General features: G+C 53.9%; 38 protein-coding genes. 12 read left to right on the top strand and 26 right to left on the bottom strand.

What is annotated here, in order from left to right; all coding sequences use genetic code 11:
* Positions 1 to 344 precede the first annotated feature (344 nt).
* Positions 345 to 1,649 carry an MFS family transporter gene (locus ACPUC8_RS04045; RefSeq protein WP_058968157.1) on the top strand — a complete coding sequence of 435 codons (1,305 nt, stop codon included), beginning with the start codon at positions 345 to 347 and terminating at the stop codon, positions 1,647 to 1,649.
* 3 nt (positions 1,650 to 1,652) lie between these two features.
* On the opposite strand, the gene ACPUC8_RS04040 is transcribed toward ACPUC8_RS04045, so the two are convergent.
* The 5 genes from ACPUC8_RS04040 to trxC form a co-directional block, all read right to left on the bottom strand.
* A complete protein-coding gene (locus ACPUC8_RS04040; RefSeq protein WP_039333571.1) occupies positions 1,653 to 1,973 on the bottom strand; it encodes a YfiM family lipoprotein in 321 nt (106 codons plus the stop codon).
* Positions 1,974 to 1,976: 3 nt separating this feature from the next.
* Positions 1,977 to 3,332 carry a CDP-diacylglycerol--serine O-phosphatidyltransferase gene (gene pssA / locus ACPUC8_RS04035; RefSeq protein ID WP_039333569.1) on the bottom strand — a complete coding sequence of 452 codons (1,356 nt, stop codon included), beginning with the start codon at positions 3,330 to 3,332 and terminating at the stop codon, positions 1,977 to 1,979.
* Positions 3,333 to 3,448: 116 nt separating this feature from the next.
* Entirely contained in the window at positions 3,449 to 6,106 is a 2,658-nt protein-coding gene (locus tag ACPUC8_RS04030) for a bifunctional acetate--CoA ligase family protein/GNAT family N-acetyltransferase (protein WP_058968148.1), read from the bottom strand.
* A 76-nt stretch (positions 6,107 to 6,182) separates the two neighbouring features.
* Positions 6,183 to 6,887: a tRNA-uridine aminocarboxypropyltransferase gene (locus ACPUC8_RS04025; RefSeq protein WP_494925613.1), complete on the bottom strand. Its 705-nt coding sequence runs from the start codon at positions 6,885 to 6,887 to the stop codon at positions 6,183 to 6,185.
* Between the two features lie 76 nt (positions 6,888 to 6,963).
* Positions 6,964 to 7,383, bottom strand: a complete 420-nt coding sequence (trxC, locus tag ACPUC8_RS04020; RefSeq protein ID WP_039333564.1) for a thioredoxin TrxC — start codon at positions 7,381 to 7,383, stop codon at positions 6,964 to 6,966.
* A gap of 156 nt (positions 7,384 to 7,539) precedes the next feature.
* On the opposite strand from trxC, the gene ACPUC8_RS04015 reads away from it, so the two are divergent.
* On the top strand, positions 7,540 to 8,658 hold the full coding sequence (locus ACPUC8_RS04015) for a tRNA/rRNA methyltransferase (RefSeq protein ID WP_039333562.1): 1,119 nt from the start codon (positions 7,540 to 7,542) through the stop codon (positions 8,656 to 8,658).
* Positions 8,659 to 8,697: 39 nt separating this feature from the next.
* On the opposite strand, the gene emrB is transcribed toward ACPUC8_RS04015, so the two are convergent.
* From emrB to ACPUC8_RS03960, 11 genes are all read right to left on the bottom strand, one after another.
* Positions 8,698 to 10,236 carry a multidrug efflux MFS transporter permease subunit EmrB gene (gene emrB / locus ACPUC8_RS04010; protein WP_153011384.1) on the bottom strand — a complete coding sequence of 513 codons (1,539 nt, stop codon included), beginning with the start codon at positions 10,234 to 10,236 and terminating at the stop codon, positions 8,698 to 8,700.
* Positions 10,237 to 10,250: 14 nt separating this feature from the next.
* Complete coding sequence (gene emrA / locus ACPUC8_RS04005) at positions 10,251 to 11,423, bottom strand: multidrug efflux MFS transporter periplasmic adaptor subunit EmrA (protein ID WP_494925612.1); 1,173 nt, start codon at positions 11,421 to 11,423, stop codon at positions 10,251 to 10,253.
* Between the two features lie 149 nt (positions 11,424 to 11,572).
* Positions 11,573 to 12,103: a transcriptional repressor MprA gene (gene mprA / locus ACPUC8_RS04000; protein WP_039333557.1), complete on the bottom strand. Its 531-nt coding sequence runs from the start codon at positions 12,101 to 12,103 to the stop codon at positions 11,573 to 11,575.
* Between the two features lie 737 nt (positions 12,104 to 12,840).
* Positions 12,841 to 13,836 (bottom strand): glycine betaine/L-proline ABC transporter substrate-binding protein ProX, encoded by a 996-nt coding sequence (gene proX / locus ACPUC8_RS03995; protein ID WP_494925611.1) that lies wholly within the window; start codon positions 13,834 to 13,836, stop codon positions 12,841 to 12,843.
* 63 nt (positions 13,837 to 13,899) lie between these two features.
* Positions 13,900 to 15,102 (bottom strand): glycine betaine/L-proline ABC transporter permease ProW, encoded by a 1,203-nt coding sequence (gene proW / locus ACPUC8_RS03990; protein WP_039333552.1) that lies wholly within the window; start codon positions 15,100 to 15,102, stop codon positions 13,900 to 13,902.
* A complete protein-coding gene (proV, locus tag ACPUC8_RS03985) occupies positions 15,099 to 16,295 on the bottom strand; it encodes a glycine betaine/L-proline ABC transporter ATP-binding protein ProV (protein ID WP_494925610.1) in 1,197 nt (398 codons plus the stop codon). Before proV ends, proW begins: the two co-directional genes overlap by 4 nt.
* Positions 16,296 to 16,741: 446 nt before the next feature.
* A complete protein-coding gene (nrdF, locus tag ACPUC8_RS03980; RefSeq protein ID WP_039333577.1) occupies positions 16,742 to 17,701 on the bottom strand; it encodes a class 1b ribonucleoside-diphosphate reductase subunit beta in 960 nt (319 codons plus the stop codon).
* Positions 17,702 to 17,709: 8 nt separating this feature from the next.
* Positions 17,710 to 19,848, bottom strand: a complete 2,139-nt coding sequence (gene nrdE / locus ACPUC8_RS03975; protein WP_494925609.1) for a class 1b ribonucleoside-diphosphate reductase subunit alpha — start codon at positions 19,846 to 19,848, stop codon at positions 17,710 to 17,712.
* Positions 19,827 to 20,231, bottom strand: coding sequence for a class Ib ribonucleoside-diphosphate reductase assembly flavoprotein NrdI (nrdI, locus tag ACPUC8_RS03970; RefSeq protein WP_039333544.1), 405 nt, complete (start codon positions 20,229 to 20,231; stop codon positions 19,827 to 19,829). Before nrdI ends, nrdE begins: the two co-directional genes overlap by 22 nt.
* Before the next feature lie 4 nt (positions 20,232 to 20,235).
* A complete protein-coding gene (gene nrdH / locus ACPUC8_RS03965; protein ID WP_494925608.1) occupies positions 20,236 to 20,478 on the bottom strand; it encodes a glutaredoxin-like protein NrdH in 243 nt (80 codons plus the stop codon).
* Between the two features lie 334 nt (positions 20,479 to 20,812).
* The gene (locus tag ACPUC8_RS03960) at positions 20,813 to 21,130 is read right to left on the bottom strand and encodes a DUF883 family protein (RefSeq protein WP_039333539.1); all 318 of its coding nucleotides are present in this window, start codon (positions 21,128 to 21,130) and stop codon (positions 20,813 to 20,815) included.
* A 151-nt stretch (positions 21,131 to 21,281) separates the two neighbouring features.
* On the opposite strand from ACPUC8_RS03960, the gene ACPUC8_RS03955 reads away from it, so the two are divergent.
* The 8 genes from ACPUC8_RS03955 to ACPUC8_RS03920 all read left to right on the top strand — a co-directional run bounded on the left by ACPUC8_RS03955 (position 21,282) and on the right by ACPUC8_RS03920 (position 27,521).
* On the top strand, positions 21,282 to 21,620 hold the full coding sequence (locus tag ACPUC8_RS03955) for a DUF2002 family protein (protein ID WP_034825485.1): 339 nt from the start codon (positions 21,282 to 21,284) through the stop codon (positions 21,618 to 21,620).
* A gap of 135 nt (positions 21,621 to 21,755) precedes the next feature.
* Positions 21,756 to 23,165, top strand: coding sequence for an S-methylmethionine permease (mmuP, locus tag ACPUC8_RS03950; protein WP_494925607.1), 1,410 nt, complete (start codon positions 21,756 to 21,758; stop codon positions 23,163 to 23,165).
* Positions 23,155 to 24,090 carry a homocysteine S-methyltransferase gene (gene mmuM / locus ACPUC8_RS03945; RefSeq protein ID WP_494925606.1) on the top strand — a complete coding sequence of 312 codons (936 nt, stop codon included), beginning with the start codon at positions 23,155 to 23,157 and terminating at the stop codon, positions 24,088 to 24,090. The genes mmuP and mmuM overlap by 11 nt, the downstream gene beginning before the upstream one ends.
* A gap of 96 nt (positions 24,091 to 24,186) precedes the next feature.
* Positions 24,187 to 24,609 (top strand): hypothetical protein, encoded by a 423-nt coding sequence (locus ACPUC8_RS03940; RefSeq protein ID WP_038645291.1) that lies wholly within the window; start codon positions 24,187 to 24,189, stop codon positions 24,607 to 24,609.
* Positions 24,610 to 24,726: 117 nt separating this feature from the next.
* Entirely contained in the window at positions 24,727 to 24,864 is a 138-nt protein-coding gene (locus ACPUC8_RS03935) for a hypothetical protein (RefSeq protein WP_156138073.1), read from the top strand.
* Positions 24,865 to 24,910: 46 nt separating this feature from the next.
* On the top strand, positions 24,911 to 25,870 hold the full coding sequence (locus ACPUC8_RS03930) for an ABC transporter substrate-binding protein (protein WP_052206118.1): 960 nt from the start codon (positions 24,911 to 24,913) through the stop codon (positions 25,868 to 25,870).
* Positions 25,871 to 25,890: 20 nt separating this feature from the next.
* Entirely contained in the window at positions 25,891 to 26,736 is an 846-nt protein-coding gene (locus ACPUC8_RS03925; RefSeq protein ID WP_052206120.1) for an ABC transporter permease, read from the top strand.
* Positions 26,736 to 27,521 (top strand): ABC transporter ATP-binding protein, encoded by a 786-nt coding sequence (locus ACPUC8_RS03920; RefSeq protein WP_494925605.1) that lies wholly within the window; start codon positions 26,736 to 26,738, stop codon positions 27,519 to 27,521. Before ACPUC8_RS03925 ends, ACPUC8_RS03920 begins: the two co-directional genes overlap by 1 nt.
* A 95-nt stretch (positions 27,522 to 27,616) precedes the next feature.
* Here ACPUC8_RS03920 and ACPUC8_RS03915 read toward each other — a convergent pair whose 3' ends face one another.
* The 5 genes from ACPUC8_RS03915 to ACPUC8_RS03895 are packed head-to-tail and all read right to left on the bottom strand — an operon-like array spanning position 27,617 to position 32,572.
* Positions 27,617 to 28,282: an ABC transporter ATP-binding protein gene (locus ACPUC8_RS03915; protein WP_039333525.1), complete on the bottom strand. Its 666-nt coding sequence runs from the start codon at positions 28,280 to 28,282 to the stop codon at positions 27,617 to 27,619.
* Complete coding sequence (locus ACPUC8_RS03910; RefSeq protein ID WP_039333523.1) at positions 28,275 to 29,108, bottom strand: ABC transporter ATP-binding protein; 834 nt, start codon at positions 29,106 to 29,108, stop codon at positions 28,275 to 28,277. Before ACPUC8_RS03910 ends, ACPUC8_RS03915 begins: the two co-directional genes overlap by 8 nt.
* On the bottom strand, positions 29,098 to 29,955 hold the full coding sequence (locus ACPUC8_RS03905) for an ABC transporter permease (protein WP_039333521.1): 858 nt from the start codon (positions 29,953 to 29,955) through the stop codon (positions 29,098 to 29,100). The genes ACPUC8_RS03910 and ACPUC8_RS03905 overlap by 11 nt, the downstream gene beginning before the upstream one ends.
* On the bottom strand, positions 29,952 to 31,004 hold the full coding sequence (locus ACPUC8_RS03900) for an ABC transporter permease (protein ID WP_039333518.1): 1,053 nt from the start codon (positions 31,002 to 31,004) through the stop codon (positions 29,952 to 29,954). The genes ACPUC8_RS03905 and ACPUC8_RS03900 overlap by 4 nt, the downstream gene beginning before the upstream one ends.
* The gene (locus ACPUC8_RS03895; RefSeq protein ID WP_039333516.1) at positions 31,004 to 32,572 is read right to left on the bottom strand and encodes an ABC transporter substrate-binding protein; all 1,569 of its coding nucleotides are present in this window, start codon (positions 32,570 to 32,572) and stop codon (positions 31,004 to 31,006) included. The genes ACPUC8_RS03900 and ACPUC8_RS03895 overlap by 1 nt, the downstream gene beginning before the upstream one ends.
* Positions 32,573 to 33,635: 1,063 nt before the next feature.
* Here ACPUC8_RS03895 and mgtA point away from each other — a divergent pair.
* Together mgtA and ACPUC8_RS03885 are read left to right on the top strand one after the other, a co-directional pair.
* Positions 33,636 to 36,362, top strand: coding sequence for a magnesium-translocating P-type ATPase (mgtA, locus tag ACPUC8_RS03890; protein ID WP_494925604.1), 2,727 nt, complete (start codon positions 33,636 to 33,638; stop codon positions 36,360 to 36,362).
* Positions 36,363 to 36,521: 159 nt separating this feature from the next.
* Positions 36,522 to 37,199 (top strand): SDR family oxidoreductase, encoded by a 678-nt coding sequence (locus ACPUC8_RS03885; protein WP_058968106.1) that lies wholly within the window; start codon positions 36,522 to 36,524, stop codon positions 37,197 to 37,199.
* Positions 37,200 to 37,234: 35 nt separating this feature from the next.
* On the opposite strand, the gene ACPUC8_RS03880 is transcribed toward ACPUC8_RS03885, so the two are convergent.
* The 5 genes from ACPUC8_RS03880 to ACPUC8_RS03860 form a co-directional block, all read right to left on the bottom strand.
* Positions 37,235 to 37,894 (bottom strand): epoxyqueuosine reductase QueH, encoded by a 660-nt coding sequence (locus ACPUC8_RS03880; RefSeq protein ID WP_494925603.1) that lies wholly within the window; start codon positions 37,892 to 37,894, stop codon positions 37,235 to 37,237.
* A 67-nt stretch (positions 37,895 to 37,961) separates the two neighbouring features.
* A complete protein-coding gene (locus tag ACPUC8_RS03875) occupies positions 37,962 to 38,417 on the bottom strand; it encodes a hypothetical protein (RefSeq protein WP_494925602.1) in 456 nt (151 codons plus the stop codon).
* 15 nt (positions 38,418 to 38,432) lie between these two features.
* Complete coding sequence (locus ACPUC8_RS03870; RefSeq protein WP_494925601.1) at positions 38,433 to 38,708, bottom strand: contact-dependent growth inhibition system immunity protein; 276 nt, start codon at positions 38,706 to 38,708, stop codon at positions 38,433 to 38,435.
* Between the two features lie 161 nt (positions 38,709 to 38,869).
* A complete protein-coding gene (locus ACPUC8_RS03865; RefSeq protein WP_039329947.1) occupies positions 38,870 to 39,226 on the bottom strand; it encodes a KPN_00521 family repetitive protein in 357 nt (118 codons plus the stop codon).
* Between the two features lie 194 nt (positions 39,227 to 39,420).
* Positions 39,421 to 40,275, bottom strand: a complete 855-nt coding sequence (locus tag ACPUC8_RS03860; protein ID WP_494925600.1) for a PA4780 family RIO1-like protein kinase — start codon at positions 40,273 to 40,275, stop codon at positions 39,421 to 39,423.
* Between the last annotated feature and the right edge of the window lie 110 nt (positions 40,276 to 40,385).

Raw genomic sequence — 40,385 nt, 5'->3', positions numbered from 1 at the left:
GTAGTGTGGGGTCTCCCCATGCGAGAGTAGGGAACTGCCAGGCATCAAACAAGTGAAGAAGCCCTGAACGAAAGTTCAGGGCTTTTTTACGTCTGCAGATCACTGAATTTACGTCTGCAGATCACTGAATTTACGTCTGTAGAACACTGAATTTGCGTCTTTAGATCACTGAATGTACGTCTGCAGGACAATGAATTTGCATGAAAATCAGTGAAAACCTCACCCTAAAACCCCTTTCAGCATCACAATTTGTCACATCCACCCCGCTATATTTCCCGAAACCGACTCACAAATGCTTTAATCAATCCTTTGGCATTAATTTATCGCAAGGAAAGAGGTAAGACATGACTGATTCACTACAACAAAAAATGGCGCCGACAGCATCGGTGGTAAGTAACAAACAACGCATCTGGGCGATTGTTGGCGCATCTTCAGGCAACCTGGTCGAATGGTTCGACTTCTACGTTTACTCATTTTTTTCTCTCTATTTTGCTCATGTATTTTTTCCAACAGGCGACACCACCACGCAATTACTGCAAACAGCCGGCGTATTTGCTGCGGGTTTCTTGATGCGCCCGATTGGTGGCTGGCTATTTGGTTACATTGCAGACCGACATGGGCGTAAAAACTCCATGTTGATCTCCGTCTGCATGATGTGTCTGGGATCGTTAGTCATCGCCTGTCTACCGGGCTATGGTGAAATTGGTGTGGCGGCACCGGTGATCTTATTGCTGGCGCGTATGTTTCAAGGGTTATCGGTGGGAGGCGAGTACGGCACCAGCGCTACCTACATGAGTGAAGTGGCGCTGGAAGGCCGTAAAGGCTTTTACGCATCCTTTCAATACGTCACGCTGATTGGTGGCCAACTGTTGGCAGTACTGACTGTCGTGGTTCTACAGCAGATATTGAGTGATGAAGAGCTACGCAGCTGGGGTTGGCGCATTCCGTTCTTCCTCGGGGCGGTATTGGCTGTTGTCGCGCTCTGGTTGCGTCGCTCACTGAATGAAACTTCCGAGAAGAAAAACCGCGAACACCGTGATGCGGGTAGTATCTTTGGCCTGCTGCGCAACCACTCTCGTGCCTTCCTGATGGTGCTCGGGTTTACTGCCGGAGGTTCGCTCAGCTTCTATACCTTCACCACTTACATGCAAAAGTATCTCGTTAATACCGCAGGTATGGATGCCCGTAGCGCCAGTGGACTGATGACAGGCGCGTTATTGGTCTTCATGTTGATTCAGCCGATCGTTGGCGCGCTTTCTGACAAGATTGGTCGTCGATCTTCAATGATGATCTTTGGCGCGGGTGCGGCTATTTGTACTGTACCAATCCTGATGCTGCTGCAGAATGTTCAAAGCAGTTTCGCCGCGTTTGCATTAATCATGCTGGCGCTGATCATCACCAGCTTTTACACCGCCATCAGCGGCATCCTTAAAGCGGAAATGTTCCCACCAGAAGTCCGCGCGCTCGGTGTGGGCCTGTCTTATGCAGTGGCGAATGCGATCTTTGGTGGCTCGGCAGAATACGTGGCGTTACTGCTAAAGAAAGAGGGAATTGAAACCAGCTTCTTCTGGTATGTCTCGGCGATGGGCGCGTTGGCGTTTCTGGTTTCGCTTATGCTGCATCGTAAAGGCAAGGGCATTTCGCTGTGATGATTACTGGCTCAGATTCCACAGTGCAATGCCTGTCGCTGCACCTGCCACATCATAGCTGAGATCCTTCCAACTCCAGCCGCTCCCTGCTGAGCGGCTGTCATACCACTCTTTTCCCACACCAAAACTGAGTGAGAACAGAAAGCCAAACCGCAGATTCTGTCCCCGTCCTTGATGCTGATGTTGGGAAATTTCGCTCCCCGCAGCGGCCAAAGCAGCAGAAGAGAAGAAGTGCTCCGCTTTATCTCTGCCAGTCCAGTTATCCTGCGCCACATGCGCACATCCACTACAGCTTAAAACCACGCAGAGGATGAGCGCACGCATCGGTTACAACAAGCGGCTGATTAAGCGGTCAATACGGATACGGCGCAAACGGCGTATCAGCTTGCGGACTTTCGCAGGGTAATCAGAAATGCTCTCCAGCTCGCGGAAATGCTTAACCACGCTGGTGTGCTGACGAATCAGTGCCAGCTCTTTCTCGCGTTGCTCAGCCAACTCATTTTTGGGATCGTGAATCAGCACCGCGTTTTCCAAATCCAGTCGCCATGCGCGAGGATTGAGGTTATTGCCGGTGATCATCATCCACTCATCATCGACCCAGATCCCCTTGAGGTGATAGCTGTTCTCGCCATCTTTCCACAAGCGCACCGTAAGCTGCCCGTTATTCACATAATACTGCAAGCGGCTCAGGAAACGTCGCAGGTTGATCTCATACAAATAGGGCAGGGCGCCGATGATTTTAAACGGCTGCTCAGGTGGGATGTAAAAGTCATTGGCGGTTTTATCACCGATGATGATCTCAACTTCTTTACCCTGACGCAGTAAATGGATCAGGTTACGCACCAGAATGGCTGGCAGGTTGAAGTAGGGAGTACAGAGCGTCAGTTTACGTTCTGCGCAGGGCATCAGGTGGAAGATGGTTTTGTTGAGTAAGCTGCGTTTACCCAACCCAACCAATGGTGTAACAGCCAATGACTCGTTATCGGCATCCCCGGCAAACTGATAGTTAAAACTGCGCAGATCCTGACGGAACTGACGGGTTTCATTTTTAATTTCAGGGCTTGATGGGCGTTCGGTTTGATCGAGGCGATTCACCGCATCAGACTGCTTAAGATTCTCGCAAATCCAGGCGTAAAGCGTATCGGCCAGCTTTGGGTTGCGGATCAGCTGGTAGCGGTCATAGCGATATCGATCATGTTGATGCAGATAAACATCATTGAGACTGGCACCGCTATACAGCAGCGTATCATCAATGATAAAGCCTTTCAGATGCAGTACGCCGAGTGCCTCACGGGTATTCACCGGGATACCATACACCGGAATTGCGATATCTGGATGTTGGGCGGCCATTTCGCAATACCAGTCGGCATTCGTCAGCCCACGCGCGGCACCAATTCGGCCTCGCTGTGCACGATGCCAGTCCACCAGAATGCTGATGTCCAGCTCTGGACGAGCCTGGCGCGCAGCGTAAAGCGCCTGCATCACCCCACGGCCACCGTCATCGTTTTCCAGATACAGCGCAGTAATGCAAATGCGCTTCTCTGCCGTGGCAATTTTCGTCAGCAGGGTCTCACGGAACTCGGCAGGCGAGTAAAGCGTGGTTATATCTGACACGGATTGTGACAGTTTAGGCAGCTGTGCGAGGTGTTGTTGGTGTTTATTACGTTTGAATTTAGACAACATCACAGTGCACTTCTTCTCTGTTCATTGCATGGCCTTTTGCCATCAAATCATGATCCTAACGTTAAATAATAACATCAACCGGCATGATAAGGAGGATTTTTACCTTTCTGTACAGGTCAGCCCTGGGATTCGCCGAGCGGCAAATTCAGACTGACGATCCCATCATCCAATTGAATATTCACACGAAAATTGAGTTTTCGTGCCAGCGTAATCATGCCGGTGTTGTGTGGCATGGTGATACCGTTCAATTGTTGCAGGCCATGATCGCGCGTGTAGCGGATCATCTTTTCCAGCAAACGTCTGCCCATCCCGAGCCCCTTCAGGTCGGAACGCACCAATACAGAGAACTCGGCATCAATGTTATCGGCATCAGAGATGGCACGCGTCACCCCAATAATCTCTTCACTGCCGTTATGTTGCCGTACGGCAACAATCGCCATTTCACGGTCGTAATCGATCTGCGTCATATTCGCGAGGTCTTCATGGGTGAACTCGTTGATCTCACTGAAATAACGATAATAGAGGTCCTCCTTGGTCACCTGGGCGATAAAGGCGCGCAGCTGCGGCTCATCTTCTGGCAGAATCGGCCGGAACAGACAGTGCTGGCCATCTTTCAGTTCGACCTGCTCCTCGAGATGATGCGGATAAGGGCGGATAGCCAGTCTGGTCTCGTTATCGCCGTTAAAGGGGGCTAACTGGAGAGTGACATCAAGTAATGTGAACTCATCGGCGGAAGCGAGCAGAGGATGGATATCCAGCCGCTGGATTTCCGGGCAATCCACCACCAGGTTGGAAACCTGAACCAGCAACTGACTCAAACCGGCGATATCCAGTGGGCGCAACGCGCTGCGGCTGCGCACTTTGCCACTTTTCATCGCCTGAATCACCAGATAACGCGCCAGCGTCATGTTCAGTGGCGGCAGGGCAACGGCAGCCTGCTTATCTGGCTGCCACTCCACACCACCTTCACCCAGCATAATAATGGGGCCAAACAGCGGATCCTGTTCCACCACCACGCGAAGTTCCTGCGCGCCCGCGCGGTTCGCCATACTCTGCACCAGCAGCCCATCAATGCGTGCATGGGGATGGGTATGACGCACACGATCAAAAATGGCCTCTGCCGCCTGTTCGACTTCAGCCGTACTTCGCAGATACAGCATGACCCCCTGAACGTCGGATTTATGCGGGATATCGGGTGAGCGCAGTTTAAGCGCCACCGGATAGCCAATCTGGTCGGCGATGCTGGCGGCTTCCTGGCTATCGCTCGCAATCCACGTTGGCAGCGTCGACAAACCGTAGGCTTGCAGCACGGGCTGGACTTCGTGGGTATCCAGTGTGGTGATTCCCTGGTCCAGCGCTTGTTGAATCAGCTGATGCGCCTGTGCGCTGTTTTGCGTCAAGCCGACAGGTAAAGCCGGGGTTTCGCGCAGCTGTTTCTGGTTACGTCGATACTCAACCTGATGCATAAACGCAGTAACCGTGCCTTCAGGCGTACGCCAGGTTGGAATGCCTGCTTCAGTAAAGGCACGACGAGCCGCCTGAGATGAATATTCGCCGCACCAGTTGGTGAGAAGCGTCACCTGCTTACCACGGGGATGTTTCGCCACCGCGGCAATAATCTGATTGGCCGTTTCACTCGACGGGGAGACGGCGCTCGGGGCATGAATAATCATCAGTGCATCCAGTTCGTGGCTATCCAGCAGTTGCTCGATGCAGGCGACATAGCGTGCCGGTGTGGCATCGTCCTTCAAATCCAGCGGATTGCCCCGTCCAACCCCTTCCGGCAGTAATCCCGCGAGCCCCTGCAAAGTGTCTTCGCTTAGCGTGGCCAGCTTGCCATTACGCGCATACAGCTCATCCAGTGCCAGTGCTGCAGGCGCTGCGCCATTACTGACGATCATCAAACGGTCGCCCTTCAGCGGGCGCATATGGCTCAACGATTCCACCGCTGTAAACAGTTCATGCGTATCCTGCACCCGCAGCAGACCTGCACGCTGAATCGCTGCATCCCAGGCGGCATCCAGTCCGCTGCGCGTACCGATCATGGCCTGCGCCTGATGGCTGCGTCCGCTTTTAATCACCAAAATCGGTTTATTACGCGATGCGCTACGTGATGCTGAAACAAAGCGGCGGGCATCGCTGAGATGTTCGAGATAAAGCAAAATGGCGCTGGTTTTGCCATCACGCGCGAGGAAGTCCAGCAGGTCATCCACGTCGATATCCAGACTGTCGCCCAAGGCGATGAACCAGGAAAAGCCCAGATTACGCTGTTGCGCCCAGTCAAGAATGGTGTTGGAGACCGCCGCCGACTGGGAGATAAACGCAATACGCCCTTTAGCGATGGGTACGGGAGAAAAGCTGGCGTTCAGTCCCTGCCATGGTGCCAGTAATCCCAGGCTATTGGGGCCGAGCAGTCGGATTTGCCACTGACTGGCGCAGGCTTTTAATTCTTCTAGCTGGCTGGCAGGAGCGGAGAGAATGATGCAGGCCTTGCAGCCTTTTTCACCCAGTTGCTGCAGTAGCTCGAGATTTCGTTTGGCATGGGTACAGATGATGGCGAGGTCGGGCGCAAACGGCAGACTGGCAATATCCGGCCAGGCCAGTACGCCGCTGACTGCTTTGTACTTCGGTGTTACCGGCAGCACTGGGCCGCTAAAACCACCGGCCAGCAGGTTACGCATCATAAAGTAGCCGGCGCGTCCCGGTTGTACCGACGCGCCAATCACCGCAATGGATTTAGGTCGTAACAGTGCTTCCAGACCACGTTGGCTCATCATCCGCTCCTGACATCAAGACTGGCATGATTGTAAACGCTTTTTAGTCTACTTGCCGACTCGCGGATCGCAGGCTTTAGATTTCGCTATTCAATAGTGATTGCTGATAGTGCACAGGATGGTGCGGTTTACCCGCCAGATACGCATGGCGGAAATGCTCGAAATGTTGTTGTAGCGCTTGTGCAGCCTGAATATCCCCAGCCTGTTCCAGCAGTGCGGCAGCCACTTCAGCGGTGCAGTGCTGCCCTTCGCCGTGGGCTTCACGCAGTGTATAGCGTGAGGGAGTGGAGACATTCAAGGACATCACCGGAAAGGCATCCAGCCACGGGCTTTTGCGGAACATCTTGCGCGCTTCGGTCCAGGTACCATCCAGCATAATAAACAGCGGCGGCTTGCCCGTGAGCGGGGGTGTTGTTAGCACTTCACGACCGGCATCGGCATAAGAGCCTGGAAACACCACCAGCGGTTGATAATCGGTGGTTTTCATCATCGCCAGCAGAGCTTCATCCGGTTCAGTGCGTGACCAGCCAAATGCCAGCGTATCAGGCAACACATCGGCAATCAGACGCCCTGTATTACTCGGCCTCATCGGTTCGGTGTCGAACATCACCAGACAAAAACGACTGCGCGCTTGCTGCGGCTGCAGCGTGGCACACAGGCAGTTTTTTTTCGGTAAAAGACAGCGCTGGCAGCGCAATACGCGGTTGCCTCGGGCAAGAAAGGGGCGTGTAGCACGCGCTAAACGTTGCGCACGTAAGCGCAGGACGGCATTTTCAGACATAGGATCGCAGGCAGGAAAAACGACAGTGTAATGGATGCCACAAAGCAAGACCAGCACAGGGCTGGTCTCAAAAGGGTTACAGTGACTCGTCGAGCCACTCGTTGAACGGCGCTTTAGGCATGGCACCGTTCAGCATGTCGACCATTTCGCCATTTTTAAACAACATGATGGTAGGAATGCTGCGAATACGGAAACGCGCACTGAGAGTGGGTTCAGCCTCGGTGTTCACCTTCACAAAACGTACTTTGCCCCGACGCTCGTCGGCGACATCTTTAAACACCGGTGCGAAGTTGACGCACGGGCCGCACCAGGGCGCCCAGAAGTCGATGACCACCGGCAGGTCGTCCTGCAAATATTTATCCAGCGTGGCGGCGGTGGCATTCGCGACTTCACCATTAAACAATTGCTCACCGCAGCGACCACATTTCGCGCCATCGGTAATACGCTCCTCGGGAACGCGATTCGTTGCCTGACAGGAGGCACATACAGTATTCATCGTCACCTCTAACCGGACCTGTAAATATCATGATTGTCGGACATTATGAAAAGGTTGAGTGCTATGCTCAATCTGGATTGCCCAATAGGTTCAATAGTTGATAGCTAAGCACCGACACATCAGGTAATCTTCGCGCTCTCAATGCTGGAGGAACAGATGAACGACGAATTTAAAGGCAAAAGCGGCAAGGTAAAAGTGATGTATGTACGTGATGAGGATGCAGGGCAAAAGCCCAATCCCCGTACCGGCAAAGGCGGCCGTCCTGCTGCGCGCCAGGAAGATAATCGTCGTTCTGGCCCTCGCAGCGCACGTAATAATGAAGAGGGTGGCCGTAGCGGTGCGCCAGCGGGGCGGGGTTCCGCTCAGCGTGATGCGCGCAACAGCGAACGTGGCCGCAGCTTTGGTCGCCGCGACGATCGTGATGACAACCGCAGCTTTGGTGATTCACCGTGGCGCACCGTTTCACGCCCGCCAGTGGCCGATGACAGCCAGATTGATGACGCGGCAAGCAACAAGCCGGTGATTGATCCCGAGCAGATCCGTCGTCAGCGTCAGGAAGAGACACGCGTTTATGGTGAGAATGCTTGTCAGGCGCTGTTTGCCAGCCGTCCGGAAAGCATTGTGCGTGCCTGGTTTATCCAGAGCGTGACGCCACGTTTCCGTGAAACCCTACGTTGGTTAGCGGCCAACCGTAAAGCTTATCATGTGGTGGATGATGCCGAGCTGACCAAGGCTTCAGGCACTGAACACCATGGTGGCGTGTGCTTCATTATTAAGAAGCGCATGGGTATGGAAGTCTCCGAGTGGCTGAAAAAGGCCGATACCAAAGATTGCGTACTGGCGTTGGAAGATGTCAGCAATCCGCACAACCTGGGCGGCATCATGCGCAGCTGCGCCCACTTCGGTGTTAAAGGTTTGCTGGTGAACGATGCCTCCCTGCTGGAGTCGGGCGCGGCAGTCCGCACCGCAGAAGGTGGTGCTGAGCATGTGCAGGCGATCAGTGGTGAAAGTTTTGCCAGTGGCCTCGAAGCCTTCCGTAAAGCCGGTTACACCATCGTCACCACTTCCAGCCATGAAGGCACGCCACTGGCGAAAGCTGAACTGCCAGCGAAGATGGTTCTGGTATTAGGTCAGGAGCGTGAAGGGCTGTCCGACAGCGCCTTCCAGCAAGGCGATATTAGCCTGTCGATTGGTGGTACAGGCAACGTTGAAAGCCTTAACGTATCGGTCGCAACCGGTATTCTGCTTGCCGAGTGGTGGCGTCAGAACGCATAAAAGAAAACGGGCCGCTCAGGCCCGTTTTTATTTGCAAACTTAGTGCGCGCCACCGCCGCCACCGCCCGCACCGAATGGCGGACGCGCAAACCACACCAGCACCAGCAAGATCAAAAACACCCCTGCCGAAGCCCAGAAGATCTCATTCGCTGAGATAATCAGACCCTGATTGGTAATTTGCTGCGCGATATAAGCTGAAGCCTGCTGTTGCGTCATACCCATACTTTGCAGTTGGTCATACATCTGCTGCGAATTAGGGTTGAACGGATTCACCGATTCCGACAGATAGCTGTGGTGCATCGATTCACGGTCAGTCCACATGGTGGTGGTGATCGAGGTCCCGATAGAACCGGCCAGCGTACGCACAAAGTTCGACAAGCTTGATGCCGCCGCCATGCGCTCTGGCGGTAATCCCGACAGCGTAATGGTGGTCAATGGCATAAAGAAGCAGGCCACGGCAAAGCCCTGAATAAACTGCGGCCATGCCGACGCACCAAAATCCATCCCCGGCTCAAAGGTGTAAGCACGCCAGTAGAAACAGACGGCGTACATGATAAAGCTGAAGGTCACCAAACGCCGCATATCCAGCTTGTGGGCGAAACGGCCAATAATCGGCGACAGGATGACGGGGATAATCCCGACCGGAGCCGATGCCAAACCTGCCCAGGTGGCGGTGTAGCCGTATACCTCCTGCAACAGCTGCGGCAGAAGCACGATCGAGCCGAAGTAGAGCATATAAGCCAGACTGATCGACAAACACCCAATGGTAAAGTTGCGCTTTTTAAACAGCGACAAATCAACTATTGGATGGTCATCGGTAAGCTCCCACACCAGCAGCACCAACAGCGCCACCACGGCGACCACCGCCAAAACAATAATCTCTGTCGAGCTAAACCAATCCAGTTCTTTACCGCGGTCCAGCATCACCTGCAGTGAGCCAATTCCCACCACCAGCAGCACCAGACCGACCATATCGATCGGGCGAATTTCCGTTTTGGTTTCACGGCCGCGCAGGGTTTGCAGTGTCAGTAACACCACCACCACACCGATCGGCACGTTGATAAAGAAGATCCAGCCCCAGTGGTAGTTATCACTGATCCAGCCGCCCAGAATCGGACCGCAGATCGGTGCCACGATCACCGTCATCGCCCACAACGAAAGCGCCACACTGCGCTTCGCGGGGGGATAGTTATTCAGCAGCAAACTTTGCGACAGCGGAATCAACGGACCAGCCACCACACCCTGGATGACGCGGAAGAAGATCAGCATCTCCAGGCTCTCTGACATGCCGCACGCCCACGAAGCCAGCACAAACAGAATGGTAGACCAGGTAAACAGCTTCACCTCACCAATCCGTTTGGCCAACCAACCGGTAATCGGGATCGAGATGGCGTTTGCCACCCCGAATGAGGTAATCACCCACGTGCCTTGCGAGTTCGAGGCACCGAGGTTACCGGCGATCGTTGGGATCGCCACGTTAGCGATGGTGGAGTCCAACACCTGCATGAACGTTGCCAGTGATAAGGCAATGGTCATCAGGACCAGCGGTGCTCCCTCAAGCGGTTTTTGTGCCATCACAGCCTCCCGCAAAATTAGTCAGCGTTGGCACGAACGATGTCAGTAATCAGCTGATTAACTGGCGCAAGATCGATTGCCAGTGCATTACTTTCATAAGCGGCTTGCGAACGCACGCTGCTGGCTAATGTGGCACCGTCTTTATTCTGGGTATCCACTTTCACCAGGGTAGAGAGGCCAATACGCAGCGGATGCTCGGCCACTTGCTGCGGGTCCAGCTCAATACGCACCGGCAGGCGCTGAACCACTTTGATCCAGTTACCCGTCGCGTTCTGTGCGGGCAGCAGTGAGAAGGCGCTACCGGTACCCATATCCAGACCCACGACTTTACCGTGATACTCCACGTCATCGCCGTAGATATCGCTTACCACCGTAGCCGGTTGGCCAATGCGTACGCCAGACAGTTGCGTTTCTTTGAAATTGGCATCAATCCACAGATTGGTGGCAGGCACCACCGCCAGCAGTGGCGTGCTGGTGGAGATCTGAGAACCTACCTGTACGCTACGACGTGAAATGAAGCCATCAATAGGGCTACGAATATCGGTACGTTGCAGATCCAGCCATGCATCACGTAGCTCGGCTGCGGCTTGCTTTACCGCCGGCTGATTAGCCAAATCGGTGTTCAGGATCATCGCCTGGTTCGCATTGTATTGCTGTACGGCCACATCAAGCTGCGCTTTCGCGGTCGCAACGGCATCGCGTGAATGTTGCAGCTCTTCACGGCCAATCAGATTCGAGGCACCCAGCGGTATACGGCGTTGCAGGTCAGCTTCAGCCTGATCCAACGCCGTTTGCTGCAGTTTAATGGTGGCCTGATACTGCTTACCATTAATCATCAACTGATGAGTCTGACGTACGCTGGTGGCCAGTGCGGTCTGCGCTTTTTCAAAAGCCTGTTCCGCATCGGTTTTATCCAGCGAGACCAGCACATCGCCTTTTTTCACGCGGTCAGTGTTATCAAACCAGACTTTATTTACGCTACCGGAAACCTGTGCCATCACCTGCACCTGGTTTCCCGCAACGTAGGCATCATCGGTTTCCTGGAAATGGCGCAACACCAGATACCAGTAAGCCAGATACGCCAAGCCAATCAGTACAAACACGATAGCCAGCAGGATCAGCACACCTTTGCGCTTCTTCTTTTTATTCGCTGGCTGTTGCGGGCTTTGAGCTTCCGCTGTCGCACTCATGTTGTTCTCCACGTTTTCCATTTGGTCGGGATGTGTCGATCCATCAACACGGATCTCCGAGTCGAAAAAGCCAGCGTTTTAGACGCTGGCCGGATAAAAGGGGATTAAAATAGCGATTTCGGAAGGTGATTGTGTCGCACTTCTTGCTATTAGCGCGACAGGGAAGCGATAACCTGATCTTCGTCCATCTTATCAAGGCGGTTAAGCAGCTTACGCGTAATCGACTCCAGCTGATCCTGCTCAGAGGTAGAGAGCGAGGACCACAGATACTGCAAACTTTGATGCTGTGGCGGCAGCAGCTGACGTAAGAAATCATTACCTTTCTCGGTCAGATGTAAATGCAGGCAGCGGCGGTCATTTTCACTCTCACGACGCTCAATCCAACCACGCTTTTCCAGCTCATCGGCAATGCGGGTGGCATTGGTACGTGAAGAACCCAGCGCGGAGCTCAGTTCTGACGGCTGAATGCTCTGATTTTCCTGCGCATCCAGGGTGATCAGCGCCATGAATAAGGTCTCGTTAATTCCCTGCGCCTTCAACATCTTGTTGCGGTTATCCAACAGTTTGCCCTGCATATGCATGCACAGGCGAGTCAGGATGATTTCCTGCAACGGAAAATCTTTATGGCGGTTAGCACGGATGTTTAGCATCTGTTCAATGGGGGAAAACGAACTTTCCATTTTAAAAAAAACCTCTTAGTTGCAACTGGTATAGTAAGGATGGTGACAGATTAAGCGTAGTCATATTTTCCGCCAGTGATTGTTCGCACGATCACATTGTCAACATCTGGCGTCCAGGTCATTCCGTAACCCTGGGCACTTCGCCCTGACAACTCGCCACTTTGCATGGTCACATTGTCATCAATTCGCCTCGCGAAACCTTTTTGTGAATAAATAATTTCGCGAGAAAAAATAACTGTGGTGAATAACTGTGCTGCTAACCATAACAAACTCAATCATCAATGAATAGTATCACTCACTATTTTGGACGTGTCTTTACGCTTTCTAAACACTTTTATGAAAAATGTTATGATTATAAATCAAATGGTTAATATGTGATTGCTTGACGTCCGGCCCGAAAAAATGGTGCCAGTGAAAATGACGATTTTTGTGGGTGATCTGACGTAATTTCACCATGCGAGGAGGTTGCACAGTGTTACCGATGAGACCGGCAAGAGGGTCAGCAAGCAGATAAGCGCGAACAGCAGACATCAATGCAGCTAACGCGTGATGGCGTTGCAGTTTGACGGCGTTCATTGCGGCATAAAGGTGTCAATAATCATATATGGGTAATAGTAACCCAAAAAATTATTACAATGGTGTGTTAATTAACAGGACGTACCAGTGCGCTATAGCGCACATCTGGCTGGGGCAAGGCGGTTAAAGCTTCAGGGGCGGCCTTCAGGCCGCCCACGACATTACTTCGCAGCAGCCTGCGCGTCTTGAATCCACTTATCAAACTGGGCCTGATGGCCTTTGATCCAACCATCAACATGGCTGTTGATATCGGCTTCAGAAGCATGACCTGCATGCATCGCGGCATTCTCGGCATTGATATCAGCCAGTGGCAGCTTCATCTCAGCAAACAACTTGGCAGCAGCCGGATTCTTCTCCGCCCAGGCCTTGTTCGCCACGATATGCATGGTGTTCACCGGGAAACCATAGTTCATGCCGTTAGGCAATTTGGTATCCACTTTGTTCTGCGCGCCTGGCATTGAGGAGAACGGCACCTGCAGCCATACCACATCTTTGCCCGGTTTCAGCACGTCGCTCACCCAGTACGGGGTCCAGGTGTAATACAGAATCGGTTTACCCTGTTTGAAGCGCGTGATGGTGTCGGCGATCATCGCCGAGTAGTTGCCCTGATTGTGCTCAACGGTGTTACTCAGCTTATAGGCATCAATCTGGTGATTAATCACCGCCTCGCAGCCCCAGCCCGGCGTACAGCCGGTGAGATCGGCTTTACCGTCATCGTTGGTATCAAACAGCTTGGCGATTTTAGGATCTTTCAGCTGTTCGATATTAGTGATGTGATATTGGTCAGCCGTTTTTTTATCGATCAGATAACCCTGGGCCGCACCGGTCACATAGGTGCCTGCGCGGTAAAACTTCTGATCGCCACCCGCTGCGGCGTACATATCGTCGTGCAGCGGTTTCCAGTTAGTCGCCATAAAGGTGGCGTCACCCGCGGCGATGGTGGTGTACGCCACGTTGTAATCCACTTCACTCGGCTTATCGACGGTATAACCCAGTTTTTCCAGGGCGCGGCTCACCAGCAGCGTCTGGAAGGTCTCTTCGGAAATGGTGCTCTGGGCGGGTTTAACGGTAATGCCTTTACCCGGAAGGTCGGCGGCGGACACGTGCGTCGCGGCAAACGTCGTCAGGACGGCGGCGAATAGAGCTGTCTTGCGCATAGTCATTCCTTATTTTACGTGTGGCGTCGGAGACGGACGGCCTCAACGGGCCGTCCAAAAAAATCAGGCTTTTTTACTGAAGGGGCGCAGCAGCAAGCCAATCGGGCCAGTGTTGTACCAGTGACGGCTGCCACGGCTGCGGCTGTCTTGACCGACCGACTGCGTCAGGCGGTCGAGTATGATGGCGAGGATCACGATACCCACACCGCCCACGCTGGCGAGGCCCATGTCGAGGCGGCCAATGCCGCGCAGTACCATCTGACCAAGACCGCCCACCGCGATCATTGAGGCAATTACCACCATCGACAGCGCCAGCATCAGCGTCTGGTTTACACCGGCCATGATGGTCGGCATCGCCAGCGGCAACTGCACTTTGAACAGCATCTGACGTGGGCTGGCACCAAAGGATTCACTCGCCTCAATCAGATCGGCAGGGACCTGCTTAATGCCCAGAATGGTCAGGCGCACAATGGGCGGCAGGGCAAAGATAATGGTCACCACCACACCCGGCACGTTACCGATACCGAACAGCATCACAATCGGTACCAGATAAACGAAGGCTGGCGTAGTCTGCATGGCATCCAGCAACGGGCGCACAATACGCGCGGCGCGCTCACTGCGTGCCAGCCAAATCCCCAGCGGCAGCCCGATGATGATGCAGAACAGCAGGGCGGTGAGGACCAATGCCAGCGTGACCATCGCCTGCGACCAGGCACCAATCATGCCGATCAGCACCAGTGAAATCAGCGTGGCGATACCCATTGCTGGCGTAGCGATTTGCCAGGCGATTAGGGCAAACAGCACAATGGCAACCGGTGCGGGCAGACCCATTAATAAGTTCTGGAATGCGCTGAGGATGTAATCCACCGGTACACGAATGCCCTGGAATACCGGGCGGAAATGGTTCACCACCCAATCGATGCCTTCCGTCACCCAACGGTCCAGCGGAATCATGGTGTTATGGAAGGGATCCATAATATTGAAATGCTCTGGCTTTGGCGCAGGTGCGCTGCTGAGCCAGTCACTGTTACCGGCAGCGGAGGTGGCGGCATCGTGACCGCCACTGCTGGCTGCATCCGAGCCGGTGCTGGAGGCATTGCCCCAGGCGTCAGCGGAACCTGCGCTAGAACCGGAGTCTGCTGGAGCGGCACTGCCGCTGCTCGACCAGGGATCGCTGCTGCTGGCGGCTGCGCTGGAATCTGTTGTAGTGGCTTGCGGTGTGGTCTGGCTGGCGCTATCCCACGGATTGGCTGTTTGTTCACTCATGACTGGGCTCCTTCACGATCTAAAGCGCGCAATAGCATGCTTTTGGAAATGATACCGACGTACTGATTCTCTTCACCGACCACGGGCACGGCGCAGGGCGCTTGTGCCACATGGGACAGCAGATCGTTCAGTGAGGTATCCGCAGGAACCGCTAACGGTGTGTCGAGTAACGCATTATCCAGACCTTCGCCCGCTGCCAGTGCCGCTTTCAACGAATCAGTGGACACCACGCCAACAAATTTCTGTTTTTCCAGCACATAACCGAATTCACGATCTTCATCCTGCAGCAATTTAATCGCCGAACGAGGGCCAAAACCGGCTGCTTTACGGATAAGCGCGCCAGCACTGCGGCGAGCAATATCTTTGGCGCTAAACACGTGGCTGATATCCACGCCACGGAAGAAGGTACGCACGTAATCGTTAGCAGGATTATTGAGGATTTCATCGGGTGTGCCGACCTGCACCACTTCACCGCCTTGCATAATGGCAATACGGTCGCCAATACGCATGGCTTCATCGAGGTCATGGGAAATAAAAACGATGGTACGTTGGTGTTTCGCCTGTAATTTTACCAACTCATCCTGCATTTCAGTACGAATGAGTGGATCGAGTGCTGAGAAGGCTTCATCCATCAATAAAATGTCCGGATTAATGGCCAGCGCGCGGGCTAATCCAACACGCTGACGCATACCACCGGAAAGTTCATCGGGATAGGAATGCGCATAATTTTCTAATCCCACCTGACGCAATGCTTCTAGCGCTTTTTCCTGACGTTCCTGTACCGGCACGCCCGCTAATTCCATGCCGAAGGCTGCATTATTCAATACCGTCATATGCGGCATTAATGCGAAGGACTGGAATACCATGCTGATCTTATTTCTGCGCACTTCACGCAGTTCCGCGTCTGATATTTTGGCAATATCGACACCGTCAATGATAACCTGGCCACGAGTGGGCTCTATCAGACGATTGAGAAGGCGAACCATGGTGGATTTCCCCGAGCCGGAGAGCCCCATGATGACGAAGATCTCGCCTTCTTCAATGGCCAGACTGGCATTTTTGACGCCGAGTGAAAGACCGGTTTTCGCCAGAATAGTCTCTTTGCTTTCACCTTTATCAATCAGCTTAAATGCCTTTTCGGGGTTATCCCCAAATACCTTATATAAATTCTTTACTTCAAGTTTAATTGCCATGCCGTCATTAATTTCCCGGTTAAATGTTTCACTATTTCTTGTTGTGATCTCGATTAAATTTAAGCGCCCTATAACCTATCATAGTGAGAATATCTGACAACCCTAAATGGGAATATTGACGCGTTGAGAGCTTCGTGAAGGGGCGATAATTCCAGTGCTCACAAGGGATGAGCGCGAATCAATTTTTTCTGAATTTTTTGTGAAATTTACCCGGTTTGATGTCAATTGCTGGCTGAAATGCGAATAAATTGGGGTTAAGTGGGCGATATAATGGACAAATAGATGGCGCTAAAGTGACAAAATAATGAAGGCAAAAAAAAGGAAATAGCGTGCGAATATTGGATTTTTTTGGCGGATATATCGTGGGCTCTGTGGAGGGGCGGCCTGAAGGCCGCCCCTGAGTTAAATAACGCGACGGGAAAAGCGCCCGAAAGCAGAAATGTGACTTAAAAATTCCAGTCCTCATCTTCGGTTTCGACCGCTTTCCCCATCACATAGGAAGAGCCTGACCCGGAGAAGAAATCGTGGTTCTCATCAGCATTCGGTGACAAGGCTGAGAGAATGGCCGGATTTACCGTGGTGAGTTCCGCCGGGAACAGCGCCTCATAACCCAAATTCATCAATGCCTTGTTGGCATTGTAGTGCAGGAAGGTTTTCACCTCCTCCGTCCAGCCGACATCATCGTACAGCGCTTCGGTATACACCACTTCGTTCTCATACAGCGCCAGCAGCAAATCGATGGCGAACTGCTGTAACTCTTCACGGCGCGCATCATCCACTTTTTCCAGCGCTTTCTGATACTTGTAGCCAATGTAGTAACCGTGTACCGCTTCGTCACGGATGATCAGGCGAATCAGGTCTGCGGTGTTGGTTAATTTACCGCGGCTCGACCAGTACATCGGCAGCCAGAAACCCGAGTAAAACAGGAAGGATTCCAGAAATACGCTGGCGATTTTCTTCTTCAGCGGATCTTCGGCGCGATAGTGCTCCAGCACAATCTTTGCCTTGTTCTGTAACGCTTCGTTCTCTTCACTCCAGCGATAGGCGGCATCGACATCAGCCGTATTACACAGCGTAGAGAAAATCGAACTATACGAACGCGCATGTACCGCTTCCATAAAGCTGATATTCGACAGCACCGCCTCTTCATGAGGCGTGATGGCGTCTTCCATCAGACCCGGCGCACCGATCACGTTCTGGATGGTGTCGAGCAGCGTCAAACCGGTAAACACGCGGATGGTGAGCTGCTGCTGCTGCGCATCCAGTGACTGCCACGCGGGCAGATCGTTGGAGAGCGGCACTTTTTCCGGCAGCCAGAAGTTGCTGGTCAATCGGTTCCATACTTCGAGATCTTTATCGTCCTGGATACGGTTCCAGTTAATTGCTTGAATTTGTTTAAGTTGCATAGTTTTCATCACAGTGAGCAGGAGACGCAGCCTTGAACTTCAGTCCCCTGCAGCGCCATTTGACGCAGACGAATGTAATAGAGGGTTTTGATGCCTTTTTTCCACGCATAAATCTGCGCTTTGTTGATATCACGCGTGGTGACGTCATCGCGGAAGAACAGCGTCAGCGACAAGCCTTGATCGACGTGCTGCGTGGCTTCGGCGTAGGTATCAATAATCGCTTCTGGGCCAATCTGGTAAGCATCCTGATACAGCTCCAGATTGTCGTTAGTCATAAACGGCGCCGGATAGTAAACGCGACCGGTTTTGCCCTCTTTACGGATCTCAATACGCGACACAATCGGGTGAATGCTGGATGTCGCATGGTTGATGTAGGAGATCGAACCGGTCGGCGGGATCGCCTGCAGGTTTTGGTTATACAGACCATGCTGCATCACCGACTCACGCAGCGCCTGCCAGTCCGCCTGAGTGGGTAACGCAATCCCGGCATCAGCAAAGATTTTGGCTACGCGCGCGGTGCGCGGCTGCCATACACGTTCAACGTACTTATCAAAGTAGTGGCCATTGGCATACTGCGACTGGGCAAAGCCGTCAAAGCGCTGTTTACGTTCCTGCGCCAGCAGATTAGAGGTCCGCACAGCGTGATAGGTCACGCAATAGAAGTAGAGGTTGGTAAAGTCCAGCGCCTCTTCACCGCCATACGCCATGCCTTCACGTGCCAGATAGCCGTGCAGGTTCATCTGACCCAAGCCCACCGCGTGTGAACGGCGGTTGCCCTCTGCGACCGATGGCACCGAGTTGATTTCACTCATCTCCGATACCGCCGTCAGTGCGCGTACCGCGGTTTCCACCGTTTGTGCCAGATTGCGTGAGTCCATCGCGTGGGCAATGTTCAGCGAGCCGAGATTGCAGGAGATATCCTTGCCGATGCGGCGATAGCTGAGATCGTCATGGAACTCGCTGGCGCTGTTAACCTGCAAAATCTCCGAGCACAGGTTGCTCATGTTGATGCGACCGGCAATCGGGTTGCTGCGGTTCACGCTATCTTCATACATGATGTACGGATAGCCAGACTCAAACTGAATCTCTGCCAGTGTCTGGAAGAAGTCGCGCGGCTTGATAAAGGTCTTGGTGATGCGATCGTCCGCCAGCATTTCGTCATAAAGCTCGCTGATGCTGATGTCGCCGAATGCTTTACCGTAGATGCGTTCAACATCGTACGGAGAGAACAGCGCCATATCGCGGTTCTCTTTCGCCAGTTGGAAGGTGATATCCGGGATCACCACGCCGAGCGACAGCGTTTTAATACGGATCTTCTCGTCGGCGTTTTCACGTTTGGTATCGAGGAAGCGCAGAATATCGGGATGATGCGCATTCAACCACACGGCCCCCGCACCCTGACGGGCACCGAGCTGGTTGGCATAAGAGAAGGCATCTTCCAGCATCTTCATCACCGGGATCACGCCGGAAGATTGGTTCTCAATACGCTTGATCGGTGCGCCGGATTCACGCAGGTTAGACAGCAGGAACGCTACGCCACCGCCGCGTTTAGACAGCTGTAGCGCCGAGTTCACCGCGCGACCGATCGACTCCATGTTGTCTTCAATACGCAGCAGGAAGCACGAGACTAACTCGCCACGCTGCTGTTTGCCGCAGTTGAGGAAGGTTGGGGTGGCTGGCTGGAAGCGGCCGCTCAGCATTTCTGCCAACAATTCACGCGCCAGGCTCTCATTGCCTCGCGCCAGCGTCAGCGCCACCATGCAGGCGCGCTGCTCGAAGGTTTCCAGATAGCGTTTGCCGTCGAAGGTTTTCAGTGTGTAACTGGTGTAAAACTTCCAGGCACCGAGGAAGGTGTGAAAATTAAAACCCCAGGCATCGGCTTCATCATGCAGTTGGCACAGAAAGGAAAATTCGTACTGATTCAGCACCTCGGCTTCGTAGTAGCCTTCGGCGACCAGATAGCGCAGACGCTCGCCCGCAGAAGCGAAGGAGACGGTATTCGGCTCGACGTGCTGTAAAAAGAACTGACGTGTGGCCTCGTGATCTTTCTCGAACTGAATGCGGCCATCGGCGTCATACAGGTTCAGCATGGCGTTGAGCGCATGGTAGTCCAACTGCGTGCTGTTTAGGGTGTCTGTCGTTGCCAAAATTGGGTTACTCCCGCTTTTACATTAGCGATATCGTCGGGGGTTCCCATCAGCTCAAAGCGGTAGAGATAAGGAACCTGACATTTCTGCGCAATGATGTCGCCCGCCAGGCAGTAGCCTTCACCGAAATTGCGGTTTCCGGCAGCGATCACCCCGCGGATACCGCGTCGGTTAGCGTCATCATTAAGGAATTGGATCACTTGTCTGGGCACCGCCCCCCGCGCACTGCCGCCGCCGTAGCTCGGCACCACTAAGATATAGGGTTGGTCGATATGCAGGCGCTGCTTGCCATCAATCGGAATGCGGCAAGCAGGAAAGCCCAGACGAGTGATGAATCGGTGCGTGTTTTCCGACTGGCTAGAGAAGTAGACCAGTGGGAACATCGCTTTATCCCCCGACAGCAGCGAGCTGGCGCAGGCTGGCGATTTTGTCAGGGCGGAAGCCGCTCCAGTGGTCGTCGTGTGTCATCACCACTGGCACCTGGCGATAGCCAAGGGATTTGAGGTTGTCGATGGCTTCCGGTTGGGTATCGAGGTTGATCAGTTGATAGTCGATACCTTTACGGTCCATGGCATTTTTTGTCGCGTTGCACTGGACACAGTTGCTCTTAGTGTAAATAATAATGCGCATGATTCGTATTTCCCTTTGATTGCGGTCAGTTTGCGAGATACGAAGCAAAATCCTGTTTGCTGCGAACTTCGTCCTTGACGACATCTGGTTGCGAGTTGATGGGTTGAATACTAGATGTAGTGTTCGTGGCGGTCAAGCCCACCAGATATAGGGATTTTGTATTTTAATCTTCAGATAATCGCTAACGTCAGAGATCATGCGCCTTCCAGGCCCGAAAATTTTTTTGTAAAGGCGGAGAGGGGACGTTTTAGGTCAAATTTTATGCGGTTAAAGTGCCGTGCGGGCACAAAAAAGCCCCGCATCCGCGAGGCTCTCTTTAAACACTAAAACCTATTTAGCGACGTGACATCAGCAGCGCACCGAGCACCAAACCAACCGCTGCACCGACGCCCACGCCATGCCATGGTTTATCATGCACATAGGCATCAACCTGATAGCTGGCGTCTTTCGCTGCTTGCGTCACACGACCCTGGCTACCGTTGAGTTTTGCGCGGGTTTGTTTCAGCAGCGACTGTGCCTTACTGCGCGCACTGTCCACTTCATCTTTGGCTTCGCTGCCGTAAGATTTAAGTAATGCCTCGAGCGAATCGGCCAGCTCGTTTACATCCTGATTGATATCAATGTCATCGTTTTTGCTTACGCGATTGAACATTTTTTTCGCTCCCTTTGATTTAACAAGTAATACTCAGTGTAGACGAAACGTGATTAAACGCAGGCGTTTGCCAGGCTTTAGGGAAATTCCGAATGTCCTGAGTGGTCGCGCTGTTGTAAGGTTGCGGGGCTGTGAGAAGAGAGGAGCAAGCATGTATTTACGTCCGGATGAGGTAGCGCGCGTACTGGAAAAAGCAGGGTTCGAAATGGATACCCTGACGCCAAAGATCTACGGTTATCGTCGTGGTGAAAATTATGTCTACGTCAATCGCGAAGCGCGCATGGGACGAACGGCACTGATCATTCACCCCACGCTGAAAGAAAAAAGTCAGCACTTCGCTGAGCCCGCCTCAGAAATGAAGACCTGCGATCACTACACGCAGTTTCCGCTGTATCTGATGGGTGAATCGCAAGAGCATTACGGTATCCCACACGGTTTTAGCTCGCGCATTGCGCTTGAGCGCTATCTGCAAGGCGTATTTGGCGCCTGATACTGCGCCCCGCTCGCACGGGGCCGCACCGCTGTTTTGATAAATCCCCACCTTTTGCCACGTTGCAAATTGCCACGCTGGCGCGTATAACCCTGTGTCCATATAGATGTTCAGACGTCCATACGGATAAAAATAATGCAAACGCAGGAAACGCCTTCACAGGACAACTTCAAGCGCACCATGAAAGTGCGGCATCTGGTGATGCTGTCGCTGGGCGGTGTCATCGGTACCGGGCTGTTCTTCAACACCGGCTATATCATTTCGACCACCGGGGCGGCCGGTACGCTGTTGGCCTACCTGATTGGTGCGCTGGTGGTGTGGTTGGTGATGGTGTGCCTTGGAGAACTGGCGGTGGCGATGCCGGAAACCGGTGCTTTCCACGTCTATGCGGCACGCTATCTCAGCCCGGCGACCGGTTACACGGTGGCGTGGCTCTACTGGCTGACGTGGACCGTGGCGCTCGGTTCCAGCCTGACAGCGGCGGGATTCTGTATGCAGTACTGGTTCCCGACCACGCCTGTATGGCTGTGGTGTCTGGTGTTTTGTATTGCCATCTATCTGCTCAATATCGTCTCGACACGCTTCTTTGCGGAAGGGGAGTTCTGGTTCTCGATCATTAAAGTGATCACCATCATCGCCTTTATCATTCTCGGCGCGGGTGCCATGTTCGGCTTTATTCCGATGAAGGATGGCAGCGCGGCACCGGGTCTGCATAACCTGACGGCATCCGGTTGGCTGCCGCACGGCACCTTGCCGATTCTGATGACCATGGTGGCAGTGAACTTCGCTTTTTCTGGCACCGAGTTGATTGGCATCGCCGCCGGAGAGACGGAACAGCCGCAGAAAGCGTTGCCGCTGGCCATCCGCACCACGGTCGCTCGTCTCATCATTTTCTTCATTGGTACGGTATTCGTGCTTGCGGCACTGATTCCGATGGATCAGGCCGGCATCGTCAAAAGCCCGTTTGTGCTGGTGTTTGAAAAAATCGGTATTCCCTATGCAGCGGATATCTTCAACTTCGTGATCCTCACCGCTATCCTCTCAGCGGCGAACTCCGGCCTTTACGCCTCGGGCCGCATGCTGTGGTCACTGGCGAATGAGAACACGCTGCCGCGCTGTTTTGCGCAGGTTAATCGTCGCGGTATTCCGGTGCTGGCGATCACCGTCAGTATGATTGGTGGCTTGCTGGCGCTGTTCTCCAGCGTGATCGCCCCCGATACCGTGTTCGTGGCACTCTCTGCGATCTCCGGCTTTGCCGTGGTGGCGGTGTGGCTCAGCATCTGTGCCTCGCATTATGTATTCCGCCGTCGCCATCTGGCCGAAGGCGGTTCACTGCAGCAACTGGCCTATCGCGCGCCGTTGTATCCGCTGACACCGATTCTCGGCTTCCTGCTTTGTCTGCTGGCATGTGTAGGGTTGGCCTTCGATCCGTCACAGCGAATTGCGCTGTGGTGCGGCATTCCGTTTGTACTGTTCTGTTATGCCGCATACCATGTGACGCATCGACGTAACCTGAAGGCCGAGGGGGCCAATGATGTCGCGTAATCCTGTGGCAGAAGCGTTAACTCAACATGACACGCTGATTTTAGATGGTGCTCTGGCGACCGAACTGGAAGCGCGTGGCTGTAATCTGGCTGATGCGTTATGGTCTGCCAAAGTGCTGGTGGAAAACCCTGAGCTGATTTATCAGGTGCATCATGACTACTTTGCTGCAGGTGCCAACGTGGCGATCACTGCCAGCTATCAGGCCACCCCGCAAGGATTTGCGGCGCGTGGCCTGGATGAAGCCCAATCTCTGGATCTCATTACTCAAAGCGTCAAGCTGGCACAGCGTGCGCGTGACGACTATCGCGCCGCTTCAGGCAGTAAAGCCGCGTTGCTGGTGGCCGGTTCGGTAGGGCCTTACGGTGCGTACCTCGCGAATGGTGCCGAGTATCGTGGCGATTACGCGCTGCCAGAAGCGGAGATGAAAGCCTTCCACCGTCCGCGCGTTAAAGCCTTACTGGATGCGGGTGTGGATCTGCTGGCCTGTGAAACCTTACCGTCGTTTGCAGAAGCGCAAGCGCTGGTGAGTTTGCTGGCAGAGTTCCCGGACAGCAGCGCCTGGTTCTCGTTTACGCTGCGCGATGCGCAACACATCAGTGATGGCACGCCGCTGAGCCAGGTGGCCGAGCTGGTCAATGCTGCGCCACAAGTGGTGGCGATTGGCATCAACTGCGTGGCACTGGAGAGCGTGACGCCGGCACTGCAAACTTTGCAGGCGTTGTGCGCCAAGCCGTTGCTGGTCTATCCCAACTCTGGCGAGCAGTACGATGCCAGCAGCAAAACCTGGCATTCGGCACCGTCGGGTTGCACGCTAGAGGATAAATTCCCCGAGTGGCAACAGGCGGGCGCACGCTTGATTGGCGGCTGCTGCCGTACCACACCGCAGGATATCGCGGCGATTGCCGCCTGTTGTCAACCGCAATAAAGACCAGAAAAGCAGCATTGATAGCGCGATTGAGGCGAGTGAAAAGCAGAATAGGGCAGTTTAGACTGTCCTATCTGATGCTAAAGCGGACCTGCTATGAACCTGCGACACCTTCTTCCTGCCACTGCGCTGCTGCTGAGCGGCTGTGCCACTATTGTGGGCACGGAAACGCAGCCGGTAAAAATTGACTCTGTGCCGCAGGGCGCGCGCTTCACCGTGCAGGATGAGACGGGACGCGCCGTGGCACAGGGCTACACGCCACAAACCGTCGAGCTGGCAAAATCCACCGGCAACTACTTCGGTAAGAAACACTATCAGGTGATGCTGGAGAGCCCAGGTTATGTGCCGGTGACCCTGCCGATCGAGGCCAGTGCCAACCTGTGGTATCTGCTGGGTAATATTCCTCTGCTGGGCTTCCCCGGCTGGTTGCTGGTCGATCCGTTCTATGGCGGCATGTACGACCTGAAACCTGAACATCCGCAGCCACGTTTGAACGTGGTGGGTGCGCGCGGCGGTTAAATCCTCATCGGACCGTAGCGGCGTGATTTATCACGCTTGTTTGGGCCTTCATACATTGCTGACCGATGCGCAATAAATTGCGCCGCTACGATGAAACGCTGAACGGTGCGCGCCGCTATGACTAAACGCTGGCGCACCAGCATGACCAAACTTCCCGCTATTGATGCACCGCTCCGGTGCATCAACCCACGACACCACCGCACCACCTCTGGCTTTACTGTTCTGGCACAGGCATTGCTTGGCTTGTATAGATAAGACTATACAACCGTTGTTTTTCATCACCTTTTATCAGGAGTGGAAGATGGGCAAGCCAGTGCAACATGTTGTTCGTGTGTTAACCGCAGCGGTACTTTGCGCCAGTGCTTTGGGTGCGCAAGCCGCTGACACCAAAATCGCTATCGGTATCTCCGGCTGGACCGGTTTTGCCCCGCTAACGCTGGCGGATAAGGCCGGGATCTTCAAAAAGCATGGTCTTGATGTCGATGTGAAAATGATCCCGCAAAGCAGCCGACATCTGGCGGTGGCGTCCGGCACCATCCAGTGTGCCGCAACCACCGTGGAAACCTACATCTCCTGGAACGCGGCAGGCGTGCCGATCAAGCAGATCGTCCAGCTGGACAAATCCTACGGCGCGGATGGCCTCGCCACGCGCAGTGACATCACCAGCATCAAAGATCTGAAAGGCAAAACCATCGCGGTGGATGCACCGGGTACCTCGCCTTACTTCTTGCTGGCGTGGATGCTGGATAAAAACGGCATGACGATGAAAGACGTGCGTCTGGCCACCATGGCGCCACAGGCGGCTGCGCAATCCTTCGCGGCGGGTCAGAACGACGCGGCGGTCACCTATGAACCCTATTTATCGGTGATCCGCAATCAACCCAAGGCGGGGAAAATCCTCGCCACCACGCTGGATTATCCGATGGTGATGGACACGCTGGGTTGTACGCCGACCTTCCTGAAAGCGCACCCGGACGCCGCCAAAGCGCTGGTGGCCAGCTATTTCGATGCGCTGGAAATGATCAAACAGCAGCCTGACAAGTCCAACGAAATCATGGGGGCTGCGGTGAAATCCACCGGCAAAGAGTTTGCCGAATCAGCCAGTTTCTTGCGCTGGCAGGGGCCAGAGGAGAACAAAAAGTTCTTTAACGGTGAGATTGAAACCTTTAGCGATGAAGCGGGCAAACTGCTGCTGCGCGCGGGTGTGATCAAGAAAATGCCAGACGTGAAAAGCTTGTACGACGCCAGCTTCGTGCAGTAAGCAGGAGAAAGGAGATGGAGATGAGCAAAAGCCAACCGGTAAGCCCGCCTGCGTCACTGCCCGATGCGCCCACGCGCTGGCATAACCCGTTAATGGTGCCGCTGAAAGCCATTTCGCTGCGCTTGCGTATCGCGCTCGGCGTGGCGTTCTTTGTGCTGTTCATCGCGGTGTGGACGCTGGTGACGCTGGGCGGCATGGTATCGCCCACGTTTCTGGCGGATCCACTTACCATGCTGCAGCAGGGCGTGGTGCTGTTCACCGAGTACAACTTCTCGTTGGATATCGGCATGACGGTGATGCGCGTGCTGGCCGGCTTCTTACTGGCCGCGATAATTGGTGTGCCGCTGGGCATCATGATGGGCGCCTATAAAACCTGGGAAGCCTTTCTCGAACCCTTCGTCTCCTTTTGCCGTTACTTACCGGCTTCGGCATTTGTGCCGTTGCTGATCTTGTGGGCCGGTATTGGTGAAACGCAGAAGATTTTGGTGATCTTTATCGGCTCATTCTTCCAGATCGTTTTAATGGTAGCGGTGACCGTCAGCGGTGCGCGGCGCGATCTGGTTGAAGCCGCCTACACGCTGGGATGCAGCAACCGTTCGATCGTGCGCCGCGTGCTGATACCGGGCGCGGCACCGGGCATTGCCGAACTGCTGCGCTTAGTACTGGGTTGGGCGTGGACCTATGTGATCGTCGCTGAGTTGATCGGATCGGAGAGTGGTATCGGCCATATGATCGTCGATAGCCAGGCGCTGCTTAATACCGGGCAGATCATTTTCGGCATCATTGTGATTGGCTGCATTGGCCTGATCTCCGACTATCTGTTCAAAGTGCTCAACCGGCGCTTATTTGCATGGAGTACCTTGTGATGAAGCACAGCAAACTTAACGTTCGCGGTGTCGAACGCATTTTTACCGGGCCCAAAGGCGAGAAAACCCAGGCGCTGCAACCGATCCACTATCAGGTGGAGGAGAATGATTTCATCACCATTCTCGGGCCGTCAGGCTGCGGCAAATCTACGCTGCTGCGCATCATTGCCGGTTTGGATACGCCAACGCGCGGGGAAATCTGGCTGGACGGCAAGAGCGTGGAGGGGCCGGGGGCCGATCGCGGCATGGTGTTCCAGAGCTACACCTTGTTTCCGTGGCTGACGGTGGAAGAGAACATCCGCTTTGGTTTGCAGGAGCGCGGTCTCAGTGCGGCACAGCAGAAAGAGCGCAGCGATTATTACATCCAGCAAGTGGGATTACGCGGTTTTGCCCAGCACTATCCGCGTCAGCTCTCTGGCGGGATGCAGCAACGTACCGCGATAGCCCGTGCGCTGGCCAACGATCCCAAAGTGCTGTTGATGGATGAACCCTTTGGCGCGCTGGATAACCAAACGCGCGTGATGATGCAGGAACTGTTGCTGTCCGTGTGGGAGCAGTCGCGCAAAACCGTATTGTTTGTGACGCATGACATTGATGAAGCGATTTTTATGGCGAACAAAGTGGCGATATTCAGCGCGCGCCCTGGCCGCATCAAACAGGAAGTGGCGGTGAATTTTAACGCGCAGCGGGATTACACCATCAAAACGTCACCAGAATTTATGACGCTCAAAGCCGAAGTCACCGAATCGATTCGCAGCGAAACGCTGCAGGCGATGGCGCATTAAGCGGGGATAAAATGTGTAGCGGCGCAATGTATTGCGCATTGGTAAGCCATGTCGACATGCGCGATAAATCGCGCCGCTACGATTGGAGGATGGGGTTAAGCCACTATTCGGCCCTGCGCCATGTGCGCCGCACGGTCGCACATATGATCGATCACATCGGGATCGTGGCTCACCAGCACCATGGTCAATCCATCATTCTGCTTCAGATCGTTCAACAGGTTGAGGATCTCCGCCTGCACCGACATATCCAGCGCTGAGGTTGGCTCATCGAGCAGTAGGATCTTCGGCTCCAGCAGCAGCGCGCGTACTATCGCCACACGTTGCCGCTGTCCACCAGAGAGCTGATGCGGATAGCGATCCGCCAACGCCGGATCCAAACCCACATGGCGGAAGCCGTCATTAATGCGATCGTCGATATTGTCGCGCTTCAGCATTTTCAGCGGTTCTGCCAGGGTACGGCGCAGGCGATGACGCGGATGCAGCGAGGCATAAGGGTCCTGAAACACCATCTGCACATCACGGCGCAGTGGACCGGTAAAGGCTTTACCCGGTTGCACCGCGGTGCCTGCCAGCTGCATCGTGCCGCTCCAGAAGGGATTCAACCCGGCCATCACCCACAGCAGCGATGACTTGCCACAACCCGAAGGCCCAACCAGACCAAAACATTCACCCGGCGCAACCTGCAGCGAAACATCATGCACCACGGTACGCAGCTCGTAGCCCTGTTTGTGGGACACGCTGAGGTGGCTTAACTCAATCATCACTCTTCTCCAGCGATGCACGATCCAACACCGGCAGACGTTCGCCGTGTGTCGCTTTGCTGGGACGACACGCCCACAGTGTGCGGGTGTAGGGATGGGTGGCATGAGCAAGCTGCGCTGCAGGCAAGGTATCCAGCAGACGGCCCTTATACATCACCATCACCCGATCGCAGTGTTCGGAAACCTGCTGCAGATCGTGGCTGATCAACAGCAAGCCCATATTTCGCTGCTCGACCAACCGACGGATCAACGCCAGCACCTGATCGCGCATCGCGTGATCGAGCGCTGAAGTCGGTTCATCGGCAATCAGCAGATCGGGATCGGTGATCAGCGCAATCGCCAGCATCACGCGTTGCCCCATACCGCCAGAGAGTTGATGAGGATAGCGTTTCATCAACTGGCGCGGCTCGGGAAGACCGACCGCCTCCAGCATCTCGCACACTTTGGCTTTGCGTTCGGCTCGGCTCATTTTGCGGTGCAGCACCAGCGGCTCTTCCACCTGCCAGCCGATGGTGCGCGTCGGATTCAGCGCGTATTTCGGGTCCTGCATCACCATCGCCACTTTGCCACCGCGCAGGGTGATCCAGTCACGTTCACTCAGTGACAGCGCATCAGCTCCCGCCACCTGCAAACAATCGGCTTGCAGATGCAGAGCGGGTGACAGCAAACCCATCAGTGAGCGGGCGGTGAGTGATTTGCCGGAACCGGATTCACCGACCAGCGCCACGCGCTCACGGCCAATCTGGAAAGCGATATTATCCACCAGCAGTGCATCCTTGCTGCGGATGGTCAGCCCTTGGACATCAATTAACAGATCATTTGGCATGACGAGTATCCAGTCGGTCGCGCAGGCCATCGCCTGTCAGGTTAAACGCCAGGCTGGCAAACAGAATCGCACCGCCAGGTGCGGCGGCTACCCACCACTGATCGAAAATCACTTTACTGCCTTCCGCGACCATTGAACCCCATTCGGCCGTCGGCGGTTGCACGCCCATGCCGAGGAAGCCCAGACCGGCTGCGGAAAGAATGATGCCACCCAGACTCAGTGCGGCGCGCACCACGGCTGTCGGTAAACACAGCGGTAAAATGTGGCCGAACATCAGGCGCAGACCGGTAATGCCCTGCATGCGTGCGGCAGCCAGATAATCACTGCGGCGTAACGCCAGGGTTTCAGCACGTGCCTGGCGGGCAAATGGCGGCCAGCTGGTTAGCGCCAGCGCCAGCGCGCCGTTCATCAATCCCGGACCGAGCATGGCAACCAGCGCCAGGGCGATAACCAGATTCGGCAGTGACAGGAAGATATCGGTGATGCGCATCAGCACGCGCTCGGTCCAGCCGCCGACATAGCCCGCCGTGATGCCAACCAGCAGGCCAACCGGAATGGTCAGCAGCAGAATCAGCGACACCAGCAGCAGCGTCGGCCGCGCGCCGTAGATCACGCGGGACAATAAATCACGGCCAAAGCCATCGGTACCGAACCAGTGCACGGCAGAAGGGGACTGCAAGCGCTGGGCAATCACCTGCGCGTTAGGATCGAACGGGGCCAGCAGCGGGGCAAACAGCGCCATCGCCACCACAATCAACACCAGCGTCAAGCCAATGGTAAGTGAGGTGACGCGTGCGCGGCGGCGGGGTGGCCGCACGGTTTCCAGTTCAGAGAGTTGTTGAGTCATCGGGTTCTCGGATCGGTTAACCAGGTTAAGGCATCGGCCACGGCGTTAAGCAGAATAAAGCAGCTGCCAATCAGCAGGGTCGAGCCGAGAATCGCGGGTGTATCCGAGGAAAACAGCGCGTTCGTCATGTAGCGTCCAACACCTGGCCAGGCAAATACCGTTTCGGTTAACACTGAGCCTTCCAGCAGTGTGGCGTACGAGAGGGCGATGACGGTGATCAGCGTGCCAAGGACGTTGGGAAAGATATGGCGTAACAGGATGCGAGTGCGGCCTGCGCCTTTTGCGCGCGCCAGAATCACATACTCCTTGCTGCTCTCTTCCAGCAGCGCCGCGCGCAGTAGGCGCGTAATGCCGGCCATCGCCAGCAGACCGAGGATCACCACCGGCAGCCACAGGTGCGCAATCGCATTGCGGAACATTTCAGGATCGCCAGACAGCCAGCTATCGATCAGCACAAAGCCGGTTTTCGGCTCCAGCGTGTAGATCCAGATATCATCCAGCTGTCCCGGTCCAGCAGACCAGTGCAGCACCGCGTAAAACAGCAGCAGACCGAGCAGGCCCAACCAGAACACCGGTACTGAATAGCCGAGCAGTGAAATAAAACGCGCCACGTTATCAATGACGCTACCCGGCTTCCACGCCGCCAGCAGCGCCAGCGTAATGCCAAACACGGCGGCAAAGATCATCGCGCAAGTGGCCAGTTCGATAGTGGCTGGAAAGGTGCGCATCAAATCCGCGCTCACCGGCTGATTGGTGAGATGCGAAAGCCCTAAGTTGCCCTGGGCCAGATGGCTGATATAGCGCCAGAACTGTACCAGTACCGGCTGATCGAGACCGAGATCGTGACGCACCTGCGCATAAGTTGCTTCGCTGGCGTGATCGCCCGCGATTTGCTGTACCGGATCGACCGGCGACAGGTGCGACAACATGAAAGTGAACGCTAACAAACCTACCAGCGTCACCAGCAGTGATAACACACTGGTGAGCAGGCGGCTAAAGCGTTGCCAGAGCGGCCGGGCGAACCCGGCCTGTGAAGCAGACACTGCCATTACTTAGAAACCTGTGAGTAGTACACCATGTCTGGGTTAATCCCCTGCACATAGCCTTTCAGGTTATCGCGCAGTGCAATCAGGTTACGTGCCTGCAAACCGATCACATACGGTGAGTTTTTCAGCACTTCACGCTGCATTGCCTGGTACATTTCCACACGCTTGTTGCTGTCGGCTTCGGCGGTGGCCGCCAGCGTCTGCTTGCTCAATTCTGGAATATGCCAGTCAGAGCGGTAGGCAATGGTTTTACTGCCATCTTCTGGGTTGTAAGCGAAGGAGGCGGCATTGGTGTTCGGATCGAAATAGTCCGCACCCCAGGCATTCAGCGTGGCTTCATACTGGTGCGCTTTCACGCGGGTTGACACTTCAGAACTCAGACCCGGCTGCACTTCCACCTTCACGCCACCTTTGGCAAAGCTGCCCTGCAACGCCTGAGCGATATCCAGGTACGGCGGTTGGTTGCTGGTGGAGAGTTTAAAGCTGACGTTGGTCAGGCCCGCTTTCTTCAGAATGGCTTTGGCTTTTTCCGGATCGTAGCTGTACGGCGTATCATTCAGCGCGCCGAGGAAACCTTTAGGCAAGAAAGTCTGATGGACTTCGAACTGGCCTTTCAGCAGATCGTTGGCGATGCCTTTATAGTCGAACAGGTAACGGGCCGCTTCCCACAGCGCAGGATTCTTCAGCACCGGGTTCTCACCGACGTTGAACTGGATGTAATAGAGCGAGGCCATAGGAATCGCTTCGGTCTTCACACCCGCTTTGTCTTTCAGCGCGGCGATTTGGTCAGCGCCGAGGTTACGTGCGATATCCACATCGCCCTGCTCCAGCAGCAAGCGACGCGCAGCGGGCTCAGGCACGTTCTTGATTAAGATGTTTTTCAGCTTCGGTGCACCAGCCGGTGACGTCGGGTTGGCGGTGAGCAGTACCACTTCATGCAGCACCACTTTACGGATCTGATACGGGCCGCTGCCAGCAGAATTGGTGCCCAGCCACGCGTGACCGAAGTCGCCGTTTTTCGCGTTGGCTTGTGCGGTTTTCTCATCAACAATCGATGAAACCGGGGCAGACAGCAGGCTCAGCACATAGGCCGGGCTGACGTTGGCGCTCCAGCTAATCTGCACATGATTGTCATCGACCTTCTTCAGGAAAGTATCGACGTTATCTTTATTCCAGCCCAGTTGGGTCAGGATAAAGGAAGGGTCGAGGTTCAGTTTCACCACGCGGCCCAGCGAGAAGATGACATCTTCCGGACGCAGCGGATTACCGCTGGCGAATTGCGCGCCTTTGCGCAGTTCAAAAGTCAGGCTGCGATTATCACTGCCTGAAGTCCATGAAGTGGCCAACGTGGGTTTCAAATCCGTGGGATTGGTCGGGTCAGACTGGACCAATCGTTGATAGATGTTAGTGAACGCTTGCACTGTAGTCAGTTCAAAGCCCTGTGCGGGGTCGAAGCTATCAGCATCATCAGTCGACTGCGCAATCACCAGCGTATCCTTTGGTGTTGCGGCCTGAGCAGAGAAGGCGGCTACCAGCGATAACGCCAGCAGTGAGGGAATAATTTTTTTCATGTTGTTTCCTTGCCTTAAAAAAGTAACGCGAGTTTACGAGAGCGGCGTAATGAAGAATAGTCAATTTATGGCTATGCATATGCTTTAAGGTTCTAAGTGCGTTAGTTCAGTTATATACCCTTCATCCTTCAAGTTTCAGGAGCGTTGGCTACGTGCATTCACCTCAGTCACTTACTTCAGTAAGCTCCTGAGGATTCATGCACTTGCCGCCTTCCTGAAGCTCGAATTATTTTGGGTATACCCTTCATACATACTTCAAGCTGCAGGAGCGTTGGCTACGTGCATTCACCACAGTCACTTACTTCAGTAAGCTCCCGAGGATTCATGCACTTGCCGCCTTCCTGCACCAAGAGTAGGCCCCATGAGGGGACTCGAATTATTTTGGGTACAAGCTTGTTAAACAGGGGGGGATTGATGCCGCAGGATGAGGTAGGCGCGCGCGTGTTTTCGCGCTTCTATCAACCAAATCGCAACGAAAATTAAATGAATAACGCAACGGGAATAATTAACTTTACTTCGCTTCCTTCGGGAATATAATAGCGCCAACTTCAAACAGGAGAATTCAGTTGGACAGTCACCCTTTAAGATGGCAATACAAGGCAAGCTGACGCGCGAATTCTTTTGTCGCTGCTTGCCAACACGGCGGGCAGCAATCCTCACCTCTCTCTGATGATTGTTCCCTTTAAAACTGGTTGTAACGGGCTGAAACCCGTGGGGATTTCATCATGCACATGATTTTAAACGCACTTTTCCCTCCGCCTCGATGCGCGCGCTGATCTTCAGCGTGCAGATTTAGCCGTTACTGGCGCATGCCCTGTTACGTCCATAGAAAATTTTGGGCGGTCTGAGGGCTGCATTCAGTAGCGGAATCGACATCGTAATATTCATTTCTCGTTTATTTAAACGAGCGATTTTCTTCGCCCTTATTTCCGGGAGGTAATATGGAAATTCCCGACAGGTTATTTTTAATCATCTAACGCTAAGCCGTTAATTTAATTTATCCCACATTATGCGCTCAACGCGCAGGGACTTTTATTGCCGTAAAAAAAAGAGGAATGTCATTATGACTGACATGAAACTCAACCAGGACAAAAAAGCCTGGAACAACAGCGTGCGCCAGCCACGCCAAAAAACACCGCGCTATCTGATTGAAGACGAAGCGGGTTTCACCGCTGATGAAACACTGGTGCGCCTGCGTAGTGATGCATTGGGGTTGAGTGAACGTGAAGCCGAAGCGCGTCTGGAAGTCTACGGCCGTAATCAGGTGGAACATGATAAAGCGCCACCGGCGCTGATTCAGCTGTTTCAGGCGTTTAACAACCCATTTATCTACGTATTAATGGCGCTGGCCGCAGTCAGCTTTTTCACCGATTACTGGATGCCGATGCGCAAAGGCGAGGAGACCGATCTGACCGGTGTCATCATCATTGTGACGATGGTAACGCTCAGCGGTTTGCTGCGCTTCTGGCAAGAATTCCGTACTAACAAAGCCGCACAGGCGTTGAAATCCATGGTGCGCACCACTGCCACCGTGCTGCGCCGTGAATCCGCGCAGCAGCCGCCGGTCAAACAGGAAGTGGATATCGCCACGCTGGTGCCGGGTGACATTATCTATCTCTCTGCGGGCGATCTGGTGCCTGCTGATGTTCGTCTGCTGGATTCGCGTGACCTGTTTATCAGCCAGGCGATTTTGACCGGTGAATCCCTGCCGGTTGAGAAATATGACGTCACTGGTCATGTCACCAGCAAAGGAGCCGGGGCGAGTGATCAGGGCGCTTCACTGCTGGAGCTGGGCAGCGTCTGTCTGATGGGCACCAATGTCTCCAGCGGCAGTGCCAAAGCAGTGGTGGTGGCTACCGGTAGCGAAACTTACTTTGGCAGCCTGGCGAAATCAATCGTCGGTAACCGCACGCAAACGGCATTTGATCGTGGGGTCAATAGCGTGAGCTGGCTGCTGATCCGCTTCATGCTGGTGATGGTGCCGGTGGTGCTGCTGATTAACGGTTTAACTAAAGGCGACTGGCTGGATGCGTCGCTGTTTGCTCTGGCCGTTGCGGTTGGCCTGACACCGGAAATGCTGCCGATGATCGTCAGTTCCAACCTGGCCAAGGGCGCGATCGCTATGTCACGCCGTAAAGTGATTGTGAAACGGCTGAACGCGATTCAAAACCTGGGAGCGATGGACATCCTGTGTACCGATAAGACCGGGACGCTGACACAGGACAACATCATCCTCGAACATCATCTGGATTGCGCCGGAGTGGAAAACTCCCGCGTGCTGATGCTGAGCTGGCTCAATAGCCACTATCAGAGCGGCACGCCAAACCTGATGGATCGCGCCATTCTGCGTTATGGCAAAGATCGTATCAGTGCCGATATGGGTGACTATTACGCCAAAGTGGATGAGCTGCCGTTTGATTTTGTGCGTCGTCGCGTTTCAGTGGTCGTGCGCGATCGTCGCCTCAACCAACAGATGCTGATTTGCAAAGGTGCAGTGGAAGAGATGCTGAGCATCGCCACCGCCGAGCGTGAAGGGAAGCTGGTGCAGCCGCTCGATGAAAAACGTCGTGCAGAGCTGCTGGCGTTGGCACATCAATACAACGAACAGGGCTTCCGCGTATTGCTGGTCGCCAGCCGTGTGTTGGAGGAGTCAGGCTTGCAGCAGGCGCTGAACGTAGCGGATGAGCAAGGGCTAACCGTGGAAGGGCTGCTGACCTTCCTTGATCCACCGAAAGAGAGCGCCGCCAAAGCGATTACCGCACTGCGCGAAAACGGCGTCAGCGTCAAAGTGTTGACCGGCGATAATCCGGTGGTCACCGCGCGCATCTGCCAGCAGGTGGGGATAGATAGCGGAGATATCGTCACTGGCGACCAGATTGCCATGATGAGCGATGAGCAGCTGGCTAACGCCGCCGCGCAGAGTGCAGTGTTTGCCAAACTGACACCGTTGCAGAAATCACGCATTTTACGCGCGCTGCAACAACAAGGGCATACCGTTGGCTTCCTCGGCGACGGCATTAATGATGCACCCGCGCTGCGTGATGCCGATGTGGGCATTTCAGTCGACAGCGCCGCAGACATCGCCAAAGAATCTTCTGACATCATCCTGTTGGAAAAGGATCTGATGGTGCTGGAAGAGGGGGTGATGAAAGGACGCGAGACCTTCGGCAATATCATCAAATATTTGAACATGACCGCCAGCTCTAACTTCGGCAACGTGTTCTCCGTGCTGGTGGCGAGCGCCTTTATTCCTTTCCTTCCGATGCTGGCGATTCATCTGCTGATCCAGAACCTGATGTACGATCTGTCTCAGTTGGCATTGCCTTGGGACAAAATGGACCGCGAGTTCCTGCGCAAACCGCGTAAATGGGACGCGCGTAATATCAAACGCTTTATGCTGTGGATTGGGCCAACATCGTCAATCTTTGATATCACCACTTTTGCCGTAATGTGGTACGTGTTTGCCGCTAACACACCTGAAATGCAGTCTCTGTTCCAGTCAGGTTGGTTTGTGGAAGGGTTGCTGTCACAGACGCTGGTGGTGCATATGCTGCGCACGCAGAAAATACCGTTCATTCAGAGCCGGGCTGCATTGCCGGTGCTGCTCGCCACCGCATGCGTGATGATTGCCGGTATTCTGCTGCCATTCTCTCCGCTGGGCAGCATGGTGGGACTGGTGCCGCTGCCATGGTCATATTTCCCATGGCTGGTGGCGACATTACTCGGTTACTGCGTAGTCGCACAGGGTATGAAAACGCTGTACATCAAACGCTTCGGCCAGTGGTTCTAAACCCATGGAGGCACTATGCGGAAACGGAATCTCGATAAGGTGGTGTGCCACCTGCTGATAATGATGGTGGTGATCATTGTGCTAACGTTGGTGTTACGTTAGTGAAACCAAGGGCAGGTTATCCTGCCCTTTTTGCCTTTTAACTGCGGGAAGGGAAAAATGAGCCAAGCAAAACGCGCGTTGATTATTGGTGCTTCAAAGGGGATTGGGTTGGCGGTGGTACAACAACTGCTCGCCGATGGCTGGGAGGTAACCGCCACTTATCGCAGCACCGCCGTGTCTTATCAGCATGAGAAGCTACGCTGGATGCCACTGGATATCACCATCGCCACTCAGCGTGAGCACTTACTTCAGCAACTTAAAGGCCAGCACTTTGATCGTGCTCTGATCAATGCTGGCATTCTCGGTCCGGACTCGATGGAGCTGATCGCCACCAGTGATGACGAGTTAATGCAGCTGTTTATGACCAACTCGGTGGCCCCCATCCGCATGGCTGAAGGTCTGTTGCCACTACTGCAGGAAAAGCAGGGCGTGCTCGGCATCACCACATCACGCCTCGGTAGCCTGACCGAAAATCCCGAGGCGCTTCGCCCTTATTACTCGGCCAGTAAGGTTGCGCTCAACATGCTGAGCCGCGCCTTGGTTCAGCAGATGGCCTCGCGTGGCACCACCTTGCTGTCACTGCATCCGGGCTGGGTGAAAACCGATATGGGTGGCGACGATGCGGATATCACCGCCGTTGAAAGTGCGCAGGGGTTAGTGGCACAGATGGATGGTTTTGCCGGGCAGGGCGGACATCACTATGTCGATTACAGCGGCAGAGTATTGGCCTGGTGATAATGACGGCCTGCTGGTGGTTGCCAGCAGGTTATTTACTCTTCGTCTGGCGAGTAATATTGCACGCCAATTTCAATGCGCTCTCGACCGCTGGCCACGCGATGACGGTTGCTGTCGCGCAGTGAATAGATGCAGCCGCAATACTCCTGCTGATAGAAACGCTCGCGCTTGCTGATCTCGATCATGCGCGAGGATCCACCGCCTTTACGCCAGTTAAATTCCCAATACAGCATATCGGGATAGTGCGCGGCTGCACGGACGCCGCAGTCATTGATCTGCTTCATATCCTTCCAGCGTGAAATGCCCAGCGAACTGGTGATCACTGGAAAGCCATTTTCATGCGCGTACAGTGCGGTTCGTTCAAAACGCATATCAAAACACATGGTGCAACGCACACCGCGCTCCGGCTCCCATTCCATACCACGTGCACGTTCAAACCAGTTGTCTTTATCGTAATCGGCATCAACGAAAGGCACGCCAAACTGCTCAGCAAAGCGGATATTCTCCTCTTTACGCAGCGCGTACTCTTTCAATGGGTGAATGTTTGGGTTGTAGAAGAAGATGGTGTAATCGATACCGGAAGCCAGCATCGCTTCCATCACTTCCCCCGAGCAAGGCGCGCAGCAGGAGTGCAACAGCACTTTGTTGTGACCGTTGGGTAAGGGCAGGGGCTGGCGTTTGAAGGTGTCAGACATAAGAGAATCTGGTTAATGGAGTGTTGGGCTGAGTGTAAAGCCATTTACACATAGACGCAAAAACCGCTCAGTCTTCGTGTTTTAAGATTACCCATTTTTTGAAACCGAATTGACGTTGTACACCTGCGGGGTCGCCGATGAAGGGCAGCGTGACTTGTGCTGCATCTCTGACTTGCAACGACCAGAGCTTCTCATCCATGAAGTGGAATCGAATGTGGTCATCACACAGGGACAAGTTACTGAACTGTCCAGAATGGTAGGCCAATTCAATGTGGATCACTTCCAATACACCCAGCTCAAGCTGACATAGCACAATGGTGAGCGATTCTTCGAACAGAATGCCATCGGTGATGAACAGCAGGTAACGCTCAGCACTGATCTCAACGGCCGCTTCCGGTATCGATCCTGGCACGATGATACCGGTGTGGCGGTTGTCCAACAGGACTTCAGACTGTGCTTGCAAGAAGTCAGTGGCTGGCTGGATTTGTTTGAGGGTTAAATGATTGGCTTGGCAGATAGTCATTAGAATTTAAGGATATCAATTAATTGCGTGAAAGATGGCAAGCAATAAATCTTTCCCATCATCTTGAGAGAAACTGTTGTGATATCGGTCGTGAAACTCTTGTTGGATTGCAACGTCATCCAGTTCAAGAAAACGGCTAACCTCAGATTGCAGCGATTTCTTATCTTCTGATGACAGTTCGGCAACATAGACATTAATGGCCTCATTGATAGTATCTGCACCAGTGATTAAATCAAAGTCTTGGTTCAGTGTTCCCTCTATGAGCTGATCTAAGTTTGCAGTAATTAGCATGGGTCAAACCTCTGGATGTACGCTAAGCGTGTAGATTTTTCCTTAGAAGATACATGCTCGTATACTGATGAAGTCTCTGGGAGTTAGAAACTTATTACCTCTGTTGGAGCGTAAATGAAAAAGGCCGCAATCGCGGCCTTTCGGTATTCAGTCAGAAGAAATTACTCGGTCACTTTCTTCTTCAAATCGCTGGCACCTTCTTTGGTAGCATTCCAGCCTTTGGTTGCACCTTCTTTGGTCGCATCAACGCCTTTCTCGGTGCCTTCTTTGGTTTTGTTCCAACCTTTTTGAGCGCCTTCGCTGATTTTGCTGGTGGTGCTGTTGCTCTTACCTTCAGCAGCATGCTGCGCTTTCAGCTTCTGCTCTTCGCCTTGATGCTGCGCTTTGTGCAGTTTTTCTTTGGCGGTGTTTGCGCCCGCTTGTGCGTTCGCTACGGTTTCGTCAGTGGCATGTGTAGTCGCGGCAAAAGCCGAAGAAGCCAGCAGCAGGGCCGATACAGCAATAATTGTCTTTTTCATGAATATTCCCTCATCAATCGCTCTGTGAGTTATGAGCGTAGCTAACAATGGCACGCTCAGCCAGAATTGGCTCCAGGAATAACCTTAATTGAATCATTAGGTTTGGATGGTGCGAAAAATGTGCAGTGGCAGCAAGCCGATTGCAGATTTATCAGAGGGTAGTGTTGAGCGCGATGTGAGTTATGCAGTCATCATTACTCTTCGTCACGCTCTTTAGCCGCACGCTGGCGCTCATAATACTCATCTTCAGCAGATATGATTTCGTCTAGCAGTGAATCCATATCCACATCGTGAACCTCTTCCACAAAGCGCCCGGTTAATGGCGTTTCTGGCGTTAACTTTCCGTCTTCATATAACTGCCAGATTTCCTTAGCAAAACGCGTTGCCAGGATTTGTGGGGCAAACTGGCCGTAATAGGCGGTGATGTTATTGACATCGCGCGCGAACATCGATTCAGCGTGGTTATTCGCCGCTGCATCCACCGCTTGCGGCAGGTCAATGATCACCGGACCTTGAGCATCCTGCAGTACATTAAATTCCGACAGATCGCCATGCACGATCCCGGCACATAACATGCGCACGATATTGCGAATCATGGTGTCAAAGTCAGCCAGCGCTTCCTGTTCCGACAGCATGATATCGCTCAGACGAGGCGCAACGGCACCATCTGCATCGGTAACCAGTTCCATCAACAACACGCCGTCCAGACACATATAAGGCTCTGGCACGCACACGCCGGCTTTAGCGAGGCGAAACAGTGCATCCACCTCAGCAGTATGCCAGACGTCCTCTTGCTGCTTGCGTCCAAATTTGGAGCCTTTCTGCATAGCACGGGCGCTACGGGAGTTGCGCACTTTACGCCCTTCCTGATATTGCACGGCTTGCTTGAAGCTGCGTTGCGATGCCTCTTTGTACACTTTGGCACACTGAACCTTGTCACCGCACAGCACGGTGTAAACGTCAGCTTCTTTGCCGCTTTTCAGCCGCTGAAGCACGTTATCAATCAGGCCATCATCGACCAGAGGTTGGATTCGGTTTGGAATTTTCATGCGGCTTTATACCTTATTTAAGAGGCTTTCCGCATCAAGAACATGGTGAGTTGCATGGAAAAACCTAACGAGCATCGATAGTTGTAGATGCTTGTAACATCATCCCACAA

This window comes from Pantoea sp. CFCC18177, assembly GCF_059412425.1.
The sequence above is the reverse complement of the archived record's forward strand: the minus strand, read 5'-3'. Positions and strand labels throughout refer to the sequence as shown.

Coding starts and splice junctions, on each gene's coding strand:
- ACPUC8_RS04045 (WP_058968157.1), top strand. CDS start 345: ATGACTGATTCACTACAACAAAAAATGGCGCCGACAGCATCGGTGGTA.
- ACPUC8_RS04040 (WP_039333571.1), bottom strand. CDS start 1,973: ATGCGTGCGCTCATCCTCTGCGTGGTTTTAAGCTGTAGTGGATGTGCG.
- pssA (WP_039333569.1), bottom strand. CDS start 3,332: ATGTTGTCTAAATTCAAACGTAATAAACACCAACAACACCTCGCACAG.
- ACPUC8_RS04030 (WP_058968148.1), bottom strand. CDS start 6,106: ATGAGCCAACGTGGTCTGGAAGCACTGTTACGACCTAAATCCATTGCG.
- ACPUC8_RS04025 (WP_494925613.1), bottom strand. CDS start 6,887: ATGTCTGAAAATGCCGTCCTGCGCTTACGTGCGCAACGTTTAGCGCGT.
- trxC (WP_039333564.1), bottom strand. CDS start 7,383: ATGAATACTGTATGTGCCTCCTGTCAGGCAACGAATCGCGTTCCCGAG.
- ACPUC8_RS04015 (WP_039333562.1), top strand. CDS start 7,540: ATGAACGACGAATTTAAAGGCAAAAGCGGCAAGGTAAAAGTGATGTAT.
- emrA (WP_494925612.1), bottom strand. CDS start 11,423: ATGAGTGCGACAGCGGAAGCTCAAAGCCCGCAACAGCCAGCGAATAAA.
- mprA (WP_039333557.1), bottom strand. CDS start 12,103: ATGGAAAGTTCGTTTTCCCCCATTGAACAGATGCTAAACATCCGTGCT.
- proX (WP_494925611.1), bottom strand. CDS start 13,836: ATGCGCAAGACAGCTCTATTCGCCGCCGTCCTGACGACGTTTGCCGCG.
- proW (WP_039333552.1), bottom strand. CDS start 15,102: ATGAGTGAACAAACAGCCAATCCGTGGGATAGCGCCAGCCAGACCACA.
- proV (WP_494925610.1), bottom strand. CDS start 16,295: ATGGCAATTAAACTTGAAGTAAAGAATTTATATAAGGTATTTGGGGAT.
- nrdF (WP_039333577.1), bottom strand. CDS start 17,701: ATGCAACTTAAACAAATTCAAGCAATTAACTGGAACCGTATCCAGGAC.
- nrdI (WP_039333544.1), bottom strand. CDS start 20,231: ATGTTCCCACTGGTCTACTTCTCTAGCCAGTCGGAAAACACGCACCGA.
- nrdH (WP_494925608.1), bottom strand. CDS start 20,478: ATGCGCATTATTATTTACACTAAGAGCAACTGTGTCCAGTGCAACGCG.
- ACPUC8_RS03960 (WP_039333539.1), bottom strand. CDS start 21,130: ATGTTCAATCGCGTAAGCAAAAACGATGACATTGATATCAATCAGGAT.
- ACPUC8_RS03955 (WP_034825485.1), top strand. CDS start 21,282: ATGTATTTACGTCCGGATGAGGTAGCGCGCGTACTGGAAAAAGCAGGG.
- mmuP (WP_494925607.1), top strand. CDS start 21,756: ATGCAAACGCAGGAAACGCCTTCACAGGACAACTTCAAGCGCACCATG.
- mmuM (WP_494925606.1), top strand. CDS start 23,155: ATGTCGCGTAATCCTGTGGCAGAAGCGTTAACTCAACATGACACGCTG.
- ACPUC8_RS03940 (WP_038645291.1), top strand. CDS start 24,187: ATGAACCTGCGACACCTTCTTCCTGCCACTGCGCTGCTGCTGAGCGGC.
- ACPUC8_RS03935 (WP_156138073.1), top strand. CDS start 24,727: ATGACTAAACGCTGGCGCACCAGCATGACCAAACTTCCCGCTATTGAT.
- ACPUC8_RS03930 (WP_052206118.1), top strand. CDS start 24,911: ATGGGCAAGCCAGTGCAACATGTTGTTCGTGTGTTAACCGCAGCGGTA.
- ACPUC8_RS03925 (WP_052206120.1), top strand. CDS start 25,891: ATGAGCAAAAGCCAACCGGTAAGCCCGCCTGCGTCACTGCCCGATGCG.
- ACPUC8_RS03920 (WP_494925605.1), top strand. CDS start 26,736: ATGAAGCACAGCAAACTTAACGTTCGCGGTGTCGAACGCATTTTTACC.
- ACPUC8_RS03915 (WP_039333525.1), bottom strand. CDS start 28,282: ATGATTGAGTTAAGCCACCTCAGCGTGTCCCACAAACAGGGCTACGAG.
- ACPUC8_RS03910 (WP_039333523.1), bottom strand. CDS start 29,108: ATGCCAAATGATCTGTTAATTGATGTCCAAGGGCTGACCATCCGCAGC.
- ACPUC8_RS03905 (WP_039333521.1), bottom strand. CDS start 29,955: ATGACTCAACAACTCTCTGAACTGGAAACCGTGCGGCCACCCCGCCGC.
- ACPUC8_RS03900 (WP_039333518.1), bottom strand. CDS start 31,004: ATGGCAGTGTCTGCTTCACAGGCCGGGTTCGCCCGGCCGCTCTGGCAA.
- ACPUC8_RS03895 (WP_039333516.1), bottom strand. CDS start 32,572: ATGAAAAAAATTATTCCCTCACTGCTGGCGTTATCGCTGGTAGCCGCC.
- mgtA (WP_494925604.1), top strand. CDS start 33,636: ATGACTGACATGAAACTCAACCAGGACAAAAAAGCCTGGAACAACAGC.
- ACPUC8_RS03885 (WP_058968106.1), top strand. CDS start 36,522: ATGAGCCAAGCAAAACGCGCGTTGATTATTGGTGCTTCAAAGGGGATT.
- ACPUC8_RS03880 (WP_494925603.1), bottom strand. CDS start 37,894: ATGTCTGACACCTTCAAACGCCAGCCCCTGCCCTTACCCAACGGTCAC.
- ACPUC8_RS03875 (WP_494925602.1), bottom strand. CDS start 38,417: ATGACTATCTGCCAAGCCAATCATTTAACCCTCAAACAAATCCAGCCA.
- ACPUC8_RS03870 (WP_494925601.1), bottom strand. CDS start 38,708: ATGCTAATTACTGCAAACTTAGATCAGCTCATAGAGGGAACACTGAAC.
- ACPUC8_RS03865 (WP_039329947.1), bottom strand. CDS start 39,226: ATGAAAAAGACAATTATTGCTGTATCGGCCCTGCTGCTGGCTTCTTCG.
- ACPUC8_RS03860 (WP_494925600.1), bottom strand. CDS start 40,275: ATGAAAATTCCAAACCGAATCCAACCTCTGGTCGATGATGGCCTGATT.